At 40.8% G+C, this 57,671-nt stretch carries 48 protein-coding genes, 5 tRNA genes and 2 pseudogenes (1 of these 55 running past the window's edge); 18 read left to right on the forward strand and 37 right to left on the reverse strand.

All coding sequences use genetic code 11. From position 1 onward, the window contains the following. The 6 genes and pseudogenes from F1E73_RS06660 to F1E73_RS06685 all read right to left on the reverse strand — a co-directional run. Positions 1-857: pseudogene (locus F1E73_RS06660) on the reverse strand (hypothetical protein); the annotation flags it as partial. Between the two features lie 406 nt (positions 858-1,263). After that, positions 1,264-3,741, reverse strand: a complete 2,478-nt coding sequence (locus tag F1E73_RS06665; protein ID WP_150451483.1) for an Ig-like domain-containing protein — start codon at positions 3,739-3,741, stop codon at positions 1,264-1,266. A gap of 235 nt (positions 3,742-3,976) precedes the next feature. After that, positions 3,977-5,644: an immunoglobulin domain-containing protein gene (locus F1E73_RS06670; RefSeq protein ID WP_150451484.1), complete on the reverse strand. Its 1,668-nt coding sequence runs from the start codon at positions 5,642-5,644 to the stop codon at positions 3,977-3,979. Positions 5,645-5,997: 353 nt separating this feature from the next. Further along, on the reverse strand, positions 5,998-7,935 hold the full coding sequence (locus F1E73_RS06675; protein WP_150451485.1) for an OmpA family protein: 1,938 nt from the start codon (positions 7,933-7,935) through the stop codon (positions 5,998-6,000). A 10-nt stretch (positions 7,936-7,945) separates the two neighbouring features. Then, complete coding sequence (locus tag F1E73_RS06680) at positions 7,946-8,899, reverse strand: PorP/SprF family type IX secretion system membrane protein (RefSeq protein WP_150451486.1); 954 nt, start codon at positions 8,897-8,899, stop codon at positions 7,946-7,948. Positions 8,900-8,914: 15 nt separating this feature from the next. Beyond that, a complete protein-coding gene (locus tag F1E73_RS06685) occupies positions 8,915-10,825 on the reverse strand; it encodes a gliding motility-associated C-terminal domain-containing protein (RefSeq protein WP_086477067.1) in 1,911 nt (636 codons plus the stop codon). A 378-nt stretch (positions 10,826-11,203) separates the two neighbouring features. Here F1E73_RS06685 and F1E73_RS06690 point away from each other — a divergent pair, with 378 nt between their 5' ends. Next, the gene (locus F1E73_RS06690) at positions 11,204-12,793 is read left to right on the forward strand and encodes a peptide chain release factor 3 (RefSeq protein ID WP_086477068.1); all 1,590 of its coding nucleotides are present in this window, start codon (positions 11,204-11,206) and stop codon (positions 12,791-12,793) included. Between the two features lie 90 nt (positions 12,794-12,883). Here the strand turns inward: F1E73_RS06690 and F1E73_RS06695 are convergent, their stop codons facing one another. The 27 genes and pseudogenes from F1E73_RS06695 to F1E73_RS06825 all read right to left on the reverse strand — a co-directional run bounded on the left by F1E73_RS06695 (position 12,884) and on the right by F1E73_RS06825 (position 38,956). Next, the gene (locus F1E73_RS06695) at positions 12,884-13,195 is read right to left on the reverse strand and encodes a DUF3467 domain-containing protein (protein ID WP_086477069.1); all 312 of its coding nucleotides are present in this window, start codon (positions 13,193-13,195) and stop codon (positions 12,884-12,886) included. A gap of 97 nt (positions 13,196-13,292) precedes the next feature. Continuing rightward, positions 13,293-17,591, reverse strand: coding sequence for a DNA-directed RNA polymerase subunit beta' (rpoC, locus tag F1E73_RS06700; RefSeq protein WP_086477070.1), 4,299 nt, complete (start codon positions 17,589-17,591; stop codon positions 13,293-13,295). A gap of 62 nt (positions 17,592-17,653) precedes the next feature. Beyond that, positions 17,654-21,463 carry a DNA-directed RNA polymerase subunit beta gene (gene rpoB, locus F1E73_RS06705; protein WP_086477071.1) on the reverse strand — a complete coding sequence of 1,270 codons (3,810 nt, stop codon included), beginning with the start codon at positions 21,461-21,463 and terminating at the stop codon, positions 17,654-17,656. A gap of 132 nt (positions 21,464-21,595) precedes the next feature. After that, positions 21,596-21,973 carry a 50S ribosomal protein L7/L12 gene (rplL, locus tag F1E73_RS06710; protein WP_086477072.1) on the reverse strand — a complete coding sequence of 126 codons (378 nt, stop codon included), beginning with the start codon at positions 21,971-21,973 and terminating at the stop codon, positions 21,596-21,598. A 53-nt stretch (positions 21,974-22,026) separates the two neighbouring features. Continuing rightward, positions 22,027-22,542 (reverse strand): 50S ribosomal protein L10, encoded by a 516-nt coding sequence (rplJ, locus tag F1E73_RS06715; protein WP_086477073.1) that lies wholly within the window; start codon positions 22,540-22,542, stop codon positions 22,027-22,029. Positions 22,543-22,564: 22 nt separating this feature from the next. Further along, positions 22,565-23,254 (reverse strand): 50S ribosomal protein L1, encoded by a 690-nt coding sequence (rplA, locus tag F1E73_RS06720; RefSeq protein WP_086477074.1) that lies wholly within the window; start codon positions 23,252-23,254, stop codon positions 22,565-22,567. Between the two features lie 20 nt (positions 23,255-23,274). Further along, positions 23,275-23,712 carry a 50S ribosomal protein L11 gene (rplK, locus tag F1E73_RS06725; RefSeq protein ID WP_086477075.1) on the reverse strand — a complete coding sequence of 146 codons (438 nt, stop codon included), beginning with the start codon at positions 23,710-23,712 and terminating at the stop codon, positions 23,275-23,277. Between the two features lie 105 nt (positions 23,713-23,817). Then, complete coding sequence (nusG, locus tag F1E73_RS06730; protein WP_086477076.1) at positions 23,818-24,369, reverse strand: transcription termination/antitermination protein NusG; 552 nt, start codon at positions 24,367-24,369, stop codon at positions 23,818-23,820. Between the two features lie 10 nt (positions 24,370-24,379). Continuing rightward, entirely contained in the window at positions 24,380-24,568 is a 189-nt protein-coding gene (gene secE, locus F1E73_RS06735; RefSeq protein WP_086477077.1) for a preprotein translocase subunit SecE, read from the reverse strand. A 152-nt stretch (positions 24,569-24,720) separates the two neighbouring features. Continuing rightward, positions 24,721-24,793 (reverse strand) — tRNA-Trp (locus F1E73_RS06740). A 143-nt stretch (positions 24,794-24,936) separates the two neighbouring features. Beyond that, on the reverse strand, positions 24,937-26,124 hold the full coding sequence (gene tuf / locus F1E73_RS06745; RefSeq protein ID WP_086477078.1) for an elongation factor Tu: 1,188 nt from the start codon (positions 26,122-26,124) through the stop codon (positions 24,937-24,939). Positions 26,125-26,178: 54 nt separating this feature from the next. After that, positions 26,179-26,250: transfer RNA gene (locus tag F1E73_RS06750), tRNA-Thr, on the reverse strand. A gap of 181 nt (positions 26,251-26,431) precedes the next feature. Continuing rightward, positions 26,432-26,504 (reverse strand) — tRNA-Gly (locus tag F1E73_RS06755). A 128-nt stretch (positions 26,505-26,632) separates the two neighbouring features. Further along, positions 26,633-26,714, reverse strand: a tRNA-Tyr gene (locus F1E73_RS06760). 294 nt (positions 26,715-27,008) lie between these two features. Next, a tRNA-Thr gene (locus tag F1E73_RS06765) sits at positions 27,009-27,082 on the reverse strand. A 97-nt stretch (positions 27,083-27,179) separates the two neighbouring features. After that, entirely contained in the window at positions 27,180-27,482 is a 303-nt protein-coding gene (gene hpf, locus F1E73_RS06770; protein ID WP_086477079.1) for a ribosome hibernation-promoting factor, HPF/YfiA family, read from the reverse strand. 38 nt (positions 27,483-27,520) lie between these two features. Next, on the reverse strand, positions 27,521-28,408 hold the full coding sequence (locus tag F1E73_RS06775) for a tyrosine-type recombinase/integrase (protein ID WP_150451487.1): 888 nt from the start codon (positions 28,406-28,408) through the stop codon (positions 27,521-27,523). 253 nt (positions 28,409-28,661) lie between these two features. After that, complete coding sequence (gene rpsU, locus F1E73_RS06780; RefSeq protein ID WP_086477081.1) at positions 28,662-28,856, reverse strand: 30S ribosomal protein S21; 195 nt, start codon at positions 28,854-28,856, stop codon at positions 28,662-28,664. A 217-nt stretch (positions 28,857-29,073) separates the two neighbouring features. Continuing rightward, a complete protein-coding gene (locus F1E73_RS06785) occupies positions 29,074-29,415 on the reverse strand; it encodes a DMT family transporter (protein ID WP_191088993.1) in 342 nt (113 codons plus the stop codon). A gap of 151 nt (positions 29,416-29,566) precedes the next feature. Continuing rightward, positions 29,567-30,706, reverse strand: coding sequence for an acyl-CoA dehydrogenase family protein (locus tag F1E73_RS06790; protein ID WP_086477124.1), 1,140 nt, complete (start codon positions 30,704-30,706; stop codon positions 29,567-29,569). A gap of 43 nt (positions 30,707-30,749) precedes the next feature. Next, the gene (locus tag F1E73_RS06795) at positions 30,750-31,673 is read right to left on the reverse strand and encodes a ComEA family DNA-binding protein (protein WP_086477083.1); all 924 of its coding nucleotides are present in this window, start codon (positions 31,671-31,673) and stop codon (positions 30,750-30,752) included. Positions 31,674-31,828: 155 nt separating this feature from the next. Beyond that, positions 31,829-33,643 (reverse strand): sodium-dependent transporter, encoded by a 1,815-nt coding sequence (locus F1E73_RS06800; RefSeq protein ID WP_150451489.1) that lies wholly within the window; start codon positions 33,641-33,643, stop codon positions 31,829-31,831. A 167-nt stretch (positions 33,644-33,810) separates the two neighbouring features. After that, entirely contained in the window at positions 33,811-35,874 is a 2,064-nt protein-coding gene (locus tag F1E73_RS06805) for an amino acid carrier protein (protein ID WP_086477085.1), read from the reverse strand. 100 nt (positions 35,875-35,974) lie between these two features. After that, positions 35,975-36,982, reverse strand: coding sequence for a potassium channel family protein (locus tag F1E73_RS06810; protein WP_150451490.1), 1,008 nt, complete (start codon positions 36,980-36,982; stop codon positions 35,975-35,977). Positions 36,983-36,984: 2 nt separating this feature from the next. Further along, the gene (locus F1E73_RS06815) at positions 36,985-37,212 is read right to left on the reverse strand and encodes a PspC domain-containing protein (RefSeq protein WP_086477087.1); all 228 of its coding nucleotides are present in this window, start codon (positions 37,210-37,212) and stop codon (positions 36,985-36,987) included. 9 nt (positions 37,213-37,221) lie between these two features. Then, positions 37,222-38,504, reverse strand: a pseudogene (locus F1E73_RS18110) (DUF2851 family protein). Positions 38,505-38,641: 137 nt separating this feature from the next. After that, a complete protein-coding gene (locus F1E73_RS06825) occupies positions 38,642-38,956 on the reverse strand; it encodes a rhodanese-like domain-containing protein (protein WP_086477089.1) in 315 nt (104 codons plus the stop codon). 191 nt (positions 38,957-39,147) lie between these two features. Between F1E73_RS06825 and F1E73_RS06830 the strand changes: the two genes are divergently transcribed. From F1E73_RS06830 to F1E73_RS17590, 11 genes are all read left to right on the forward strand, one after another. After that, positions 39,148-39,594, forward strand: coding sequence for a MarR family winged helix-turn-helix transcriptional regulator (locus tag F1E73_RS06830; protein ID WP_086477090.1), 447 nt, complete (start codon positions 39,148-39,150; stop codon positions 39,592-39,594). A 32-nt stretch (positions 39,595-39,626) separates the two neighbouring features. Then, positions 39,627-40,259 carry an NAD(P)H-dependent oxidoreductase gene (locus F1E73_RS06835; protein WP_086477091.1) on the forward strand — a complete coding sequence of 211 codons (633 nt, stop codon included), beginning with the start codon at positions 39,627-39,629 and terminating at the stop codon, positions 40,257-40,259. A gap of 26 nt (positions 40,260-40,285) precedes the next feature. Beyond that, entirely contained in the window at positions 40,286-40,864 is a 579-nt protein-coding gene (locus F1E73_RS06840) for a YceI family protein (RefSeq protein ID WP_086477092.1), read from the forward strand. 274 nt (positions 40,865-41,138) lie between these two features. Then, on the forward strand, positions 41,139-42,536 hold the full coding sequence (locus F1E73_RS06845) for an anthranilate synthase component I family protein (RefSeq protein WP_086477093.1): 1,398 nt from the start codon (positions 41,139-41,141) through the stop codon (positions 42,534-42,536). 78 nt (positions 42,537-42,614) lie between these two features. Next, positions 42,615-43,229, forward strand: a complete 615-nt coding sequence (locus tag F1E73_RS06850) for an anthranilate synthase component II (protein ID WP_086477094.1) — start codon at positions 42,615-42,617, stop codon at positions 43,227-43,229. Between the two features lie 105 nt (positions 43,230-43,334). After that, positions 43,335-44,330, forward strand: coding sequence for an anthranilate phosphoribosyltransferase (gene trpD / locus F1E73_RS06855; RefSeq protein ID WP_086477095.1), 996 nt, complete (start codon positions 43,335-43,337; stop codon positions 44,328-44,330). Between the two features lie 31 nt (positions 44,331-44,361). Continuing rightward, positions 44,362-45,147, forward strand: coding sequence for an indole-3-glycerol phosphate synthase TrpC (gene trpC / locus F1E73_RS06860; protein ID WP_086477096.1), 786 nt, complete (start codon positions 44,362-44,364; stop codon positions 45,145-45,147). Beyond that, positions 45,144-45,791 carry a phosphoribosylanthranilate isomerase gene (locus tag F1E73_RS06865; RefSeq protein WP_150451491.1) on the forward strand — a complete coding sequence of 216 codons (648 nt, stop codon included), beginning with the start codon at positions 45,144-45,146 and terminating at the stop codon, positions 45,789-45,791. The genes trpC and F1E73_RS06865 overlap by 4 nt, the downstream gene beginning before the upstream one ends. A gap of 50 nt (positions 45,792-45,841) precedes the next feature. Further along, on the forward strand, positions 45,842-47,023 hold the full coding sequence (gene trpB, locus F1E73_RS06870) for a tryptophan synthase subunit beta (RefSeq protein WP_150451492.1): 1,182 nt from the start codon (positions 45,842-45,844) through the stop codon (positions 47,021-47,023). Positions 47,024-47,073: 50 nt separating this feature from the next. Beyond that, complete coding sequence (gene trpA, locus F1E73_RS06875) at positions 47,074-47,838, forward strand: tryptophan synthase subunit alpha (RefSeq protein ID WP_150451493.1); 765 nt, start codon at positions 47,074-47,076, stop codon at positions 47,836-47,838. 344 nt (positions 47,839-48,182) lie between these two features. Next, positions 48,183-48,326 (forward strand): hypothetical protein, encoded by a 144-nt coding sequence (locus F1E73_RS17590; protein WP_176328484.1) that lies wholly within the window; start codon positions 48,183-48,185, stop codon positions 48,324-48,326. A 54-nt stretch (positions 48,327-48,380) separates the two neighbouring features. Here F1E73_RS17590 and F1E73_RS06885 read toward each other — a convergent pair whose 3' ends face one another. Beyond that, entirely contained in the window at positions 48,381-49,100 is a 720-nt protein-coding gene (locus F1E73_RS06885; protein WP_223883379.1) for a uracil-DNA glycosylase family protein, read from the reverse strand. A 357-nt stretch (positions 49,101-49,457) separates the two neighbouring features. On the opposite strand from F1E73_RS06885, the gene F1E73_RS06890 reads away from it, so the two are divergent. Beyond that, positions 49,458-49,586, forward strand: a complete 129-nt coding sequence (locus F1E73_RS06890; RefSeq protein WP_086477102.1) for a 30S ribosomal protein THX — start codon at positions 49,458-49,460, stop codon at positions 49,584-49,586. A 246-nt stretch (positions 49,587-49,832) separates the two neighbouring features. Here the strand turns inward: F1E73_RS06890 and yaaA are convergent, their stop codons facing one another. The 3 genes from yaaA to F1E73_RS06905 all read right to left on the reverse strand — a co-directional run bounded on the left by yaaA (position 49,833) and on the right by F1E73_RS06905 (position 52,302). Continuing rightward, complete coding sequence (gene yaaA / locus F1E73_RS06895; RefSeq protein WP_150451495.1) at positions 49,833-50,594, reverse strand: peroxide stress protein YaaA; 762 nt, start codon at positions 50,592-50,594, stop codon at positions 49,833-49,835. Positions 50,595-50,680: 86 nt separating this feature from the next. Further along, positions 50,681-51,712, reverse strand: a complete 1,032-nt coding sequence (locus F1E73_RS06900) for an RluA family pseudouridine synthase (protein WP_086477104.1) — start codon at positions 51,710-51,712, stop codon at positions 50,681-50,683. Between the two features lie 2 nt (positions 51,713-51,714). Then, the gene (locus tag F1E73_RS06905) at positions 51,715-52,302 is read right to left on the reverse strand and encodes a PASTA domain-containing protein (protein ID WP_086477105.1); all 588 of its coding nucleotides are present in this window, start codon (positions 52,300-52,302) and stop codon (positions 51,715-51,717) included. 186 nt (positions 52,303-52,488) lie between these two features. Here F1E73_RS06905 and F1E73_RS06910 point away from each other — a divergent pair, with 186 nt between their 5' ends. The 5 genes from F1E73_RS06910 to F1E73_RS06930 form a co-directional block, all read left to right on the forward strand. Then, complete coding sequence (locus tag F1E73_RS06910; protein ID WP_086477106.1) at positions 52,489-53,472, forward strand: D-alanine--D-alanine ligase; 984 nt, start codon at positions 52,489-52,491, stop codon at positions 53,470-53,472. Positions 53,473-53,566: 94 nt separating this feature from the next. After that, positions 53,567-54,025, forward strand: a complete 459-nt coding sequence (coaD, locus tag F1E73_RS06915) for a pantetheine-phosphate adenylyltransferase (RefSeq protein ID WP_150451496.1) — start codon at positions 53,567-53,569, stop codon at positions 54,023-54,025. A gap of 170 nt (positions 54,026-54,195) precedes the next feature. After that, complete coding sequence (locus F1E73_RS06920) at positions 54,196-56,046, forward strand: PAS domain-containing sensor histidine kinase (RefSeq protein ID WP_150451497.1); 1,851 nt, start codon at positions 54,196-54,198, stop codon at positions 56,044-56,046. Next, positions 56,033-56,443: a response regulator gene (locus F1E73_RS06925; protein WP_086477109.1), complete on the forward strand. Its 411-nt coding sequence runs from the start codon at positions 56,033-56,035 to the stop codon at positions 56,441-56,443. Before F1E73_RS06920 ends, F1E73_RS06925 begins: the two co-directional genes overlap by 14 nt. Positions 56,444-56,568: 125 nt before the next feature. Further along, positions 56,569-57,671: the 5' portion of a M14 family metallopeptidase gene (locus F1E73_RS06930; RefSeq protein WP_150451498.1), read on the forward strand. The gene runs 643 nt beyond the window's last position; the window shows 1,103 of its 1,746 coding nt (coding positions 1-1,103); it begins with the start codon at positions 56,569-56,571; its stop codon lies beyond the right edge, outside the window.

The raw sequence follows: 57,671 nt of genomic DNA on the forward strand, positions 1-57,671 counted from the left end.
GAGATATCGATCACCGTATCCACGCCAGCCTCATCCCTATAGGTAAAGGTACCATCCAAATTGGCCACCATAGTAGTCACGGTCTCTAGGTTTTTTACGATGGCGGTAAGATCTAACTGTGTGGTAATTCCATCCTCATCCGTATAGTCCAAGTTTACATTGTCTGCATTCAACGCCAAGGTGGTCAAAGTCTCCAAATCCGAGATATCGATCACCGTATCCACACCAGCCTCATCCCTATAGGTAAAAGTTCCGTTGGCATTGGCCACCATAGTGGTCACGGTCTCCAGGTTTTTTACGATGGCGGTAAGATCTAACTGTGTAGTAATTCCATCCTCATCTGTATAGTCAATATGGATATTATCTGCGTTAAGCGCTATACTGGTCAAAGTCTCCAAGTCTGAGATATCGATTACCGTATCCACGCCAGCCTCATCCCTATAGGTAAAGGTACCGTTGGCATTGGAAACAATCGTCGTCATAGTCTCCACAAACCGCAAACTGCTGAGATCTACACTAACATTCCCTCCATTTTCCAGTGTTAGAGAAAGTTGATCCGTTGTTGGATCGAAAGTGAAGTTTTGAAGTTGCTGACTATCGGTAGTTGTCAACTCCCAAGAGTTCCCATCCCAATAATAGATGGTTCCCGTAGTGGTATTCACATAGATATCGCCTGTACCGGCAGATGGTGATGTACTACCTGGTGTTGAAACAAGTGTTCCGCTTAACACCCTACAATCACATTGGTCTTCCAAACTAACGGTGGTTTGCGCAAAAGCAAAACTGGATATAAGGAAAATAAAAAGTAGAATCTTTTTGTTCATGGTGGTTGGATTACTAAATACTGTTGTTCTCATGTAGCACATAACTATTATCTCGTGATTTACCAGGAATAAAGAAATGACGCTACCATACAAATATTAATTAACTGAGTCCGTAGCTGAAATATTTGTTGTGTATTGGCTAAAACCTATAGTAAAGAGCAAAAAAAAAGGGGTTTAGCCCGTTTACAGCTTCTAAATGCTGAAATTCTAAAGACCTATAGACTCCTTAAACACCCTGTTTCATCGATGAAATACATCGCGCAGACAATAAAATTTGTGAAAAAATACGGGGAGGTCTAATTTCTTTTGTTCCTATCTGATAGATCAACTTAAGCAACCAATAAGAACTACCTGAGTAATGTGCCTGGTATGGAATAATAATAATAATAATAGCTCTCTCTTGATTTGGATTGGATTGTACCCTTAGGTTTAGTCATCACTAATTCTTTTTTACTCGATGGGTAATTCTTCGATTTGTTATCACGGTTCTCACCCTTATCGTAAGCACAGATGGATTAGAAACCTCATTATTGCACACATACGTGCTATTGGAAAGAATTACCCTATATTGATTTCCGTTATCTGTAACTTCTGGATTGGTAATTGTAAGTTGGTTGGTAGTGGTTCCACTGTGAATGCCGGTATCTGTAACATCTACCCAGGATACGCCATTGTATTGTTGCCATTGATAACTATCGGTATCTGTGCCGGTAACATTTATTGTGGTAGTACATCCTGGACAAACCATAACATCGGAAGGTTGAACAGTTATTACAGGAGCATAACCAACTTCCAAGAAATCATAAATACTATTGCTGTCCGCATCTTTGGGAGTTGTATAGCCATCTGTAACGTTCGAACCGATAACTAGTCCATTAGCATCTACCATTGTCGCTAAATCTCCTAATACACCGTCACCGTTATCATCGGTAAATCCGGCTTCAATAACATCGTTACAGCCATCGCCATCAATGTCCAAATCTAAGTGATTAGGAATTCCATCTCCATCTGGATCCAGGTTATCACAGACACCATGGATATTTAAAGTACAAAAGTCAGGATCTCTATAATTAGGGATCCCATCATTATCATGATCCGCACTGGGATCTATACCATTAGATTCTGTGGCATCTAAAATGCCGTCATTGTCATCATCCAAATCATCAATATCACGGATACCATCTCCATCAAAATCTGCAAACACATCAAGACTAACCGCTGCTGTATCACATAAACCAAAAGAATCGCACACCTGATAGGTAAAAGTATCTACTCCTATAAATCCAGGGTTTGGCACGTAGGTAAAGCTACCATCAGAGGTTAAATTAAGGGTCCCATTAGAAACATCACTTACAGGAATAGTCGATACGGTTAGGGTATCATTGCTATCGTCATCGGTATCATTTTCAATTAATCCACTTGTTGCCACGTTTAAACTGATATTTTCCGTAACATTATAACTATCAGCAAAGGCGCATGGTTTTGCACGAATACTAATAATATCTGTTGGGTTGGTTGCCGGTGTACACCCTAATAAAGGTGCTATCCCCAATTGATAGTCACCCATAGAATCTATAACAACCTCATCCATTCCTACTCCAGATATTTGTGAAAGCCCATTGGCTGGAAAAACCACCCCTGGCGTTAGGGAGTACCAAATATATTCCGAGGAAGTTGAAATAAACTCAGCCTGCAGCGTTAAGGTTTCGCCCGTAATACAGGAATCGAAATCTCCGGGATCTACTAAAGTGGTATTTACCTGAGTCCCTTCGGCAGAACCCAAAAACGCATAAGGTCCGGCAAAATCTTTAAGAGCGGAAGTGAATGATTCCGAAGTTCTAGATTTTGCCAACACTGCACTAAAAGGTGAATCACAGGCCGCACCATTTCCAAATAGCGCTCGTGGGTCAAATCCTAATTGGGTGAAATTTACCCCAACTTCCGCAAAAACTCCCCTACCATAATTATCAACGTAACCCTTAGTATCTGCGGTTCCCCAAGGCGGGCCATTTTCAGAAAGAAGGCTGTTGACACTACTTAACATAGCGCCAGGAGGAACGACAATTTGTGCGTATCCGTAGGTACTTCCTACGGTTTCTCCAGCTATGTTATTTCCCCAAGTAAAGGTAGAAGTACCTCCCGGTGAAGTTCCAGGTTTATGGACTGACTTATCTACCCAAAGCCTTACTTCTAAACCAGAAACCCCAGATCCCCCAAAAGAAAACCCAATAATCATATCGCCAATAGTGACTACATTTCCACTTTCGTCAAAAACCCACGCTGTATGTCCTTCTTGTGCCCCGGAATTGGTGAAGCCAGTACTAGTTGTCTTTAGTTCGGAAACAAACAACTCAAAATCTATAAAATGACTACCGGAAGATGATAAAGTCGATATCATCATGTTAACCCATAGGTCATCAGTGACATTGATTCCGTTTCTTCTCATATGTACTCCTGCATCTACGATATCTGATTTATCGGGTACCTGACCTGAACCTATTGGCCATGATGTATTGGGGTTATCCCCATTCTTACCTCCAGTAAATGTTGTAAGGTCTGGAGAAGATATATTTACGTAATCCCTCCCATATCGAGTACTATACCAGATGTACCCTCCATTTGTAGCGTAATTGGGGATGCTTTGTTGTAAATCGAAAGCTATATTTTGATTAGCCATCAGTTGTGCTTTATAGCCCATAGTGATAGCTGTAGCTTCATCTACAACTCCTGCGCCAGAACTTCCGTTATAAAACCAGTCGTCGGTAGAAAGTCCAGATAAAATATCTCCTGAATACACATCGGCTTCTATCCCAAAATTTGCACCTACTCCTATTTGGGCAAAAATTCGATTAACAGATAAAAACAAAGCCCATATAATCAGAAAAACAAATGAGATGTTACGTTTAAAGCAATGCATATAAAAGCATTATATAGGTTAATTACTATGATATAATGATTATTAAATACAAAGTTAGTCCACCTACGATCACAGCAAATTAAATGTTGTAAAAAGCTTGTTTTATGAAGTATAAACAACATATTTGTCATCTCTGCGACAACTAAGCCTTATTAAAAATCAGGGCAAGTCCTTACCTCTTAAATCGGATATATATAAGTTTGATAGCTACTCAGAAAAATTATAAGAGCAGCTGTTATTCTAGTACCCTATATGTAATTCTTCTATTGCTTACCACCGTTTCCACTTTTACCGTCAACAAAGCGGAGGCAGAAGTTGTAGGTGGACAGGCAGATCCGGACTTAGAGGCCAAAACGCGGTACTGATACCCGTTTTTAATAAGCTTAATAGACTTAACGGTTAAGGCAGTTGACTTCGTTCCGGCGTATTCCGTACCATCACTAATATTGTTAAAGACGGTTCCCCCATCGGTACTGACTTGCCATTGATAGGTATCTGCATTGGTGGGTGTTACCGTAAAAATAGCGTTGCCCCCAGTAAAAACAGTTTGATCCGGACCAATAATCGCAGTTGCTGGAGGATCCTCCGTAACCGTTATGGCTGTTCTTGCACTACTAGTGCAATTTCTAGAATCTCGTGCCTCCGCGTAATACGTACCAGGTCCGTTGGGAGAAAAGGTTGTAGTACCTGACTCAAGTAACGTCCCCCCACTGGCCGCATCATACCAATCCACCGTCTCTCCAGTACCTACCGTTGCTGATATACTAGGAATTGTATCTCCAACGCAATACGATTTGTTGCCATTACTTGTTGGCGAATCTACAAAGCAAAAGCAATTAGGAGCTGTTACAGGAAGGTATTCATTACAACCATTGGCGTCGGTTACCGTGACAACGATATCGGTCCCTGATGGCACCTCAGTGATTGTCCATACATTACCCGATGAATTGGTGACACTCCCCTCAGTACTCGTTACCGTTCCCGAACTAACAGTTACCTCTAACTGATAGGTGGTAGGAGAAAGAATCCTAAAGACGCAGTTTGGTGAATCACTGACACTAATGGTTGGTCTTGGCTGAATAGTAAGTGTAACCGGTGTTCTAAAAAGGCTCTTTATTTTGTCATCGTTATTATCCACACTTTCTCCATAATAGGTAACATTTCCTACGGTATTTAGGGTAGGTAACACTGGATCCCCACCACTAGAAGCCGTGTACCAAACCACATGGGCCCCAGATGGAGGGGTCGCAGTATCATTGGCATCCAAGGACTGTATGGGGTTTTCTGCACATTCGGTAATATCCCCGTTACTTGTGGGGGGAGGTAAGGCAGCTTCTATATCATCAAAAGAATATTCAAATTTACCGTTGCCCTTACACGATGAAAACTCTCTACTTCCCAAGTATATCCTTTGGGAACTGTTACAATTTTTATCTGTATTTATCTTACCGCCATTATTGTAAATTACCGCTTCAGAAGGAAGATATACATCTGCATTACCCTGCCATGCAAGTACACCATCATTTTGTATGGCTATTAGCATTATATTGACCGTCCAATCTTGGTTATTTGGAAATGACAAGGTATCGTTGCCGCCAGTTTGATCCCCAATGATAAGCTTGTCAATTGTATAAGCAGTAATATTTGTATTTAAACTAACCGTATTACTACTTCCAATAGTAACCGTGCCAACATTACTATTTTGGCCAGGATATGAGGTAGCGTTCATCCATATGGTTCCATTATATATCTGCCAAGTAGCAGCACTATTCCAGTTTCCGCTAGCTTTGGACCTATAATCCCCTGTAACCTGTGCCAAAATCGGCATGCTAATCACCAAAAAAAGCGCTAAGGGAGCGAAGCGTATAATTTTTTGGTTCATATAGTCTAAAATGGATGACATATAATTACAAATTATTGATGTGATCATAATTCTATGATTAAGAAAACACCAGTTTTCCCGTTAAGTATAAACGTGATAATGTTGACCGAACATAATAAATTTTAAAGCCGTCCAGAATATTATGTTGTGAATAGCTACATAAACAATGTGAAAGCTATAATCCCCTATATAAATCTATTAACCCCTACACTTCCCATTAAATTCAATCAACATGGAACGGAATCCCTTCACTTTTTCACAGGATGAATCCTAGTGGGATGGAGATGACAACCATAGTAACATCTTGCATGTGGTATATACAAATAAAAGCAACTACTCCTGTAACTGCTTTTATATATTAGGGTTTGGAAGAATTACTCCAAAATAAGAAACTCCGATCTACGGTTCATCTGGTGTTCTTCCTGGGAACATTTTACCCCATTCCCACACTTATTAACAAGCTTGGTCTCCCCAAAACCTTGCTGTAGCAACCTATCACCAGCAATTCCTTTTGCCTTCATATAGGCGGTGGTAGCTTCGGCCCGTTTGTGCGACAGCCAAAGATTGTAGCTGTCCCTTCCCTGACTGTCCGTATGGGAAGTAACCTTTAATTTTAAGCTGGGATATTTTTCCATGGCAGCAATAATCTTTTGTATTTCTACCTCAGCATCGGGCCGAATGCTATATTTATCGAAATCGAAATAGATAGTACCTAATTGTAACAGCTTGGCCAAATCGTCCCCAGAACTTCCCGTGACATAATCGGGTTCCAAATAGAAATCTATTTCACTAGGCTTAACTTCCGATACGGGGAGATACTCTTCGGCAGGTACATAACCATCCATTAGGGCCCTTATAAAGTTTCCTGTATTCCCATCAATCATCACCGTATAATACCCTTCAATGTTGGTAAGTACCGAAGTTACTTCCTCATTGGTCTCATCGATTACCTTTACCCTGGCACCCACTAATACTTCATTGGTTATTTTATCCCTAACGATCCCCGATATGGAAGTAAAGTAATCTAATTGCAAGGGTTTAGTCTCTGTAAAACTGTAAATATCATCACCCCCTACTCCCCCCTTCCTATTGGAAGCAAAATATCCCTGCTTGGTCTCCTCATCAATAATAAAGGTAAAATCGTCCACATTACTATTGATGGGTTCCCCCACATTTATCACTTTACCGAGCGACTGGCTATCGGCAATTTTTACTGCGAATACATCTAACCCGCCCAAGCCTGGATGCCCATCCGATGAGAAATACAATATGTTTTCACTACTTACAAAGGGAAAGCTTTCCCTAGCCTCCGTATTTATAGACTCCCCTAAGTTTATAGGGGGTCCGTAGCTGCCATCCCCATGGATGGCTACCTTAAAAATGTCTGATTGTCCATAAGTCCCGGGCATGTCTGACGCAAAGTACAAGGTTTTTTCATCCGGACTTAGGGTTGGATGGGCCACCGAATAGGAATCGCTGTTAAAGGGGAGTTCTTTAATAGCGGTCCACTCCCCTCCCTTTTTGATAGCTTTAAACAGTTTTAGGCGAATTATGCCCTTCTTATTCTTCACCGTCTTTTCATCCAAGTAATTGTTTCTTGTAAAATATAGGGTTTTTCCATCCTTGGATATGGCAGTAGTTGATTCGTGTAATCGGGTAGTTATTTCCTTTCCCAAGGGTAGTACCTTATCTTGGGAGGCACTATCTACATTCACCTTGTATAAATCTAAAAAATCCATGGCCGTCCATGTATGCCTATTCCTAGAAAAATTCCCGGTATCCCTATCTGAGGCAAAAAGCAACCCTTGTTTATAAAAGGTAGGCGCAAAATCTGAGTACTTGGAATTATGCTTAAACTTCCCTATTTGGTAACGGCCAGAATTCTTAGCAATCTCTTCAAAATAGTCGGCTTCGGTCTTATAAAGTCCTACCCGGACATCCGAGGCATTCATCTCGGAGAATTTTGCCATGATAGTTCTAGATTTATCTAATTCTCCCAACGACCGTAAGGTCTGCGCATACCTAAAATAAAAATCGGGAGCCATAGATTCTGGATAATCCTTTAACAATTGCTGGTATATTTCCGAAGCTTCGGAATAATCACCATTAAAATAGTAGGAGTTCCCCAGTTTCTTCAACAAATCAGCAGAAACGTAGCCTTTGTCTAACACCCGTTTATAGATATCAATAGCCAAACTAAACGAGTAATCCTTATAGTTTTTATTGGCCTTGTTTACCAGTTTATCTTGAGCCTGGGAAACCGGAACAAAGACCAAAACGATAAACGTAAGCAAGCATAATTTTTTAATCATATTTTCCTTTTTAGAAGAAACGTGGCGAAATCATTCTATTGAATTTCCTCACCAATTCGTACCTTAAAAAGACTTCAAAAGTACCATCGTTAAACTGGGTACCTCCCAATTCGGTAGTCTCACGATCGTAGGCCAGTCCTATCATTATTTGGTTGCTTAGTTGCACCCCCACCATGGCACTGAATGCGGCATCCCATCTATAGGCTGCCCCAAAGCTAAACACATCATTATACAGGAAACTCGCCGATGCATCCAATTGTAGGGGGGCCCCACCCACTACCTTGGTCAACAATGCAGGCTTAAATTTAAAACTATGGTTTAGGTCAAATACATAGCCGGTTATAAAGTAGAAATTCATTCTTTCGGTAGCTAAGAATTGTACCGAATTGGCATCTCTCTGGGAATTGTCAAAATGCTGTGTCTCTATTAAATTGGGAGCAGATATTCCCGCATAGAACTTATCCGTATGATAATATACCCCTACTCCAAAATTGGGAGAAAACTTATTATCGATATTTTCCCCTTCCACATTCTCTGAATCAAAATTGTTGAGTCCAGTAAAATCCAAATTCAATAAATTGCCCCCTGCCTTTAGTCCAAAAGACAGTTTGGCATCCATAGACACCTCTATAGTATAGGAAACAAGTGCATCAAACTGGGTTTCCTGTACTACCCCATCCCCAATATTATCGTTGATAATGGAAATACCATAACCTAATCTACTGTTCCTTATGGGGGAGTGTAGGTTAATAGTCTGTGTTTTGGGTGCCCCGTTAAGCCCTACCCATTGGGATCTATAGAGCGCGGCTATACTCAACTGCCCCCTAGATCCTGCATAGGCAGGATTTACACTCATAGTATTGTACATATATTGGGTATACTGGGCGTCTTGTTGCGCATGCAGCCCAACCATGAATAAAAACATGGTTAAAACAGTGACAAAGAGACTCTTTTTATAGTTCATCTTACAATAGGTATTTTATTGGCTCAAATAAAGGTAGCCACTGTCCGTTACATCCTCTTGGTCTGTCTGGTACTGAAAAATGTAATAATAGATCCCTGCGGGCAAATAATCTTGACCAGAAACGGTTGACCTCCCCCTAGATCTACCTTCAAAGACGTTGTTCTGATTATTGTAGTCCCTTCCCTCGTAGACAGATACTCCCCACCTGTTATATATTTGCAAGGAGTTATTCTTGGCATTTACTACTCCCCTTATAAAAAGGAAGTCGTTTTTACCATCCCCATTGGGAGTTACCAGCTGATTCACTTCTATTGGTTCAATAGAATCGTCCTTGGACACCAGTACGGTTACCGTTGCAGAATCGCAATTGGTGGTGTTGGAGACTTCACAAATTATATAATCAATGGAATAGCTTCCTTCCTTAGTCCCAGGCGTGAGCTCTATGCTCCCATCCTCATTAATAGAAAGAGCCTCCGTAGGCGTAGCGGTCAATATCACCTCCTTGGGAAGAACAGGGTCACCATTTAACGTATCATTGTCCAGTACATTGGCATCCGCGGGGATCCCGCCTAATGTTCCCCCGTTTATGATATCCTCTTGGGCATCCAATATATTCGCTTCTACTAGAATGCGCACCGTGGCCGTAGCACAAACAGTAGGATCTACCTTTCTATTACAAACCTCATAAACGATAGTCACCGTAGTATTGGATTCGGACACAAGGGGAGTGTAAGATAACATACCCGTAGCAGCATCCAACTGTATGCTACCCATTGCCGTGCCGTCTATGTGGGATAACTGGGTACTTCCCCTATTAATGGAGTCGTTATTGGGCAAAAAATCATCATTTGCCAAAATATTGATGGAGGTTTCGGTAAGTGCTGGCGTTAAGCCATCATCATCCCTTGCAGTAGCCACCAGGGGATTTGGATCTGAGCCATTGGGATTACCATCCCCATCGCAGTCCAATTCTTCCCATGCCTGGGAACGGATTTCTGTAACACTTTCCAGATTATAATCACAGGGATTTAAGGGGTCTGTACCCTCTATCACTTCTATCTCATTGGTAACCCCATCCCCGTCACAATCCAGAATCATCCATTCATCGGAAGGGGAAAGCGTTTGGTGCTCTAGAATAAAATCGCAGGAATCCGAAGGGTCTGTCCCGTCCTCTTCTTCTTGATCATTTGGCACCCCATCCCCATCATCATCCATACTTACACAAATCATTGGTATTAATGATAATCCAATACCACTTCTTTGCTTCGCTTCTGTAGTGTAAAAGGATATCTGGGTTACAGTTGATTCCGAATGCCAAAAGAATCTATTTTTCTTATCGATATCTGCTACGGTAGTATTCTCTATATAATAATTAGCTCCCTCATTGGCAGCTAATAATCCTAGTGGTACTATAGTGGTCTGATTATATACGTCCCCAGGCAATCCAATGATTCCATCACGTCCCAAAGCAGGAATATGTGGGGAATGCCCGGCAACAACCTTTACTGGGACCGTCCCTGAAAATTTAAACTCGGTTGGCTTAGAGTCATATACATGAAACGAATTTTTATTATGGGTGCTTGCTCCAGAAACACTAACCAGTACACTACCCGCTGGCAGGCCCCATTTTGCGCTTATATCCTGTTCTGTAGCCGATAAACTCCCTGCATTATGGTTTTCTGGAAAACCAAAATCTGAAGGTTGTATGGCTTTCAACTCCAATGGGGTGCATACCATACCATTTCCTTGCGGATTAGGATCTTGGAACTGTTGGCTGTTCGCACTCCGCAGAAGTATAGTCCCTTGGGCAATATCTTCAGGGCTCGACTTAAAGGACGTAGTTAGTCCAAATAAGAAAAACGCCACTAATGGCGTGAAGACTAAGAGTACTCTCTTCTTAAGTGTATTAAAAATAAAAATCACCATCTATGATAAGTTAATTAACCAATCACCATGGCTGCGTAGAATTTAATGTTGTAAGTATGGGGGCAACTACAATATTTAGGGCTAAGTTAAATTAAAATGCCCACCATCCAATAATATGGGTTTCCTAATAGGACAACAATCTAGGAACGACAATAATACTCGACAAACCACATTTTTCTATACCCACCACCCTAATAAATCTACCGTTTACCTTTGCTTAATCAGCGCAAAAATTGAAGAAGAAAGTCCAAGTCAGTTGAATGAACGATAGCCCTAAAAGCATATTTTGATATGGGAAGTAGCCGCTTTACCTTATTTGGTCGATTTTGCTCGATGAAGAAAGTTTAATGACCTATTTTTGCATAAACAAATTGCATAATGAGTTTTAAGAATCAAATTCAACGAAGAAGAACTTTTGGAATTATTGCACACCCCGATGCGGGGAAAACTACCTTAACAGAGAAACTACTTTTATTTGGTGGGGCAATTCAGGAAGCGGGAGCCGTTAAGAACAATAAAGTAAAGAAAAGTGCTACGAGTGATTTTATGGAGATTGAAAAGCAACGGGGGATTTCCGTAGCCACCTCCGTCTTGGCATTTATTTACAAGGATAAAAAGATTAATATCTTGGATACCCCAGGGCATAAGGATTTTGCCGAAGATACCTTTAGGACCCTCACCGCTGTAGATAGTGTTATTGTGGTGGTAGATGTGGCCAAAGGGGTGGAAGAGCAGACCGAAAAATTGGTAGAGGTCTGTAGGATGAGAAACATTCCAATGATCGTTTTCATCAATAAACTGGACCGAGAAGGGAAGGATGCCTTTGACCTTTTGGACGAGGTGGAACAAAAACTCCACCTAAACGTAACTCCCTTGAGTTTTCCTATTGGAATGGGGTACGATTTTAAGGGTATCTATAATATTTATGAAAAGAACATTAACCTGTTTAGTGGGGATAGTAAAAAGAATATTGAAGAAACCATCGCCTTTGACGATTTAGACAACCCAGCGTTGGAAAAAATTATTGGCGAGAAATCTGCCAACGACCTACGGGAAAATTTAGAACTGGCCCAAGGGGTGTATCCAGATTTTGATAAAGACCTATATCTAAAAGGAGAACAACAGCCTGTATTCTTTGGATCTGCTTTAAACAATTTTGGCGTACGCGAGCTATTGGATTGCTTTGTTGATATTGCCCCAAAGCCCCAACCTAAAATGGCGGAGGAGCGGATGGTAAAACCGGAGGAGGCCGAGTTGTCTGGTTTTGTCTTTAAAATTCACGCTAATATGGATCCGAAACACCGCGATCGTTTGGCCTTTATTAAGGTGGTTTCTGGTACGTTTGAACGGAACAAGCCCTATTTACACGTACGACATGGCAAAAAGCTAAAATTCTCCAGTCCCAATGCTTTTTTCGCTGAGAAAAAAGAAATTGTAGACATCTCTTATCCAGGTGATATAGTAGGTCTGCACGATACTGGAAACTTTAAGATTGGAGACACCCTAACCGAAGGGGAAATTTTAAATTATAAAGGAATCCCCAGTTTTTCACCAGAGCACTTTAGATATATTAACAATGCAGATCCCCTTAAGTCTAAACAATTGTACAAGGGAATTGATCAGCTAATGGATGAAGGTGTAGCCCAGCTATTCACCTTAGAGATTAACGGAAGGAGAGTAATTGGTACCGTAGGGGCCTTACAATTTGAGGTGATTCAATACCGTTTAGAGCACGAGTACGGGGCCAAATGTTCCTATGAGAACTTCCCGGTCTATAAAGCCTGTTGGGTAGAACCCAAGGATAGCAAAAGTGAGGAGTTTAAAGAATTTAAAAGGGTAAAAAGCAAGTTCCTGGCGAAGGACAAACGCAATCAATTGGTATTCCTGGCAGACTCCCAGTTTTCGCTACAGATGACCCAGCAGAAATACCCTAATGTAAAACTACACTTTACCTCGGAGTTTAATTGATGGCGCCCCTTGGTACGGAGAGCGCTTTACCAAGTAGGTAATCCTAATAAATAAAAAAGGCCCTTTGCAATGTGCAAAGGGCCTTTTTTATTATGCCTCTCCTGTAGGTCCAAAATTAATTGGAATGGGAGGTTGTTCGTAATCCTGAATAGTACCGTGGGCCTGCTCAAAACGATTTACGTTGTCGTTCAGCGCCTTTAAAAACTTTTTGGCGTGTTGGGGAGTAAGTATAATTCTACTTTTAACCTTGGCTTTTGGCGCACCAGGCATCATACTGATAAAATCTACCACAAATTCGGATACGGAATGGTTAATGATAGCCAGATTGGAATAGACTCCTTCAGCTGTCTTTTCATCCAATTCTATATTAATCTGATTTTGTTTTTGGTCTTTCTCGCTCATTATTTAACGATTTATAGGTTCTAATTCTTAGGGATAAATTAATTTAAATTAGGGGCAAAAAAAAACCTCGATGTTAATCCATCGAGGTTTTATTAGTTTAGAATTTCAGCTCCTCTTTTCGGGCCATGATTTCATCGTATTCCTCTTTAGAGCCTACAATGATATTGTCATAATCCCTCATTCCCGTTCCAGCTGGAATTCTGTGTCCAACTATCACGTTTTCCTTCAAGCCTTCCAATGCATCTACTTTTCCGCTTACTGCAGCTTCGTTCAATACTTTGGTAGTTTCCTGGAAAGAAGCCGCTGAGATAAACGACTTGGTCTGCAAGGATGCCCTAGTAATCCCCTGAAGGATCGGTGTGGCAGTAGCTGCTACCGCCTCCCTAGCAGAGACCAAATTCTTATCATTACGCTTCAACATGGAGTTTTCGTCCCTTAATTCCCTTGGGGAAATAATTTGACCTGGTTTTAAGTTTTCAGAATCACCAGCATCCTCAACTACCAACTTTCCGTAAATCTCATCGTTCTCTACGATAAAGTCTTCCTTGTGAACCAACTGATTTTCCAAGAAAATAGTATCTCCCGGATCTTGGATACGTACCTTACGCATCATCTGACGAACTACCACCTCAAAGTGCTTGTCATTAATCTTCACCCCTTGTAAACGGTAAACCTCTTGTACTTCGTTTACTAGGTACTGCTGTACTGCAGACGGCCCTTTAATCGCCAAGATATCTTCTGGAGTAATAGCCCCATCGGACAATGGCATTCCGGCACGTACGTAATCATTCTCCTGAACTAGGATCTGATTAGACAGTTTTACCAAGTATTTCTTAACCTCTCCTAATCTAGATTCTATAATGATTTCTCTATTCCCTCGTTTAATCTTTCCAAAGGAAACAACTCCATCAATTTCAGAAACTACCGCAGGGTTAGATGGGTTACGTGCTTCGAACAATTCGGTAACTCTTGGAAGACCTCCAGTAATATCCCCGGACTTGGCCGATTTACGTGGAATCTTAACCAAAATCTTACCTTCCTTGATCTTATCACCATCATCTACCATGATATGTGAACCAACTGGTAAGTTGTAAGAACGCAATACTTCGTTCTTATCGTTCTTGATCAATAAAGTAGGAATCAACTTTTTGTTTCTGGATTCAGAAATTACTTTCTCCTGGAATCCGGTCTGCTCATCAATTTCTACCTGGTAGGTAACTCCTTGCTCAATATTCTCATAAGCAATCTGGCCAGTAAATTCTGAAACGATTACCCCGTTATAAGGATCCCACGAACAGATCTTTTGACCTTTCTCAACTTTATCCCCATTCTTAATGAACAACTGAGATCCATAAGGAATATTGTTGGTACTAAGTGTAATCCCAGTTTTAGGATCTATTACCTTAACCTCGGAAGTCCTAGAAATTACAATTTCAGAATCTTCACCTTCCTCATTTTTATTGCTAACGGTTCTCAGCTCTTCTATTTCAGCAATACCAGCATATTTAGCTTCCAGTTTATTGTCCTCTGAAATGTTTCCTGCAATACCTCCAACGTGGAAGGTTCTCAGGGTTAACTGTGTACCTGGTTCCCCAATGGACTGTGCGGCAACAACACCAACGGCTTCTCCTCTTTGCACCATTTTATTGGTAGAAAGGTTTCTTCCATAACATTTACCACAAATTCCTTTTAGAGCCTCACAAGTTAACGGCGAACGTACTTCAACCATTTCGATCGGAGAAGCATTGATGCGTTTCACATCATCTTCCTTGATTTCCTGTCCTGCTTCTACTAGCAGTTCTTCGGTTAATGGATCGTATACATCGTGTAGAGAAACCCTACCTAGGATTCTGTCACCCAATGATTCTACAATCTCTTCGTTCTTTTTAAGTGCTTCTACCTGAATACCTCTTAGGGTCTCACAATCTTCTATATTGACAATCACATCCTGGGAAACGTCTACCAGACGACGAGTTAAGTAACCAGCATCTGCCGTTTTCAAGGCCGTATCCGCAAGTCCCTTACGCGCACCGTGAGTAGAAATAAAGTATTCCAAAATGGATAATCCTTCCTTAAAGTTGGATAGAATGGGGTTTTCAATAATTTCCCCACCTCCAGCGGTAGATTTCTTAGGCTTCGCCATCAATCCACGCATACCGGTTAACTGGCGAATCTGCTCCTTAGAACCCCTTGCCCCAGAATCCAACATCATATACACAGAGTTAAACCCTTGCATGTCTTCACGAATTCGCTTCATAGCCAATTCGGTCAACACCGTATTGGTAGATGTCCACACGTCAATTACCTGGTTATAACGTTCGTTATTGGTAATTAGACCCATGTTATAGTTTGCCATAATACCATCGACCTGTGCGTTGGCATCTGCAATCATCTCATCTTTTTCTTTAGGAATAATAATATCCCCTAAGCTAAAGGATAGTCCACCTCTAAAGGCGAAATCATATCCCATGGTCTTGATCTTATCCAAGAACTCTGCCGTTTCGGGAACACTAGTAACTCTTAAGATATTACCAATAATATCCCTTAACGATTTCTTATTCAATACTTCGTTGATATATCCTGCTTCTTCTGGTACTACCATATTAAACAAGACCCTACCTACGGTTGTTGGTATAATTTGATTTACCAACTCTCCTTCTTCATTAAAGTTCTTTGCACGCACTTTAATGCCTGCGTTAAGATCTAAACGTCCTTCGTTGTAAGCAATCACTACCTCTTCATAGGAGTAGAAAGTAAGTCCTTCTCCTTTAACCTCTTCCTCTGGAGTAGATTTCTTTTCCTTGGTCATATAGTACAGACCCAAAACCATATCCTGTGAAGGTACAGTAATAGGAGAACCATTTGCCGGGTTAAGAATGTTATGTGATGCCAACATCAATAGTTGGGCTTCCAAAATTGCTTCTGGACCCAACGGAAGGTGTACTGCCATCTGGTCACCATCAAAATCCGCGTTAAAAGCCGTACATACCAATGGGTGAAGACGGATTGCCTTACCTTCTATCAGTTTAGGCTGAAACGCTTGTATACCTAGACGGTGCAAGGTAGGAGCACGGTTCAATAGTACTGGATGTCCTTTTAAGACATTTTCCAGGATATCCCAAACTACCGGTTCTTTGCGGTCTATTATTTTCTTGGCAGACTTAACAGTTTTTACAATTCCCCTTTCAATCAATTTACGGATTACAAAAGGTTTGTAAAGTTCTGCGGCCATATCCTTAGGCAAACCACATTCGAACAACTTCATCTCTGGTCCTACAACAATAACCGAACGAGCAGAGTAATCCACACGTTTACCCAAAAGGTTTTGACGGAAACGTCCTTGCTTACCTTTTAAGGAATCGGAAAGTGATTTTAGAGGCCTGTTAGATTCAGTTTTTACTGCTGATGCCTTACGGGTGTTATCAAATAGGGAATCTACAGCTTCCTGAAGCATACGCTTCTCATTTCTAAGAATAACTTCTGGAGCTTTGATTTCTACCAATCTTTTAAGACGGTTATTTCTAATGATAACCCTTCTATACAGATCATTTAAATCCGAGGTAGCAAAACGACCACCATCCAAGGGTACCAATGGACGTAATTCTGGTGGAATAACCGGAATAACCTTCATGATCATCCACTCCGGATTATTCTCTCTATTCTCTTGAGACTCCCTTAGGGCCTCTACTACCTGAAGTCTTTTTAATGCCTCGGTCTTACGCTGCTTGGAAGTTTCTGTATTGGCCTTATGTCTAAGTTCGTAGGATAGTTCTTTTAAGTCTATCCTAGACAATAGGTCAATTAGACACTCCGCTCCCATTTTAGCAATAAACTTGTTGGGATCGGAATCTTCCAGGTATTGATTTTCCTGAGGAATGGATTCCATTACATTTAAGTACTCCTCCTCACTCAGGAAGTCCATCTTCTTAATTTCTTCCCCTTCTGGACCTTTAGCGATTCCAGGCTGTATTACTACGTAACGTTCGTAGTAAATAATCATATCCAATTTCTTGGAAGGCAATCCTAATAGGTATCCAATTTTATTTGGAAGGGAACGGAAGTACCATATATGGGCAACGGGTACTACTAAATTAATGTGTCCTACCCTATCCCTACGGACTTTTTTCTCTGTTACCTCTACGCCACAACGATCACAAACGATGCCGCGGTAGCGAATTCTCTTGTACTTGCCACAAGCACACTCGTAATCCTTTACAGGACCAAAGATACGCTCACAGAAAAGACCGTCACGCTCTGGTTTGTGCGTTCTATAGTTAATAGTTTCAGGTTTTAAAACCTCACCTCGGGACTCTGCCAAAATAGCTTCTGGAGAGGCCAACCCGATTGAAATTTTATTGAACCTTTTAACGGTATTATTATCTTTTAGTCTAGCCATAACTATATTCTGATACTAATTTAATTCTAATTGTTAGGAATAGTGTTCAAAACCTATTCTCATTATTCTTCCAATCTTATGTCTAAACTTAAACCTTTAAGTTCGTGCATTAATACGTTGAAAGATTCTGGCAATCCAGGTTCAGGCATGGTTTCTCCCTTAACGATAGACTCATATGTCTTGGCTCTTCCAATAACATCATCAGATTTAACCGTTAATATTTCACGTAGGGTTGCAGAAGCTCCATACGCTTCCAAGGCCCACACTTCCATCTCTCCAAATCGCTGACCTCCAAATTGAGCTTTACCTCCTAATGGCTGCTGCGTAATTAGCGAGTAGGGTCCTATAGAACGCGAGTGCATCTTATCATCTACCATGTGACCTAATTTCAACATATAAATCACCCCTACTGTTGCAGGCTGGTGGAAACGCTGACCCGTGCCTCCGTCATATAGATAGGTATGTCCGTATCTAGGAATTCCAGCTTCATCCGTAAAGGTATTGATCTCGTCCAAGTCGGCTCCATCAAAAATTGCGGTAGCGTATTTCTTACCTAATTTTAATCCGGCCCATCCTAGAACAGTCTCATAAATCTGACCAATGTTCATACGGGAAGGTACCCCTAGTGGGTTTAGTACAATATCTACTGGAGTTCCGTCTTCCAAGAACGGCATATCCTCATGACGTACAATTCTAGAAACAATACCTTTGTTTCCGTGACGTCCTGCCATCTTATCTCCTACCTTCAGTTTACGTTTTTTAGCAACATACACCTTGGCTAATTTCATAATTCCAGAAGGCAGTTCATCTCCAACAGAAATGGTAAACTTATCCCTTCTTAGGTTACCTTGAAGGTCGTTTAGTTTAATCTTATAGTTATGCAAAAGATCGTTCACCAAAGCGTTGCACTCCTTATCCGTAGTCCAACTTCCTCCTACCAAGTGGGCGAAATCGTCTACTGCGTTCAACATTCTCAAGGTGTATTTCTTTCCTTTTGGAAGTACTTCCTCCCCAAGGTCGTTTAAAACACCCTGTGAAGTTTTACCATTGACCAAGGTGAACAGCTTTTCTACCAATACATCTTTCAGCTGTTGGAATTTTACTTCGTATTCCAACTCCAATTTTGCCAATTCCTCTTTGTCTTCAGAACGCTTACGCTTATCCTTTACAGATCTAGAGAATAATTTCTTATCGATAACCACTCCATGTAGGGAAGGGGAAGCTTTTAAGGAAGCATCCTTAACATCTCCTGCCTTGTCTCCAAAGATGGCACGCAATAATTTTTCTTCCGGTGTTGGATCTGATTCCCCTTTTGGGGTAATCTTACCAATAAGGATATCCCCAGGCTTCACTTCGGCTCCAATACGGATCATTCCGTATTCGTCCAAATCCTTGGTAGCTTCCTCAGAAACGTTTGGAATATCATTGGTTAATTCCTCAGCTCCCAATTTGGTATCCCTTACTTCCAACGCGTATTCATCTACGTGAATAGAAGTAAATATATCCTCTCTTACCACTTTTTCGGAAATCACAATAGCATCCTCAAAGTTGTAACCTTTCCATGGCATAAAGGCCACTACAAGGTTTCTACCCAATGCTAATTCGCCGTTTTCAGTAGCATATCCTTCACAAAGTACCTGTCCTTTTTTAACTCTATACCCTTTTCTTACAATGGGTTTAAGGTTAATACTGGTACCTTGGTTAGTCTTTCTAAATTTCACCAACTCATAGGTCTTGGAATCTTCATCAAAACTTACCAGTTTTTCATCCTCGGTCCTATCGTACTTAATGGTGATCTTCTTAGAATCCACATATTCCACAACCCCATCGCCTTCTGCATTTATCAATACTCGAGAGTCTGATGCAACCTGACGTTCCAATCCGGTACCTACAATAGGCGCCTCTGGTCTTAACAGGGGTACTGCCTGTCTCATCATGTTAGATCCCATCAAAGCCCTGTTCGCATCATCGTGCTCCAAGAATGGAATTAAGGAGGCAGATATAGAAGCAATTTGGTTAGGAGCAACATCCGTATAGTTCAATTCTACTGGATCTACTACTGGGAAATCGCCCTCTTCCCTTGCAATCAGTTTTTCTGGTGTAATGGTACCTTCATCATCCATAGGAATGTTTGCTTGTGCAATTTTCATTCCTTCTTCCTCTTCTGCACTTAGGTAGATAGCATCGTCTAGATTAACTTTTCCATCTTCCACTCTACGGTAGGGAGTTTCCAAGAAGCCCATTGGGTTTACCTTGGCAAAAACCGATAGCGAAGAAATTAACCCAATATTGGGTCCTTCAGGAGTTTCAATCGGACAAAGTCTTCCGTAGTGCGTATAGTGAACGTCACGTACCTCAAACCCTGCTCTCTCTCTGGATAATCCACCTGGCCCTAATGCAGACAGCCTTCTCTTGTGCGTAATTTCCGCCAAGGGGTTGGTCTGGTCCATAAATTGGGACAACTGGTTGGTTCCAAAGAAGGAGTTGATCACCGAAGACAATGTTTTCGCGTTGATCAAATCAATTGGGGTAAACACCTCGTTGTCACGTACGTTCATACGTTCACGAATAGTTCTGGCCATACGGGCAAGACCTACACCAAACTGTTGTGACAATTGTTCACCTACCGTTCTAACCCTACGGTTAGAAAGGTGGTCGATATCATCGATCTCCGCTTTGGAATTGATCAATTCTATCAAATATTTTATAATGGTAATGATATCTTCCCTGGTAAGGACCTGCTTGTCCATGGCGATGTCCAAACCAAGTTTTTTGTTCATTCTATAACGTCCTACCTCTCCCAAGTTATAACGCTGATCGGAGAAGAACAACTTATCTATAATACCACGAGCAGTCTCCTCATCTGGCGGCTCTGCGTTACGCAATTGACGATAGATGTGTTCAACAGCTTCTTTTTCGGAGTTAGTTGGATCCTTTTGAAGGGTATTGTGAATAATGGAATAATCACTCTGTCCACTATTCTCCTTGTGCAAGAGGATAGATTTTACATCGGCGTCCAAGATTTCCGGAATATGTTCTTTTTCTAGAACGGTATCACGATCCAAGATAATCTCGTTTCGCTCAATTGAGACCACTTCGCCCGTATCTTCATCCACAAAATCCTCGTGCCAAGTGTTCAATACTCTAGCTGCCAATTTACGGCCAAGCACTTTTTTAAGTCCGGCATTGGAAACTTTTATTTCTTCCGAAAGATCAAATATTTCCAAGATGTCCTTATCCCTTTCATAGCCTATTGCTCTAAACAGGGTAGTAACAGGTAATTTTTTCTTTCTATCAATATAAGCGTACATAACGCCATTGATATCAGTTGCAAATTCTATCCAAGATCCTTTAAAAGGAATTACCCTGGCAGAATACAACTTAGTTCCATTTGCATGGAAGGATTGTCCGAAGAAAACCCCAGGAGAACGGTGTAACTGAGAAACAACTACACGCTCGGCACCGTTTACCACAAAGGTACCACTAGGAGTCATATAAGGAATTGTACCCAAGTACACATCCTGTACGATGGTCTCGAAATCCTCATGCTCTGGATCTGTACAATATAATTTTAATCTAGCTTTTAGAGGAACACTGTACGTAAGTCCACGCTCTATACATTCTTGAATGGAATATCTAGGTGGATCAATAAAATAGTCTAAAAATTCTAGGACGAACTGGTTCCTGGTGTCTGTAATGGGAAAGTTTTCCATGAAGGTGTTATACAACCCTTCATTGCCCCTTTCGTCAGATTTGGTCTCAAGTTGAAAAAAATCTTGAAATGATTTAATCTGAATGTCCAAGAAATCCGGATAATCCGGCGTGTTCTTAGCGGATGCGAAACTTATTCTTTCAGTCTGATTTGTGAACATCAATGGACAAAATTTTGATCGTGAATACTTAATTGGGTCGTGTATCCCTTTATACACGGTATGTATAAAAAGGCTTAGGTCTAGCCACAAAAAGCGGAAAGACCTAAACCAGAATAATTATGGTTGTCGCTATTATTTAAGCTCAACTTCTGCTCCTGCTTCTTCCAATTGAGATTTAATTGCCTCAGCCTCTTCTTTAGCAACAGCTTCCTTAACAGCTTTAGGTGCGCTATCAACGATGTCCTTAGCATCTTTCAATCCTAAACCAGTCAATTCCTTAACCAATTTAACAACTGCTAATTTAGAACCACCAGCGGCTTTCAAAATTACGTCGAATTCAGTTTGCTCCTCAGCAGCTTCACCACCTTCGGCTCCACCACCGGCAGCAACAGCAACTGCAGCAGCTGCAGGCTCAATACCGTACTCCTCTTTTAATATTGCAGCTAACTCATTTACTTCTTTTACTGTAAGGTTAACCAATTGTTCTGCGAAATCTTTTAATTCTGCCATTTTTCTATCGTTTAATAAAATTTTAAAATATAATTGTTTTTAGTGCGTACGTATTATTTTTCTGATAACGTCTTCAGAATTCCAGCAAGCTTACCTCCACCGGACTTAAGTCCAGAGATAACATTCTTAGCTGGGGATTGTAACAATCCAATGATTTCGCCAACCATTTCCTCTTTAGACTTGATACTCTCTAGAGTATTCAATTGATCGTCACCAATATAGATTGCCTCGGCTATATAAGCCCCTTTCAAAACAGGCTTATCGGCTTTCTTTCTAAAGTTCTTGATTAACTTTGCAGGTGCGTTACCAGTTTCAGAAAACATTACGGAGGTACTTCCCTTCAAAACTTCCGGAAGTTCACCAAAGTCCTTTTCAGAGGCCTCCATTGCTTTTGCAAGCATAGTGTTCTTAACTACTGCAAGTCTAATATTTGCTTTGTAACAAGCCCTTCTTAAAGCTGAAGTTTTCTCAGCATTCAATCCAGAAATGTCAGTCAAATAAATTGTGGAGCTTTCCGCCAATTGAGCAGTTAAATCCTGTATAACATTTACTTTCTCTTCTCTTGTCATAATAAAATCTTTTGACTAACAGTTAATCTACTTTTGGATCCAATGCAACACTAGGACTCATAGTACTGGACATATAAATTGATTTCATATACACCCCTTTAGCCGCCGTTGGCCTTAACTTTAACAAGGTATCCAACAACTCATTGGCATTATCCGCAATCTTATCTGCTGAGAAAGATACCTTCCCAATAGCTGCGTGCACAATTCCTGTTTTGTCAACTTTAAAATCTATCTTACCAGCTTTCACCTCCGTAACCGCCTTGGCTACGTCCATGGTTACTGTACCAGTTTTTGGATTAGGCATAAGACCTCTTGGCCCTAAAACTCTACCTAGTGGACCTAATTTCCCCATTACACTTGGCATGGTGATAATTACATCTACATCGGTCCAACCACCTTTAATTTTATCCAAATACTCATCTAAACCTACATAGTCAGCACCAGCCTCTTTTGCCTCTGCTTCCTTATCAGGCGTTACCAATGCCAAAACCTTAACATCCTTACCTGTTCCATGAGGAAGTGTTACTACCCCACGTACCATTTGATTGGCTTTTCTTGGATCTACACCCAAACGCACCGCCAATTCAACAGATGAATCAAAATTTGTATTGGTTATCTCTTTTACTAAAGCAGCAGCTTCAGCAACAGAATAGAGCTTATTCTTATCTATCTTGCCCTGAGCTTCCTTTTGCTTCTTTGTTAATTTTGCCATTCTAAATTGCTTTTAAGATTTTAAAAAGGTCTCGTGCCTGCTACTTTTAAACCCATAGATCTAGCTGTACCAGCTACCATGCTCATTGCGGATTCTACCGTAAAGGCATTTAAATCTACCATTTTGTCCTCAGCGATTGCTTTAACCTGATCCCAAGTAACACTGGCCACCTTGTTTCTGTTAGGCTCGCCAGATCCTTTTTTAACCTTAGCCGCTTCCATTAATTGAACTGCCGCTGGCGGTGTCTTTACAACAAAGTCGAACGACTTGTCTTTATAAACCGTGATCGCAACGGGCAGGACCTTCCCTGCTTTATCCTGTGTACGCGCATTAAATTGCTTACAGAATTCCATTATGTTAACCCCGGCAGCACCTAAAGCGGGTCCAACCGGTGGCGACGGATTCGCAGCACCTCCCCTAACTTGTAGTTTAACTACTTTACTTACTTCTTTTGCCATTGTTTCTAATTAAATTTAAAGTGGTGTTAAATTGGAAGCAACACCCCTTTCAACTATGTAACAGTTCTTATTAATTCTTTGTTTGTTGAAGGTAATTAACGCTTGCTAGATTTTCTCTACCTGCATATAACTAAGCTCCAAAGGTGTTTTTCTTCCAAAGATCTTCACCATCACCTCTAGCTTGCGTTTTTCTTCGTTGATCTTCTCTACGGTACCATTAAATCCATTGAATGGACCATCGATAACTTTTACGGTCTCCCCAAATACGAACGGAATGGCAACGCTGTCTGTTTTTACAGCCAACTCATCTACCTTACCTAGCATCCTGTTCACCTCTGATTTTCTCAATGGAACAGGGTCTCCGCCTTTGGTTTCACCCAAAAATCCGATCACGTTGGTTATAGAGCGGATAATATGAACCATCTCACCTCCAAGGTTGGCTTTCACCATAATATACCCTGGGAAATAAACGCGTTCTTTATTTATTTTTTTCCCATTTCTGATCTGTACTACTTTTTCCGTAGGAACTAAAACCTCTTCCAAATAGTCCTCAAACCCCAAACGGGCAACTTCCGTCTCTATATAGCCTTTAATCTTGTTCTCTTGACCACTGACAGCTCTTACCACATACCATTTCTTTTCCAACACTTCAGACATAGAGCTACTCTTAATTGATTATGTTATTGAAATAAAATTGAATTACTCTACCAAATACAGTATCCACACCCCAAGTCGCCAACGCAAAAACAATGGAAAATACCGCTACTATAACCATTAAATTGGTAGATTCTGCCCTAGGAGGCAAAGAAACATTATTCTTAAGTTCCTCAATGGATTCTGATATATATGTAAACATGCAGCGTGTCTTTATTTTCTTAACTGACTTCCGGGCACTTAGCAGAGATCCCCCTACCTTCCCTTAAAGCCTTACTCTATTTCAACTCAGGCTTCGTATTGTCCTGTTACTCTAAAAGCAACAAGAACTTTAAAACCCTTAGCTTTACTTTGCACGGGCGGAGAGGCTCGAACTCCCGACACCTGGTTTTGGAGACCAGTGCTCTACCAACTGAGCTACACCCGTTTATAAGATGACTTACTTTCTACAAACCTCTCAAATTTGAAAGACTCAACACAGGAAGTAAGTCACCTACTTATATTTACATTGAAAGGTATCCCGCTTTAGCAAGACACCCTCAATGTTAAATTACCTTAATCTATAATGACTTAGTCAATTATCTTAGTAACCTGTCCTGCACCTACTGTTCTACCACCTTCACGTATTGCAAAACGCAATCCTTCGTTCAAAGCAATTGGAGACAATAGATCTACTGTGATAGTAAGGTTATCACCTGGCATTACCATTTCTACTCCATCAGGAAGATTAATAGTACCCGTAACATCTGTAGTTCTCACGTAGAACTGTGGACGGTAGTTATTATGGAATGGAGTGTGACGTCCACCTTCTTCTTTCTTAAGGATATAAACCTCAGCCTCAAACTTAGCGTGTGGAGTTACAGAACCTGGCTTACAGATTACCATTCCTCTTTTTATTTGAGTCTTTTCAATACCTCTCAAAAGGATACCAACGTTATCACCAGCTTCTCCTCTATCCAATATCTTACGGAACATCTCAACCCCTGTAATAGTAGAAGTCAATTTCTCAGCTCCCATTCCGATGATCTCTACTGGATCTCCAGTGTTAGCAACACCAGTTTCGATACGTCCTGTAGCAACAGTTCCACGACCAGTAATTGTAAATACATCTTCAACAGGCATCAAGAAGTTCTTATCAACATCTCTTGTAGGCAACTCAATCCAGTTATCAACTGCTTCCATCAAGCTCAACACAGTGTCTACCCACTTCTGCTCACCGTTCAAAGCACCTAATGCAGATCCAGCAACAACAGGTCCATTATCACCGTCGTACTCGTAGAAAGAAAGCAAATCTCTTACTTCCATTTCAACCAACTCCAATAACTCCTCATCATCAACCATGTCTACTTTATTCAAGAAAACAACGATTCTTGGAATACCAACCTGGCGTCCTAGAAGGATGTGCTCACGAGTCTGTGGCATTGGACCATCTGTAGCAGCAACCACCAATATAGCACCGTCCATCTGAGCAGCACCAGTAACCATGTTCTTTACGTAATCGGCGTGACCTGGACAGTCAACGTGAGCGTAGTGACGGTTAGCAGTTGCGTACTCTACGTGTGAAGTATTAATGGTAATACCCCTTTCTTTTTCTTCAGGAGCGTTATCGATAGAATCGAAACTTCTCATTTCAGAAAATCCTGCGTTAGCCAATACAGTAGTAATAGCTGCAGTCAATGTAGTCTTACCGTGATCCACGTGTCCAATAGTACCTATATTTAAATGCGGTTTGGAACGATCAAATGTTGCCTTTGCCATGTTTGTTAATTTTAATTCTTAGTTTATATTAGTGTACAAATAATGCCTTAATTGAGCCAATGATGAGATTTGAACTCATGACCTCTTCCTTACCAAGGAAGCGCTCTACCCCTGAGCTACACCGGCCTTTTAAAAATACCAGAAGTCCGGGCAACCCCTTACTTCCTACACTCGCCATCAACCCAAAGTTAAATGAACTCGAACGAAGCCTTTTAGACTTTGCCCCTTAACTGGATTTTTAATCCAGTCGAATCTATTCCAATCACATAAAGCCCCAAATTAAGGAGCCTCTGCTTTTAAAATCTTGAGCGGGAGACCGGGTTCGAACCGGCGACATTCAGCTTGGAAGGCTGACGCTCTACCAACTGAGCTACTCCCGCATTATAATTTTCAGGCAAACCTAAAAACTTATCTCATTATTTCAAAAGAAAGTTCCGAATTTTTATCAAAAAAAACTCTTGTCGTGACGCGTCGTTCAAAAACAAGAACTTAGCAGCGATCACTTTAGTGGGGAGAGCAGGATTCGAACCTGCGAAGACATAGTCAGCAGATTTACAGTCTGCCCTCGTTGGCCGCTTGAGTATCTCCCCAACTTAATTAAATTACAATTTCCAAAGAACAAATGAACACTATACAATAGTAGTTTCACTTCGGCTGATTAAGGCAATTCCTTTCGGACCCTCTTTAAACTTCAGAACTCACTTCCGCCGTTCATCAACCCCTCTTTTAAAAGAGCGACAAAAATAGTATTTATTTTTGTTTTCCAACCCTAAATCGAAAAATTTTTTTCGACTTTATTTTAGACTGGTTTTACACTCTAGAAACCTGAAAACATTATTTCAAAAAACTTGGCAAAAACAACTTCTATTCCTGCCTTTTTATTGAGCCGATGGAGGGACTCGAACCCACGACCTGCTGATTACAAATCAGCTGCTCTAGCCAGCTGAGCTACATCGGCCTTTACTTCTTTTCCTTTCAAAAAAAAGCCCGCTATTTCTAACGGACTGCAAATGTATACCTTTATTTTTTTAATCAAAACATTTTTTGAAAAATTTTTACGCATTTAGCCTAATTTTTTCTTTTCGCTTCACCAGCTTGCGCTCTAAGCTACTACATGCCGTATCAATTGCCTCTTCAAATGTCTTACATTGTTTCTTCACTATAAAATTATCTCGTGGCACCAACACCTTGATTTCCACTATTTTATTTTCTTTAGAGCTTGTGTTCTCTACCTTTAGATACACATCCGTACTAACGATCTTATCATAAAACTGCTCTAGCTTACCTAACCTGGCCTCCATAAAGTCCAATAGTTTCCCTTCAGCCGTAAAATTTACCGATTGCGTGTTTACTTTCATATATTACTTTTTTTGAACGTTAAACAATACTTAATCTATTACTCCTTGTTTCTAGGATGCGCGAGATATACTTTTTTTAATTCCGCAATACTATTATGAGTATAAACCTGGGTAGACGCCAAGCTTGAGTGACCCAATAACTCCTTTACTGCATTTAAATCCGCTCCCTGATTCAACAAGTGGGTTGCAAAGGTATGCCGCAAAATATGCGGACTCTTTTTTACCTTAACAGACACCTCACTAAGGTACCTATTTACAATTCTATACACAAGCGTTTCATACACTTTATTACCCTTGGAAGTAAGAAAAACATAGGCGTGGTCCCGTACAGTTTGCAACTCTTCCCTAGCCTCTCTATACACCAAAAAAGACTGCTTTACCGAATCCAATAATGGGATTATACGCTCCTTGTTCCTCTTTCCCAGTACCTTAATAGTGTTTTCGGATACATTTACATCCTGCATACGGAGCCCTATTAGCTCTGCCCGTCTTATCCCGGTGGCGTACAGAAGCTCAATGATCAACTTATTTCGTTTACCCTCAAATGTATTTTCATAAACCATCTGACTTAGCACTTTTTCCATTTCTTGTTCGGAAAATGGCACTTCTACCTTTTTAGGGGTCTTTAACGCCCTATGCTTTGCCAATGGGTTTACCGACAATCGCTCTGTTTTCAAAAGAAAGTTATAGTAGGCTTTTAGAGAGGCCACTTTACGGTTAACGGATCTATTGGATATCCCCGATTCTACCAAATCTATAATCCAGCTCCGTATTAAGGCATAGTTAGCTTCATCGATATCCACCATTTGAAATCGATGGACAACGAAGTCCGAAAACTCAAGAACATCATTCTTATATGCAAGTACCGTATGAGGAGAGTAATTCTTCTCTAAGGATAAATATGAAATAAAGGCTGAAAGAGACATGACTCAAAGTTACAAAAGTTTGTTCCCACGGAAATTAAAACCAAGTATTTAATATCCATAGTCAAGAACCTTTATCCACTAAAAGCAATTGGCTACCAATAGAATCATTGCACCCAGCAACTTAATCATTAACATTATGAACCCAATCGACCTGGTAATCTCCACACCAAGAAGCTGGAAGCAGCAATTGCATTAAATAAAAAAACGCCCTACCATATTGGCAGGGCGTTTAAATCTTATACAGAATAGGGATTTATATTTCCTCTTCGTCCCTAAGATGTTGAATATACGCGGCTTTCTGTCTCTGCGCTCTGTTTAAAACAGATGGCTTAGTGTACTGCTGACGCTTTCTCAATTGTCGCATTCTACCGGTCTTATCGAACTTTCGCTTGTAACGCTTCAAAGCTCTATCTATATTCTCTCCTTCTTTTATTGGTATTATTAACATGGGCGATAACCTCCTCTCTTTTGTGATTAAGGCTGCAAATATATATCATTAATCTTCAAATACCATCAAATATTTTGAAAAACTTTTTAAAACCTCCATTGACCCTATTTCATCCTGCTAGCAGTTCCCTACATTCACATATTGACTTAACAATAAAGACTAACAGCATGGGTAACTACCTATGGATCTAGAAGCCATTCACAAATCTTGAAAACCCTTAGGTAGCTTCTCCAACCACCTGAAGCCCGATTACAGAAATAACCAAAGTGGAAAGAAAAAACAGTCGCCAAAAAGTAACTGGCTCCTTAAACATTAGTATACCTGCTATGACCGTCCCAATGGCACCGATCGCACCCCATACCGCATAAGCCGTACCAACGGGGATCGCTTTCTCTCCGCCCATGGCTTTAAAAAGAAGGAACATACTAATACTAACGCTCACTACAAAAGCTCCCAGCCACATCCACATCTCTTTACCCGATGTTTGCTGTGCTTTTCCCAAACTAATGGCAAATCCGGTTTCAAACAAACCCCCTAATAACAATAACACCCAATTAATATTCATTATAATAAAGTATAGTGATTAAACTTGGGATAGCCTTATTGCTAAGCCCTTTAACCCTAACATAGGCCAAGAAAGCGAAGAAACAAAATTAACACAGAAGCTATAACCCCCTCCTTTCCCGGATGGGTTGCTATATATTATCGACTTATTTTAAAATATTTCTTGCAATGACGATTTTTTGGATTTCGGTAGTTCCCTCACCAATCGTACACAATTTAGAATCGCGGTAAAATTTCTCCACTGGATAATCCTTGGTATAACCATATCCTCCGTGAATTTGAACCGCCTCATTAGCAGCTCTAACACATACTTCGGAGGCATACATCTTTGCCATAGCGCCCAACTTGGTGACATTGCGACCTTCATTTTTAAGAAAGGCCGATTTATGTAGTAGCAACTCTGAAGCTTCAATTTCCGTTGCCATATCTGCCAGTTTAAACGAGATGCCCTGAAATTGACTAATAGGTTTACCAAACTGCTCTCTCTCTTTGGAATATTTCAAAGCAGCCTCATAAGCTCCTTTGGCAATGCCTAGTGACAATGCGCCTATGGAAATCCTACCTCCATCCAGTATCTTCATGGATTGAATAAAGCCTTCCCCTACTTCCCCTAATCTATTGGCATCTGGAATCTTACAATTGTCAAAAATCAATTCAGCAGTTTCACTTGCGCGCATGCCTAATTTGTCTTCCTTTTTACCGCTAGTAAAACCAGGGGTACCCATTTCAATTGCAAAAGCGGTCATTCCGCGGCTATCCCCTTTCTCACCAGTCCTGGCTATAACCACAGCGATATCCCCACTTTTCCCGTGGGTAATAAAGTTCTTAGCCCCGTTAAGCACCCAATGATCTCCCTCCTTTACAGCGGTAGTGTTCATTCCTCCAGCATCAGAACCGGTATTGTGCTCTGTTAAACCCCAAGCCCCTATCCATTCAGCTGTAGCCAACTTGGGAATCCATTTTTGTTTTTGCTCCTCCGTCCCAAAGCTCAAAATATGGTTGGTACACAAAGAATTATGTGCAGCTACCGATAACCCAATTGAGGGATCTACTTTGGAAATTTCTTCTATAATACTAATATACTCGTGATACCCCAATCCGGAGCCACCAAGTTCCACTGGAACCAGCACTCCCATAAAGCCCATCTCTCCCGCTTTTTTAAACACTTCTACTGGAAAGGTTTGCGCCTCATCCCACTCCATTACAAAAGGCCTTATATATTGTTCAGCGAACTCCTTTGCGGAAGCAGCTACCATTTTCTGAGTTTCAGAAAAATCGAAACTCATTGTATTAGGGGTATCTATAACCATTATATTAGCTGTTACTATTTTATAATTGCAAATATAACTGAATTATATCTAATTTTTCGGAAGGAAAATCTTCAATACTCAATAGTTGATCGAAAGAGGTGAAGGCCCCGTTCCTATCTCTATAGGCAACAATCCGATAGGCAAGATCGTAATTAAAATAAACCAACCCCACTAATTCGGAGGCAGGGGCCTCATTGATATTTATTTTCACTATTTCCGGGACAGTTCCAATTTTAAACTGTTGCAAAATTCTTTGGACCACCTCCCCTTCCAAACCGTAAACATGTGCCAATTGTTCTTCCTTCACAAAGCCTCCCAGCCGATCTCTAAATTTCACAATTCTACTGGATAATACTGTTCCCACGCCAGACACCAACTTTAGATCGGCAGCGGTTGCATTATTAAGGTCTTTAAGAACCAAGCCTGCTGAAGAAACTTCCTCCTTTAACTCGGAAGCATACGCCAATTCTTCATTGTTTGAAGTGGCACCCATTTTTTTGAAATTGGATCGCCTTGGCGATTGCGTCCATTCTGGAAACTTAAAATAAGGAGCTATGGCCTGTAATAGGGAATCGGAAATTAAAGTGACCTCCTGGAATTCCCGGGCAGAATTAACAAAAGTATTGTTTGCTCTAAACGAATGCAATCTATCAATTTCTTCTGGAGACATCCCTAACACATACCCTTTATAGTCCGTAATAAAATTGGGATTAAAGTCATACACCTCCATGGAGTCCCGTTTGGCGGATGCTATTTTAAGTTGATCTATTTTCTTCTGAAGCTCGTTATCTACTTCTATCTGGGGTTCAAGGCTAGCACAGAAATACCCACTGCCAACATAAAAGAAGCCTTGAAGCGAAAGAATGATGAACAATAAAAAGAAAATCCCATTTCGTTCTTGTTTATTAAAACTGAAATGGGATTTTATCGATTTTTTGCGCACAGCTTACTCCTTTTGCCTTTCTACAATGTCATCGTTCTCGGAATACGAGTCGGGCTCCTGCTTGGGAGGCGTGGTTAATACCCTATAAAAAAAATAGAGTGCAACGAGGACAAAAACTCCTTGCGATATTATCATAACAGTTAATGCGGATGAATTCATATGGTAGCCCTCCCTTCTTTTCTTCTCTTTTTATATGCTAAATATACTAATATTGAAATAAATAAAAACAAACCTACTAAAATAGACCTACCGATGTTTCTATAAAACACATCATTCACAAAGTCTCCCTTCGCAATTTTATCTCCAGGTTTAATCCTATCCCCTACGAGTACGGTGGTATACTGATCCTCATCGAAGACATATTCCTTATAGTCTGTAAATGACTCATACAAGGCCATATTTTTATTTTGGTCGAATCTTTTCCGAGTATTTTCGAAAGAAAATTTAATATAGTGGTCTCCCACCTCTTCTACCGTCCCTACGGCTTCCCCAGCTCTATCAAAAATCTCGGCATAGTAGACATCGGCAAAGGAAGACCTGTTAAAGGTATCTTGGTGCGTCAATTTATCAATCATACTAGGTATACTGGCCACAAAGACCCACCCCAATAACAAGGGGGTTACATACTTAATAATGTATTTATATATAATGGGAATCTTAATATCGGCCCCCAAATTAATTTCCTCCCATCCTTTATTGATGCCAAAGACCCATGAGTACAGAATAACCTCGAAAAATGCAAAAAACACCAAACTCACGGTACCGGCCCAATAGTCAAAATCATCAAACACCCCTTCCTGGAAAAAGAAGACGGTAGGCAAGCCCAACAGCAGCGCCAAGCCACCAAAAGACCAGGCTCCCTTTGTACTGCTCCAACCAAACTCATCCTTCATAAAACCCAACCAAGGAGTACCCATTGCCAGGGAACTTGTAATTCCCGAAAAAAACAACAATCCAAACCACATCACCCCAGCAATTGCTGCTAGGACAGGCCCCCATTGCTGAAACAAATACGGCATGGTTTGAAAGGCCATTCCGAAACCGGCATTATTCATTACCCAATCTAGCCCCAAATAACCAGCTGCGATCGGAATAACGATAGCACTACCAATAACCACCTCCACAAAACCGTTCATAAATCCTGCCGTGATAGAGTTAAGTGCAATATCGTCCTTACTCTTAACATAGGAGGCATAGCAATGAATGGTCCCTAGTCCTACGGATAGGGTAAAGAATATTTGCCCAGCTGCTGCCAACCACACTTTTGGATTAAGCAAGGAATCGTACTGCGGCGTCCATAAAAAGTTAAGTCCGTCCCAAGCATTGGCATTTGGAAAAAGATCCGAAGCCCCACTAGTCCCCAAGGTATACCCTCTAATGGCCAAAAGTATTCCAAATAGTATTAACAGAGGCATCCCTATTTTAGCCACCTTCTCTACTCCTCGTATCCCTTTAGAAAGAATGAAAGTATTGATACCGAGACAGAGTACGAAGAAAACAACCGCTTCATAGGGAATCCCGGTAGAGCTCTGGGTAACATCTACATACGAGTTAAAGAATGCTGCTACCTCGGCCTGTGTCATACCCGAAAAGGTCCCTTTTAAGGAATGAAACACATAAGACATGGTCCAAGATTCTATATAGGAGTAATAGGCAACGATAGCCAAATTGGTAAAAATCCCAAATACCCCAATATATTTCAACACCCTTCCCTTTACCATGGAATCCAAGATATAGGGTGTACTGTGATTCCCGAACCTACCTCCATAACGGCCAGAAGACCACTCTATGAACAACATGGGAATCCCCATCAATAAGAAACAGACCAAGTAAGGGATAATAAATGCACCTCCTCCATTCTCGACAGCTTGAACAGGAAATCTTAAAAAATTTCCCAATCCCACAGCATTTCCGGCCATTGCTAAAATTAACCCTAAACGCGATCCCCAAGATTCTGTTGATTTTGCCATCCTTTACTTAAAACGATTAATTGGTCCTTAAATTAAGTGGCGCAAGATCGTAAAAAAAAATAGTTAAACCCCCATTAAACATAAAATTCCGCTTATCCCATTGCACTTAAGGCAACGTTAAGCGGAATTTTTTGTAAGAATCTTAGCTTTTTTCCGTATGAAACAATCTAAGCTTTTTGTTTTTTGTAAAGCTGATTGGTTTTAAGCTTAGTCCAATACCCCTTGAGATCTGTTTTAACCTCACCAGACATAATATACAAACCAATAATATTTGGGAAAGACATAGCTAAAATCATCATATCGGAAAAATCCAGTACGGCTCCCAAACTAACAGAGGCACCGATTACCACAAAGACCAGGAACAGCATTTTATAGGCAAACTCTACCTTCTTGCTTTTTCCAAAGAGGTAGGTCCATGCCCTCATCCCATAATACGACCAGGAGATCATTGTTGAAAAGGCAAATAGGAAAACTGCAAGTGCCAGTACATAGGGGAACCAAGAGATTACGCTCCCAAAGGCATCGGAGGTCAGCTGAGCACCTCCCAGGCCGCCCACTTCGTGCATCCCGGTAAAGATAAGTACCAAAGCGGTAAGCGTACAAACCACTACGGTATCTATAAATGGCTCTAACAGCGCCACAAAACCTTCAGACGGAGGGTGATTAGTCTTTGCGGTACTGTGTGCAATAGCTGCAGACCCTACTCCTGCTTCATTGGAGAAGGCTGCTCTCTGGAAGCCCACTATTAGCACCCCTATTACCCCACCTTTTAAGGCACTCGGACTAAACGCACCGTCCACTATTGCGGAGAATGCCGGTCCTATATTTTCTATATTGATAACAATAACGGCCAACGCAGCAATTATATAAATAGACGCCATAATAGGGACTACTCTACCGGTAACCTTTGCGATGCTGCTAATACCTCCAATTATCACAACCCCTATCAGAACGGCAGTTATAATTCCAAAGTAGAAGCCCATACCCTGTAAGGCTGGGAATTGTCCGGAAAGTTGCTCAAAAGACTGGTTGGCCTGGAACATATTACCCCCACCAAAAGAGGCGCCAACTGCTAAAATAGCAAATAGGGCGGCCAACACCTTCCCAAATCCTTTCATATTGCGTTTTTCTAGACCATAACGCAAATAGTTCATAGGACCACCAAATACACGTCCGTCTGGAAGTATTCCTCTATATTTTACTCCCAAGGTACACTCTACAAATTTTGAGGACATACCCAATAAACCACAAACGATCATCCAAAAAGTAGCTCCTGCGCCTCCCAAGGAAATGGCGACTCCTACTCCGGCAATATTCCCTAGTCCTACCGTACCGGACACCGCTGTTGCCAAAGCCTGAAAATGGGTCACCTGTCCTGGTGCATCGGGGTCATCATACTTCCCCCTAGCCAAATCAATGGAATGCCTAAAGCCCCTGAAATTGATAAAGCCCATTCTAATGGTAAAGAAGAAAGCACCGATCACCAACCAAATCACAATAAACGGAATGGCCTTCTCTTGCTTATCACCATTGGGATGCAAAATTGGAACGGGCTCGTCGTACTTAACACTAGCCAAAAAATGAGCTCCTTGCTCTATCAAGTGCTCTACATTTTCCGGATTATATACTACCCCTCCCTCCTTGGCAAGATACTTTAATTGACCTGCCACAGGTGAGGTTATGGTATCAATTTCACTGCCATTGCGAGAGAGGATGGCAATTTTATCTCCTTTACCAACCTTATTCCCTTCAGGGACAAGCCACTCTTCTAAAATAAACTTCCCTTCCATGTCTGAAGACCAATTTGGAATGCTTATTAGTTTTTCATCTGCATAAACTACGGGGTCATATATTCCGATGGCTGCAAAGGGATCCCAGAAAAGCACGGAGCCCATAGCACTCACTGCTGGCGTCATAAAACCATTAAACACCTCTGTAATGGCCTCGGTTGGCACGGTATACTCTTTGGTAACAGACTGTCCGCCAGCATCTGAAATAGTAACGGTATAAGCCAATCCCTCTACTAATCCACTAGACTGATTGGAAGTTAAAGGAGTTGCTTGATTGCTCCACTTATATTGATAAGGAGGCGTCCCCCCATCCACTTCTACTTTAATGACTCCGTCGTTAATACGGGTTGAGGGATTTAAAAGCGTTTCCCTTACTATCAGTTCTTGAGAAAAGAGGGTAAGGGAAAATAGGGAAATAAGGAAAGTTAGGTTTTTTTTCATAATTGGTTAAAAAGGTTCAGTTTTCGATGGTTTTCGTTAAACTATTGGGGCAATATCATAAAAATAATCAATGCAAAAAAATTTATCGTTTGAAAAAAGGTCAATCAATTTGGAACATTTCGTTCAGTTTTTTGATCTGTTCGGGTCTCCCCAAAACAATAATCTTACTCCCAGGAAGCAGCTTAACATCCGCTTCGGGATTTATAATATAGGCTCCGGAAGGATCTACATAGCCAATAATGGTACAACCAGTTTTTTTCCGAAGATCTAAATCCCGGATAGAATTGGTTTTGGATTTACCTATAATGGCATCTATGGATAATTCCTCTAGGTTGGTAGTATCTCCACCTTCCATAGATAGTTTGTCCATAAAGGTAATAAGATCGGGCATCACCACTAGAGACGCCATATGATCTCCCCCTATTTTATCTGGCATCACCACTTTATTAGCACCGGCAAGCCTTAGCTTCTTTTGAGAAGTAATCTGTGCCGCCCTACTGATAATGATTAGATTTTTGTTCAATTGTCTAGCCGAGAGAACCACAAAAAGGTTGACAGCATCATCTGGCATAGCGGCTATTAGGTACCGAGCCCTCTTTACGCCCGCCTGTTGCAAAAATATATCATCATTAGCATCCCCTTCCACAAATAGAACATCATCTTCAAACCGCTCTATAACCTCTCGGTCCTTTTCCACAACCACAAAAGGTCTGTTATACGCTCTTAATCTTTCTGCAGCCTGACTCCCATTTCTACCATATCCGCAGATGATAACATGGCCTGATAAACTTGCTATTTTATTTTTCACTTTTTTCTTCTTTAAAATTTGAAGTGAGTTCCTACTAAGAAGATATTCCGTTATCACCGAAATGGCAAATGCAAAGATAAATACACTGGAAACAATCAATGCTACTGTGAACAACTTGGAAGAAACGTCCAAGGGCCTAACCTCAGAAAAACCTACCGTAGTCACGGTAATAATTGTCATATAAAAGGCATCTACCCAGGTATAGCCAGATAGAAATCTATACCCCAACACTCCAAACAACAATACTAGCACCAACAAACTAAGTGCTAAGTACATTTTGGAGCGGAAAAATCTAATCATGTTTATAGATCAAAAACGGAAGTTCTTTTAGTGTACACCAAATCCTTTATCCTAAGCCAAAATGCCATAAACAGGTAAAGAGCAAAGCCAAAACCCAGGGTGACAAAAGTGAGGTATATAAATGAGGTTCTCACTACCCGTGTCCTAATTCCCAGGCGTTCTGCAATACGGCGGCACACTTCAAACCCCCTTTTCTGAAAATAATAAAGTATGGAATAAAAAATTTTCATGTTCTAAAATTAGGCTTTTCCTTTCAATAATCCATGACCCACCACACATTGTAGGCATTTATTTTTAACGCAGTACTCATTGTACAGTTGCAATACAGCCTGACTCTCCAAAGCGGTAGGCAAAGAAACCTTAAGATTCTTGAATCCACTTATCACACGGTTACGCTCTGCCTTCACCCCAGAAATGAGATGCACCAACTCCTCACTCTTATCCTCCCCTAGGTGTTTATAGTACCCCATTTTTATTGGCAACACGGTATTTACGATTAATAGATCCATAAAATCTGGGCTCAATTTCTTAGGGTGTGCACCGGACTCCTTTCCAAAGGTGTAATGCCTATCCCAATAGGAACTGGCCTTAACGGCAAACAAACCATATAAGTCCTCTACAGATTTGGCGGCCAATACTTTGCTAAATATATTTCTATTCAAAAAATACAGATTGGCCAATTGGGACAATCTTATGGTAGGGAAATTAGAAGGCCTCAACCTAAAGAATTGAGGTTGCTGAAGCGGCCCCTCCAAAAGTGGGTATTTACTCTTTAAAAACTGAAACTCCTTTTTTAAGCGGTTAAAGTAGTCGCAACCATGGACCTCTTGAGACAATAGACCTGCCATTCCAAAGAATGTGCTTTCCAATTGCAGGAGATTGCCCTGAATTTTTCGAATGATGGAGAAATCCAACTTCCTTGCCATCTCGTAAAAGGCATCCCCGTTAATTTTCAACCCAAAATTCTTCATCAACATGATAAAAACACCTTATCCCAATCGTTCCTAGATTCGTTTAGAAGATGGTCTACTAGGGTCCATTTCCGTTCCAAACGTTCAAAATAGAGTCGCTCCAACCAATTATCCCAAACAACGGAAGGCTGTCTAGTAACCTCCTCCCCACAATTGAGAAAACCTTTTTCTTGTTGATAGAATAACCCCTGATACGCTACCAACAACTCCTTATCTATAAAGTTCTTAAGAACCAAGGTGGGGATTGCCGTATTATCACTTCTATAAACATGTACGTCGTCTTCCCAGACCACATGCAGTATTACGTTATTATAATTGGGGTCTTGCTCGTGGTGGTGGGCGTACCAATCTGAAGATTTAATATGGATTTCTACGGTTCCCGCCCATAGCTGCTCCCCTATTTGGATTTTGGCATTAAAAAAATCTGGACCTGCCAAAAAATTATGCACCCCCACTTCAAAAACCCCGATGGGCTCATTATTGGAGGTGCAAAGTTTTCTGTTGCCAAATTTTTGGTACTTCCAGATATAATGCAAAAGATCTTCCCGCATAATCCAAAGTAAGAAAAATAATCCAATTTAGCCACACTCATCATTTTATGAGGGTTTAACTAGGACCATTACTCCTTATATACAGACTGGATTCTTATGGAAAGGCAAATGGTTAGCTAGGAGCTAGGTTTATTGACTTACTCCTCAATAATTTCACCTTCCCATTCCATGATGCCACCTTGAAGATTATAGGTGTTCTCAAAACCTAGTTTATTCATAATGGCACAGGCCTGTCCACTTCTATTTCCGGATCTGCAGTACACATAGTAATTTTTGGATTTATCTAACTTCTCCAAAGCCGTGATAAACTCTTGACCCAAATGAATATCTATATGAGTCATATTAGGGAGATACCCCTCCTCTACCTCTTCCGGTGTTCTAACATCCAATACGAATGCATTTTGATCGCTTTCCAATTGCGCACTCCATTCTTCTTGTGATAAATCTGCCATAACATTTTAGTTTAAGTTTTCAAAAATAAGGATTTTACTAATTTCCAAATAGAATTTTAAACGAAGCTTTCCCAAAAATAAAATCAAATCCAAACTGACCCACGCTGCTCTTTTAACAAAATTTTATTATTCAACAATATTGAATATCCAGAAAGAGACCGTACATTTGTATATACAATTGTTGTATAGACATGAAAGTAGAAAAATTAATTAAGACAGATAAACCTATCCCGCTAGAGAGTCGGACCATTATCCACATTAACCTTGTATCCAACAAAATTAATGAGGTAATGAATCAGGCAATAAAACCGTACGGGATATCCTTACAGCAATTTAATGTTCTTAGAATTTTAAGGGGACAGAAGGGAAAACCCGCCAATTTATCTACGGTGAATGAAAGAATGGTAACGAAGATGAGTAACACTACCCGACTAATTGATAAGTTGATAATTAAGGGGTATGTAAATAGGGTTGTTTGTCCTAGTAACCGCCGAAAAATTGAAATAACCATCACTCCTAAAGGAGAAACGGATTTAATAAAAATAGATAAAGCCATTGCTTTGGCTCAAGAAGAGATCCTACAGGATTTAAGCAAACAGGATCTTAAGGAGTTAAACCAGTTATTGGATAAGTTTTAAAAACAATTTCTAATTTTCCATACCTATATATAATGAGTACCTACATAGACATCTTAAATTGGCGATATGCCACCAAAAAATTTGACACCGATAAGAAAGTATCCCCAGAAAAACTGGAAAGCTTATTGGAAGCTGCTTCCTTAAGCGCCTCCTCCTACGGCTTACAGCCCTACAAAATATTTGTTGTAGAGGATAGGACTATCCGGGAAAAATTAAAACCCGCCGCATGGGGTCAGGCTCAAATTACAGAGGCCTCCCATTTAATAGTGCTGGCCAATCAAGTCACTTACGGAGAGGAATTAATAGATGATTACTTAAAAAACCTCAGCACCACGCGTAACGTTCCTTTACAGGACTTAGAGGGGAGGGCCGATTTTATGAAATCTAAACTAGTACCCCTTTCCGATTCGGAAAAAGAAAATTGGACCGCTAGACAGGCCTATCTAGCCTTAGGGAATTTACTGTCTGCGGCAGCCGATCTAAAGATAGATAGCTGTCCGATGGAAGGTTTTGATAGCGAGGAAATTAACAACATCCTAGGTCTAAACGAAAAAGGGTTGAATGCTGCAGTTTTGCTAGCCATTGGCTATAGGTCTGCAGAAGATGGCACCCAGCATCTGAAGAAGGTGCGTAAGCCAAAAGCAGAGTTAATTACACTTATATAAATAAACTTTAAATTAAAATTGAAATTATGAGAAAAAATGCATTGACATTGGTATTGGCAGTAGTAACAGGATTTACTGCTATCGCATCTAACCCAGTAGAAAACGAAGAAAAAGCCGTTAAGGTATCTGAAAGTACCGTAACCTGGAAAGGATATAAGGTAACTGGTTCCCATTATGGTGTTATAGATTTGAAGAAAGGATCCCTAAAATTTAATAACGATCAGTTAACTGGAGGAGAGTTTGTAGTAGATATGACCAGCTTGGTTTCCCATGATCTGGAAGGAGAATACAAAGGTAAATTGGAAGGCCACTTAAAATCTGACGATTTCTTTGGTGTTGCTACTCACCCTACCTCTAAATTAGTTTTCACAAAAGTTACACCAAACGGAAAAAACTCGTACAAGGTAACCGGAGATCTTACCATAAAAGGAAAGACCAACCCTATTACTTTTGACCTTTCCATATACGGAAGCAAAGCTACTGCTAATTTAAAGGTAGACCGCTCCTTATATGACGTAAAGTACGGATCTGGAAGTTTCTTCGATAACTTAGGTGACAAGACTATTTATGATGAATTTGATCTAGTGGTAGACTTAGTATTCTAAGCCACCCATAAGATTTGTTTAAAACCTCACATTTGTGGGGTTTTTTATTTTTTACACAACACTGTGTTTGTACTTTTAAAATTCCTTCCTATATTTGACACTCAATGAAGAACAATATAACTAATACTTGGTGGTGGATTAACTTACGAAAAACATCGTGAGCAAAGCACCATTGTAGTATATCTATACCAAAAGGCTTGTCATCACGACAGGCCTTTTTTCGTTTAAATAAAGTAAAACCCTGGTTTATACAGTCAGAAATAAAATAAACAAAATGACATACCCTTTAGTATCGCATCATAAAAAAATTCTCGCAGACACCATTACCCCGGTAAGTGTTTACCTTAAAATTAGGGATCGCTTCCCAAATAGTATCTTATTGGAGAGTAGTGACTACCATGCCAATGACAATAGCTTTTCTTATATCTGCTGCAATCCCATTGCTTCCATTACCTTAGAGAACGAAGTATTGGTACAAGAATTCCCCGATGGCAGCATTGAAGAAATCCAGGTGAACAAGGATACGGACATTCCGTTATTACTTCATCAATTTAGCCAACGCTTCCAAACATCGGACAACAATTTTAAGTTCATAAACAATGGGCTTTTTGGCTACATGGCCTACGATGCGGTTAGGTACTTTGAGGATATTAGTATTTCCAAAAAAGAAAATAGTATTGCCATCCCAGATATTCATTACGCGGTCTATAGCAATATAGTGGCCATTGATCACTTTAAGAACGAGGCCTACATTTTTGCCCACTGTTACGAATCCGAAAATAATATCGCAGAGATAGAGCAGCTGCTAAATGTTAAAAACTTTGCCTCCTACAATTTTAGAAAGACCGGGGATCCCATTTCGAACCTACAGGACAACGAATACAAGGAGCAGGTAGCATTGGCACAGAAACATTGCCGTAGAGGCGATGTTTTTCAACTGGTGTTGTCCAAGCGATTCTCGCAAAACTTTAAGGGGGACGAATTTAATGTGTACCGCGCCCTGCGTTCCATTAATCCATCGCCCTATTTGTTCTATTTTGATTATGGCGATTTTAAAATATTTGGTAGTTCGCCCGAGGCTCAATTAATCGTAAAGGATGGCAAGGCAGAGATACACCCTATTGCAGGCACCTTTAAACGAACCGGGAATGACGAACAGGATGCCGAGCTCGCCAAAAAACTAAAAGTAGACGACAAGGAGAATAGCGAGCATGTTATGCTTGTAGACCTAGCCCGAAACGACCTAAGTAGAAATGGGAACATGGTACAGGTAGAAAACTATAGGGAAGTACAGTTCTTCTCTCATGTAATTCATTTAGTATCTAAAGTTACTGGCCAAAAAAAGGACCACATCCCTACTATGAAAGTTGTGGCAGATACCTTTCCTGCCGGCACTCTCAGTGGTGCTCCCAAACATATGGCCATGCAACTAATAGAAAAATACGAAAAAACCAATCGCGGGTATTACGGGGGAGCCATTGGATTTATGGACTTTAACGGAAACTTTAATCACGCCATCATGATCCGTACTTTCTTAAGCAAGAACCATCAGTTGCATTATCAGGCAGGGGCTGGATTGGTAGCGGCCTCCAACCCTGACCTAGAGTTGGAAGAAACCTATAACAAATTGGGCGCCCTAACCAAAGCTTTGGAAATAGCAGAAACCATTTAACCTTTGTCTTTTAAAGCTATTTAAACCCAACGGAGAAAGACCCAAAACAAATTAGAAACAGCGCAATATTAGATACACATGGATAAACAGCAACCAAAAAAGAACACCAGCTCCTCCCAAGAGAATTCTAAAGGGGCCATCCTGGTCATAGACAATTACGATAGCTTCACTTATAATCTAGTACATTATCTGGAAGACTTGGACTGTGAAGTGGTAGTAAAAAGGAATGACCAAATTAGCCTGGAGGAAGTGGATGCCTTTCAGAAGATTGTGTTGTCCCCTGGTCCGGGCATTCCGGACGAAGCCGGATTGTTAAAGCCAATTATAGCCAAATACGCCCCTTCTAAGAGTATCTTTGGCGTGTGTTTGGGACAACAGGCTATTGCCGAGGTCTTTGGTGGTAGTATTGTTAATTTGGATCAGGTATATCACGGGGTGTCCACAAAAATCACCCTCGTTGGAGAGGATGCTTTATTTGCCGGATTACCAAAAGAGCTAGAAGTAGGACGCTACCATTCATGGGTAGTAGATCCAAAACTTCCAGAGGTCTTGGTGGCTACCTCCTTTGATGAAAATGGACAGGTAATGTCTTTACGCCACACCCATTATGACGTTAGTGCAGTACAGTTTCATCCAGAATCGGTTTTGACCCCCAAGGGAAAAGAGATCCTAAAAAACTGGGTCAGAAACTAGTGAGTAGTGAGTAGTGAGTAGTGAGTAAAACATAAAATAATAGTAGGACAGACGGCTACCCCACCCTAAATTAGATAGTCCTAGCCCGTAAATAGAAAGTAAAAAATGAAAGATATATTAAACAGCTTAATCAACCACGATGTACTTCCCAAAGAAGTTGCCAAACAGGTCCTGGTGAACATAGCCAAAGGCGAATACAACACCAGTCAGATTGCAGCCTTTTTAACTGTGTACATGATGCGAAGTGTCACTATTGAGGAATTGGAAGGCTTTAGGGACGCCCTATTGGAACTCTGTGTATCGGTAGACCTATCGCAATACAACCCGGTTGACCTATGCGGTACAGGCGGAGATGGGAAAGACACGTTTAACATTTCCACCTTGGCTAGTTTTGTAACTGCAGGTGCAGGGATACATGTCACCAAACATGGTAACTACGGAGTTTCCTCTAAATGTGGCAGCAGTAATGTAATGGAACACCTAGGGATCAAATTCAGCAATGACCCTGCGTTTTTAGAGAAATGTATAGCGGAGAGCGGTATCTGCGTACTACACGCCCCCCTATTTCATCCCGCTATGAAAAACGTAGCCCCTATCCGAAAAGAGTTGGCGGTAAAAACCTTTTTTAATATGCTGGGGCCAATGGTGAATCCGGCTTTTCCAAAAAATCAAATGGTAGGGGTATTCAATTTGGAACTAGCCCGTATGTATGGGTATCTTTACCAAAAGACGGATAATAATTTTACCGTGTTACATGCCTTGGACGGATATGATGAGATTTCCCTAACCGGCAACACCAAAACCATCACCAACAACTCCGAAGGTATGTTAAAGCCTTCAGATTTTGGAGTGGATATCATTTCCCCTTCCGATATTGTGGGAGGAGACAGCGTGGAGTCATCGGCAAAGGTATTCATGAAAGTACTACAGGGCGAAGGAAGCAGTCCACAAAACAATGTGGTTTGTGCCAATGCCGGTATTGCCATAGCTACCGTAAAGGGCATAGCGCCAAAAGAAGGCTTTGAAATGGCCAAAGAATCACTCCTCAGTGGGAAAGCACTGCAGACCCTTAAAAAATTACAAACCCTTAGCAACCAATAAATATAGTACCTGCTTCAATTAAAAATAGACTATGAATATACTGGACAAAATAGTGATCGACAAACGCAAAGAGGTAGCTCTTAAAAAGTCTATTGTTCCCATTTCGCAATTAGAATCTTCCGTTTTGTTTGAAAGACCTACCATTTCCTTGGCTACCAATCTTAGGAAAAGTCAGAGTGGTATTATCGCCGAACACAAGCGCAGATCTCCGTCCAAAGCAGTCATCAATCAGAACCTTAGCGTTGACGAGGTGGCCACTGGCTATGAAAAGGCTGGTGCCTGTGGCATGTCGGTTTTAACCGATGGTAAATACTTTGGGGGATCTATGGACGACCTATTGTTGGCCAGGGCCTCTGCAAACCTGCCTTTGTTGCGCAAGGAGTTTATATTGGAGGAATATCAACTATTGGAAGCCAAGGCTTACGGAGCCGATGTTATCCTATTAATCGCCTCAATTTTAACCAAAGAGGAAATTAAATCCCTGTCCCAATTTGCCCAAAGTCTGTCTTTGGAAGTGCTCCTAGAGGTTCACAATGAAGAGGAACTCCATAAATCCATTATGCCTAGTTTGGACCTATTTGGTGTTAACAATAGAAATCTAAAAACCTTTGAGGTAAGTTTAGAGACCAGCAAAGCCCTCTCTACCCTTATTCCAGACGATTTTGTAAAAGTCTCTGAAAGCGGTATCAGTTCTGTAGAAGCCATAAAAGAGTTACAGCCCTATGGGTACCAAGGGTTTTTAATAGGGGAGAATTTCATGAAAACGGATAATCCCGGAGAAAGCGCTACCCAATTTATAAAACAGCTAACGTCATGAAACTGAAAGTGTGCGGTATGAAATACCCGGATAATATGCTGGAAGTGGCCAAGCTTCAGCCCCACTACCTGGGATTTATTTTTTGGGAGCCCTCTAGCCGTTTTCTAAAGGTGGCGCCCACCAAACTACCCGACACCATTAAAAAGGTTGGTGTTTTTGTGGATGCCACCTTGGAGGAAATCACCACCAAAGTAAATCAATATCAACTGCAGGCAGTGCAATTGCACGGTAAGGAAAGCCCCGCATTTTGCAAAAATATAAGGAAAATAGAACTAGACCGCCCCGACCAGAAATTGGAGATTATAAAAGTTTTCTCCATTAAGGACAACTTTGATTTTGGGCAGTTGGAACCCTATGAAGAGGTGGCCGATTATTTTCTGTTCGACACCAAAGGGAAACTTCCCGGAGGTAATGGCTATGCTTTTAGCTGGGAAGTCTTAAGGGACTACCCCTCTCAAAAGCCGTACTTTTTAAGCGGGGGAATAGGCCTAGAAGAAACAGAAAAAATTAAAGAGTTTCTACGAAGGCCAGAATCCAAATATTGCTACGCCATAGATGTAAACAGTAGGTTTGAAACAGAACCGGGATTAAAAGAAGTAGAAAAAATAAAAGAGTTTAAAAAGAGAGTAATGAGTAGTCAGTAGAATCTCAATACTATGTACTCAATACTTTGTACTAAACACTATAACAAATCATGAATTATAACGTAGACGAAAAAGGATATTACGGTGAATTTGGTGGGGCCTTTATACCGGAAATGCTGTATCCCAATGTGGAGAATTTAAGGCAACAATATTTAAAGGTAATTGAAGAGCCCTCCTTTAAGGCGGAGTTTGATCAATTACTGAAAAATTATGTGGGAAGGCCCTCACCCCTGTACTTTGCCAAGCGCCTTTCTGAAAAATACAATACAAAAATCTACCTAAAACGGGAAGACCTCAACCATACTGGAGCACATAAAGTAAACAATACCATTGGTCAGATCTTAATGGCCAAGCGTTTGGGCAAAACTAGAATTATTGCTGAGACAGGTGCCGGACAACATGGGGTGGCTACCGCTACCGTTTGCGCCCTTATGGGCATGGAGTGCATTGTGTATATGGGCGAGATCGATATTGCTCGCCAGGCCCCCAATGTAGCCCGAATGAAAATGCTGGGCGCCCAGGTAAGGCCCGCCCTATCAGGAAGTAAAACACTTAAGGATGCTACCAATGAGGCTATTCGGGATTGGATCAATAATCCCGTAGACACCCACTATATTATTGGTTCCGCCATTGGCCCCCACCCCTACCCGGATATGGTCACCAGATTCCAGTCTATTATCTCCGAAGAGATTAAATGGCAGCTAAAAGAACAGGAAGGCAGGGAAAACCCAGATTACGTTGTGGCCTGCGTTGGCGGGGGTAGTAATGCGGCCGGCACCTTTTATCATTTTTTGAATGAAGAAGAAGTGGGCATTATTGCCGTAGAAGCTGCAGGAAAAGGAGTGGAAAGCGGCGAAAGCGCTGCCACCTCAGTACTGGGAAAAGAAGGGATTATCCATGGATGCAAAACCCTATTGATGCAAACACCCGATGGACAAATTACAGAGCCCTACTCTATTTCAGCTGGTTTAGACTACCCAGGGGTTGGCCCCATGCACGCCCACTTGTACAAAACCGGAAGAGCAGAGTTTATTCCGGTAACGGATGATGCCGCTATGCAGTCTGGTATGGAACTCTGCAAATTAGAAGGTATTATCCCCGCCATTGAGTCGTCCCACGCACTTGCCATTCTAAAAACAAGATCGTTTAAGCCAACTGATGTGGTGGTTCTTAACCTATCTGGCCGTGGGGATAAGGATTTAAACACCTATATAAAATACTTTGAGCTATAAGCATGCACTCTTACTCCCGTCATTGGCGGGAATCCTAAAAGACTATTGGAATGAACAGAATACAACAGAAATTAAAATCGGATAAAAAATTATTCTCCATCTATTTTACGGCAGGATACCCCAATTTAAACGATACAGTACAGATTATCCAGGACTTGGAAAGCAGTGGGGTAGATATGATAGAAATTGGATTGCCCTTTAGCGATCCCTTGGCCGATGGCCCCACTATACAGGCCAGTTCTACCCAAGCCTTAAAAAATGGAATGACTACTGCCGTTCTATTTGATCAATTAAAGGACATAAGAAGCTCGGTGAACATTCCCCTAATCATTATGGGCTATTTTAATCCTATTCTGCAATATGGAGTGGAAGCATTTTGCAAAAAATGCCAAGAAGTGGGAATAGACGGACTCATTTTACCCGATTTACCATTGGATGTATATCAGGAAGAATATGAGGCGCTATTTAGAAAATATGGATTGCTCCCCATTTTCCTGATTACCCCCCAGACCAGTGAGGCGCGAATAGCACAAATAGATGAGGCTTCGGATGGCTTTATTTATATGGTGAGTTCGGCCAGTGTTACCGGATCCTCCGATGGATTTGGAAATGAACAAGAGTCCTATTTTAAAAGAATTGCCGAGATGCAATTGAAAACACCTCAGGTAATAGGATTTGGAATCAGCGATTCCAAGACTTTCCAGCAGGCTACCAAGTGGGCAAAAGGGGCCATTATTGGATCGGCTTTTATAAAATATATTACCAAAAATGGTACCGGTAACGTTCGGGAATTTGTAGAACAAATCATTAGATAGGCTTGAAAGAACTACTTAACAATTACAAGCTAATAGCCTTATTATGTTTAACCCTGGGCCTGGCACCCTATTTTCCACAACCACATCTCTTTGGTAAATTGCAATGGGTTATGGGAGGCGCCAAGGGAATGCAGCCCATGGATTGGTTTGACCTTGTTTTTCATGGGTTTCCCTTTCTCCTAGCATTGAGACTGCTGCTTATAAAGCTCAGGGAAAAGCGCAGGTGAAAATCTGATTAACCCCTTGTCCACTTAACATTTCCTAACAAAGGTTTAAAAATCCTTTAACGGAGATTTTACTGAAATTTTGGTAGTTTAAGTGTGAACCTTAAAAAACTAAATGACATGGGAATTATAAATGACAAGAGAAAGTTTAAAAGAAAAGAAGAACAACATAACCCGACCAATCCTACTGGGAATACCAATATAGATACCAATAAATTCGACATTGAGGAGAAGACGATAAAGAAGCAACAGAACAAACATTAATTTATCCACACCCAAGACATCTAAATCCAAAGAGGGTGTGAAGTATGGTTGGAGCTAAAAAAACTCCCGATATTGAATAACCCTGAAATCTAACGTATTGATTTCAGGGTTATTTAATTTCATCCTCTTATAGGCTTCCATACTCCCTACTGCCCTATTAGCCGCTCCAGAAGGTGCTGTTAAGGATACGGTTCTGATTAACCTGCCACTCTTGCCATCCATAGCTGGATTGCTATAGGGTTGGGGCAGCGCAAATTGATGGATGCGGGGTATGCGACTGGAAACCTGGTGTAGCTGTACCCCAAACTCCTTAATATACTTTCTGAATAAGTACTCGGGGCCATTTTTACTGTTTCCTCCGGTGAACAATAGCGTGTTGATCTTAGGATATTGCTGAAGATATTTAAACATATCTCGAAATTCGATACTTTGCAATCCGAGATCTGAGGCATCTACTCTAACTCTTTCGGCACTTTTTACTATATCACAGATTCCAATTTGTCTGTCCAGTAAAAATTGCTTTCGTTCTTGTATGGCCAGCTCCGTTTCCTCATAGGAGAGCTTAAGTCCAAAAATCCGATCTAATATAGGCCACAATTGTCCGTCCCTGCTTCCATAACAAAAGTTAACGTCGCCTTCCTTTAATTCCCCGGTGGTAAACCTGGGAGGAGGTAGGGTCCCAACAATAAGCTTGGTTGCCTCTGGAAACAAAAAGGGAGGATATGGATGGGTATGTAAAAATGTTTTAGCTCTCAAAACAAGTTTAGTTTTCAATTAAAATTCACTTAAGGAGGTGCTCCTTGTAGAAACAGCCTTCCCGTTAGGGCTTCCATTTCTATGTTAGTGCCCTCATCACCCTAAAAATATAAGAATTTTTAGGGATCCTATATTTAAAAATCAACTTCCTTTATTTGTCACTCTTACTTTTGAGCATAAAAGAGAACAAACCTAGGGATCTTCGGGATCGGCTCTTGAATATTCCACAAACTTAGCACTTAAGCCCAAGGGGGTACAATGGAAAAATAACTTATATTAAGGGAAAATTGGGATAAAAGGGTGCAATTTGGTAAGAAAGGACCCTACCTTTACAAAACAGGAACACAAAAGATTATTAATTAAAAATGAGTCACTATGGGAAAAGGAGATAAGAAATCTAAAAGAGGTAAAATAATCAACGGTACTTATGGTACTCGGCGGAAACGTAAGATTAAAAGAAGACCAAGTATAGAGGAAAAAATAAATGTGGAGAAGAAGAAGTAATCCTAAAAAACGGACGCGCTTCCCATCTTCCTACCAACATCCTCACCAGTAAACGTTTTGGGAAAAGGGTGGATACCACTGCAATCCCACCAAATGTTGGGTCTCCCCACCAGGCCGCTATACTCAAAAACGAAATCTACTGCCCCTATACCCTCCTAAACAGGGGTGTAGATTGTTTTCTATATCATTATATTATTAGGATAGGAATGCCTTAACTACCGGGAGCCATTAGCATGTAGGGCACTACTACCTGATAAAGACAGGCTGGTCTTCCCTTAAGGTGTGCTCTTTGCTGAACAAATAGCCATCCCTGTCAAAACCTAGGACGTCTTCCAGGGATTGGGCGTTAGATTCTAAAAGGTAACGCACCATGGAGCCCCTAGCTTTTTTCGCATAAAAACTGATCACCTTTAAATTGTCATTTTTCCAATCCTTGAAGATGGGAGTAATCAAGGGTACGTTTAAAGCCTTTGGATCTAAAGCGTTAAAATATTCGTTACTGGCCAAATTAATAAGCAACTCCTCCTCCTGTAATTCCGTATTCAGATAATCGGTAAGTTGTTTTTTCCAAAATTCGTACAAGTTTTTCTTTCTTCCCACTTTTAAGGATGTTCCCATTTCCAACCTGTAGGGTTGCATTAGGTCTAAAGGTTTAAGAATACCATATAATCCAGATAGTATACGCAACTGCTCTTGCAATTTCATCATTTTTTCTGGAGCTATAGAATAGGCATCCAGCCCCTGATATACGTCGCCTTTAAAGGCATAGACTGCCGGCCTGGCATTATCCGGACTAAAAGGGATGGAAAAAGCTTGGTTACGCTCCCAGTTTAGTTGCGCCAAATTATCCGAAATGCCCATAAGTTCGGAAAGGGCTTTTGGCTTTTTCTTCTTTAGCACCGTATTTAACTTTTGGGCTTCCTCCAAAAATATTGGTTGGGAGAATTCCTTTACTGGTAATTTGGTTTCCAAATCCAGCGTCTTCGCTGGAGATATTACAATCTTCATTCCTTATTATTTTATAAACGTCCTTTAGGTCGCAGCACTTACTGCCTTCCCTAAGTTCTAAAAATATCTAATGTGTCCGTAAAAAGCTATTCAGCCTGATTTTGAGGAGCGTAGCGTCTCCATTTTTCGATACACTGGGCCATATCCTCGGGTAATTCGGAACTAAACCGCATGTATTCCCCCGAAACGGGATGCACAAACCCCAAAGTCTTGGCATGTAGTGCCTGTCTTGGTAGAATTTTAAAGGCATTTTCTACAAACTGCCTGTACTTGGTAAATGTGGTACCCTTCAATATTTTTTCCCCACCATACCGCTCATCATTAAATAATGTATGACCAATATATTTTAAATGTACCCTTATTTGATGGGTTCTGCCCGTTTCCAATTTACATGATATTAAGGTCACATAACCTAGTCGCTCCAACACCTTAAAGTGGGTCACAGCTTCCTTGCCTTGGTCCCCTTCAGGAAAAACCGACATTTGCAGTCTGTTCTTTGGATTCCTTGCTATATGGCCTTCTATAGTCCCCTCATCTTCTTCTACATTTCCCCATACCAACGCGATGTATTCGCGTTCGCTGGTTTTTTCGAAAAACTGCTTTGCCAAATGAGTCATGGCCGCCTCCGTTTTAGCCACCACCAATAACCCAGAGGTATCTTTATCTATCCTATGAACAAGCCCTGGGCGGTCATCACTATTTACAGGCAAATTCTCCTGATGATGTAAGAGTGCATTGATTAGCGTCCCAGAATAATTACCGTGACCAGGGTGTACTACCATCCCAGCAGGTTTATTCACCACAATTAGCACCTCATCCTCATAAACAATATCTAAAGGAATATTTTCTGGCGTCAATAAAAACTCGTGTGGTGGATGAGGAAACAATACCCGCACATGATCCCCAGACTTAACCCTATAATTTTGCTTTACCGTACTGCCATTTACCCAAATATGTCCATCTTTTGCAGCCTGTTGAATTTTATTTCTAGTAGCTTTCTCAATAAAATTCATTAAAAATTTATCTACCCTTAGGGGGTCTTGCCCTTTGGATGCAATAAAACTATGATGCTCAAACAAGTCGTCATCATTCATTTCCAAATCGTCCCTCTCTTCCATAATTATTCTGAATCTGACTTAATTTGAGCTCTCTCGGAAATATTACCGTTACCACAAACCAATTCAATCTTGGAGGTTTTTGGCAATTTATCCCCAGGAGCCACATATTTCCCCTTATGCTTTATATGATACACCATATCCTTTCCAAGTTCGTCCACATAGGTTACCCGCTCTACCTCTAAGCCAACCGCCTTGAGCATGGAACTAGCATTTCTTTGGGTAACTTGAATTATATTGGGTATGGTAACTTTTTTATATCCAGACGGATTTACCGTGATATATATTTTTCTCCCCTCCTTAACCTCACTACCCGCTGGCGGATTTTGATCTATAATGGAGAACTTGGGATAAGACGGGTTGTAGTTTGCCGAATCCAACACTGAAAAGCGCAGTCCGGATTTCTCTACCAAGCTCCTGGTTTCCATTACGGAAAGCCCGGACAAATCCGGGACTTCCACAAACTCCCCGTGGTTAGTAGTCAGTTTCAACCAATGCATGGCACCAAATACCAGCAATACCAAAGCCACTAATGCCAGTATTAACTGTATTAAGAATGCCCTGCTAATTAGAAATTTGAAAAAGTTCAGCATAATTTATTTTCTTAAACGACAAAGATAGAAAACCGAATGCTTTTTTCTTTGTTTTGAATGCATGATATTTGCCGAATGATAAGACTGGCCTAAAAACCTAAAAATAACTGACCCTTACCGAAATCCAACGGCAATAAGATAATGGAATTGAACCTCTTATAGTTTGGGAACTTTTAATTTTGAAGGATGAAAAAAAACATTGCCATTATTATGGGTGGCTATTCTAGCGAGTACGAAATCTCCCTGATGAGCGGGGAAGTGGTTTTTCAAAATTTGAACAAGGAGAAATTTAACGCCTATAAAATTCATATTCTTGAGAACAAGTGGGTCTTGGTAGATGATAACCAAGAGGAGCACATGGTAAACAAGCACAATTTTACCGTAAAATTGGATCAGGAGACCCTTAGTTTTGATTGTGTATTTAATGCCATTCACGGATCTCCGGGCGAAGACGGCATTATGCAAGCCTATTTTCATCTCTTGGGCATCCCACACACTTCCTGTGATTACTATCAGGCAGCCCTAACTTTTAACAAGCGGGATCTTCTAAGTGTACTAAAACCCTACGGAATAAAATCGGCCACCTCTTATTACCTCAACCAAGGCGACCCCATTAAACACGACAAAATAATAGATACGGTGGGACTTCCCTGTTTCGTAAAAGCCAACAAAGCCGGTTCTAGCTTTGGCATTACCAAGGTATACAGCAAGGAAGAACTGCCAGAAGCAATAGAAAAAGCTTTTATGGAAGACGATGAGATCCTTATAGAATCTTTTTTAGACGGTACCGAAGTCTCGGTAGGGGTTATCCAATACAAAGGGAAAACCACGGTACTACCCATCACAGAGATTGTATCCGAAAATGATTTCTTTGATTATTCGGCAAAATACAAGGGTGAAGCCCAAGAAATTACGCCTGCTAGAATCTCAAAAATACAAGAAGAAAAAGTGGTGCATATTGCCAAACTGGCTTATGACACCCTAAAATTGAAGGGATACTCTAGAAGTGAGTTTATTTTTGTAGGTGACGAGCCTTATATGTTAGAGATGAACACCACGCCTGGATTGACGAACGAAAGTATCTTACCCCAACAGGCCGCTGCCGCTGGCATTTCACTTTCAGAACTCTTTGAAAGTGCCATTTGGCAAGCTTTGAAAGAAATTAAGTAACTTTGCGGCATAAAACCAATATAAAGAGTTTGCCCTACAGGATGATTCAACCTAATTTCCCAACCTATTATAGAGGCATTACTAATCCATAAAAATGAAAAAACGCGCTATTTTTCCAGGATCCTTTGACCCTGTTACCTTGGGACATTATGATATTATTAAACGGGGTATTACCCTTTTTGATGAGCTGATCATTGCCATTGGGGTAAATACAGATAAAAATTATATGTTTTCCCTGGAAGAACGCAAACGATTTATTTCCGAAGCATTTAAGGACGAACCTAAAATTAGCGTCCAAACCTACCAAGGACTTACTGTTGATTTCTGCAAAAAAGTGGATGCAGAATTTATTTTAAGAGGACTTAGAAACCCCGGGGACTTCGAATTTGAAAAGGCCATAGCCCATACCAATCGTAAGCTCTCTGAAATTGAGACTGTTTTCTTACTTACATCATCAGGAAAATCGTATATTAGTTCTTCTATTGTAAGGGATGTAATTCGTAATGGCGGGGATTATACCGGCTTGGTGCCCAGTTCCGTAAGCGTGCAATAAAATTTAAGAATTTTGACCACTCGGAAATATGGCAATAAGCATCCTAATGAGCAACATTCAGGGATCATCTTCCTCCCATTCAAAGTCTTACACCACCATAATAGGGGCATTCACAACAAATACTACCATTATTAGAAGAAAAAAAATAATATTGCAATAAATTAGATTTAATGCTTAAGAACAATCCAGTCATCTCTAATCAATTTCTGATAAAACAGCTACCCCAAGCCACTGCGTTTATAGATAGGGAATGTAAGGTTGTTTTTGCCTCGGACAAATGGGTAGAAGAGTTTAATTTCCCACCCTGTAATTATAAGCATAAAAAAATTCAGGATCTCTTAGGCTGGGAAAGCACGCAATGGACCAATAGTGTTCTAGGATGCATCAAAGGAAAGAGAGCTGAAAGTTTTAAGGAGCGCTATACCGATAAGAACGCAGGAACAAAGTGGTACCAATGGGAAATCTTCCCCTGGTATGATGAAGCCGAAAACGTGATTGGCGCTATTGTCCAAGCAGAGGACATTACCCAAACGGAACAAAAGGAGCAACAGTTAAACCGACTCCAATTTATCCTAAAAGAGACCGAGGAAAAAGGAAAAATAGGAAACTGGGAATACCACCAGGAACAAGATATTTTCACCTCCTGCCCTATGATTCTAACTTTGCTGGAGATAGAAGACAACACTGGCCTCACCCTAGACAACTATATAGATTTTCATAAAATAGGATACGATCGCAACACCATTTCCATGGCCATTTACTCCGCCATGGAAAAGAAAACTTCCTGGAACGAAAAATTACAGATCACAACCGCCAAAGGAAATCAGAAATGGGTAAATGTTTCAGGGAAACCCCTGTACCAAAATGGTGTTTATATAGGGTTGATAGGTATTGTACAGGACATTACAGATTATGTCCTAAAGGAACATCAAACTAAAAACAACGAACACCTCCTAAAAACCCTTATCAACAATTTACCGATACGCATTTACATAAAGGATACCGAATCCAAAAAAATATTAGCCAACCGATCAGAATTGGATCATTGCGGAATAGCCCACGAAGCGGATATTATTGGCAAGGACGATTTTGATATTTACGACAAAGAAACAGCAGAACAAAGCAGGGAAGAGGATTTAGAGGTCATGATTTCACAAATTCCCATGATCCACAAGGAATTTAGCCAACAAAATCCGGATGGGACCAGTAATTACTACCTCAGTTCCAAGATCCCATTAAAAGGCACAAACGGGGAGACTACTGGATTGGTAGGTATTACCATGGATATTTCCCATATAAAACAAAAGGAGAAGGAATTAAAAAGCCTTATAAACGTTACCTCCCAACAAAACAAAAAGCTGGTCAATTTTGCGTATATCGTTTCCCATAACCTACGATCGCACTCGGCCAATTTCTCTATGTTACTAGATTTTCTTACAGAGGAAGAAGATCAGGAAGAGCGCGAAAACATTATCCGTATGTTAACGGATGCCTCTAACAACCTAATGGAAACTCTCCACAATTTAAATGACATAGTGGCCATTAACACAGAGGCTAATAACAGTAAAAAAGAGGTAGTACTACACAAAACACTTAACAGCGTTCTAGAAAAACTAAACCCTAGCTTAGACGAACACAAGGCTACCGTTGTTACTGAGATTCCGATGGAGACGCGTATTAACGTTATCCCATCCTATCTGGAAAGTATAATAACCGAACTAATTACCAACGCCATTAAATACCGGAAGCCCGATGTGCCTCCCATTATAAACATCAGCTTACACCACGTTCCAAATTATACGGTTCTGCGGATAGAGGATAATGGTTTAGGGATAGACATGAAGAAGCACAGCAAAAAATTGTTTGGGATGTACAAAACCTTCCATAGCAATACAGAGGCCAAAGGAATGGGGTTATACATCGTAAAAAATCAGATCGAGACCATGGAAGGAAAAGTAAATGCCCAAAGCGAGGTTGGGGTTGGTACCACTATAAATTTATATTTCAATGAGGAAAATTAATTCGATATTCATTGTAGACGATGATCCTATCACCGTATACGGAATTAAAAAATTACTGAATGCAGTGGTAGATTGCGATCAAATTTTGGAATTCCCAAATGGTCAACTGGCCATAAACCACGTACAGAAACTATTGCTGGAGAACAAGGAGCTTCCAGATATTATATTTTTGGATATTAACATGCCAGTAATGGACGGATGGGAGTTTTTGGAAGAATTTATTAAACTACCGGCAAGCAAATCGGTAAACATCAATATTGTTAGTTCTTCCATTGATCAGAACGACAAGGATAAATCCGAAGAATTTAAAACAACCACCCATCACCCAATTGCTTTTAAAAGCAAACCCATACGCAAGGAAGACATTGTGGAAATCACCAATGTGATAACCACTTAACCTTGCCCCAAACTTTGATCGAATGAAATTATAGGATACCCCCGTGCATTGGAGCTAAGCACAAACCTGTTATCAAGCATGGGGACACCTCTTAGACCACCCACTAGAAAAATCAAAGTCATATCATGAAGCCTCTATTAGCGCTTACGGCAATACTCTGCCTCCTATCTTGCAAACCCAAAGAAGAAAGCGAGCCTAAGGAGTTCACCACCGTTTTTGAAAGCAGCAAGGGCGAAGCGACGGCAACCTACCAACAGACCATTGATTTTTACACTACACTAGCCAGGGAATTTCCTGAAATAAACATACGAACCCTAGGCACAACGGACAGTGGCCACCCCCTTCATATAGTGACGTATAACGCCGATGCCCAATTTAATTTTCATAAGATTGGCCAGGAAAAAAGCGTACTTCTCATCAACAATGGCATTCATCCAGGGGAAAGCGATGGTATCGATGCTAGCATGCTATTGTACCGCGACCTGGCACTTAAAAAGATTACCCCTCCAAAACACACGGTTTTAGTCACCATCCCCGTTTACAATATTGGTGGTGCGCTAGCCAGAAACTCCACCTCCAGAGCCAACCAGAACGGCCCAATTTCCTACGGTTTTAGAGGGAATGCAAAAAACTATGACCTTAACCGCGATTTTATTAAGGGCGACACAAAAAACGCCCATACTTTCTTCAATATATTCCACCTGGTAAAACCAGACATATTTATAGACACCCACGTAAGCAATGGGGCCGATTACCAATATACCATCACACATTTATTCACCCAACACAACAAGCTAGATGGTGAATTGGGTAAGTACCTACACCAGGAAATGATGCCCACCTTAGAAGCTTACTTGAAAAATAACGGCTGGGATATTACCCCTTATGTAAATGTATTTAATACCGTGCCCGAAAAGGGTTTTCCCCAATTTATGGACTATCCCCGTTATTCCACCGGGTATACCGCCCTTTGGAATACGCTAGGCCTAATGGTAGAAACCCATATGCTTAAACCTTACAAACAAAGGGTAAAAGGCACCTATGAGTTAATGAAACAGCTATTAGACCTAGCAGAGCGGGATCATCAAAAAATAAAACAATTAAGAGAATCCAGCTTTCAGTGGTACCTAGAAAAAACAACCTACCCCCTACAATGGGCAATAGACACCACCCAAAGCAGCGTTTTAAAATTTAAGGGATATGCCGCAGACACTCTTACCAGTGAAGT

Origin of the sequence: Arenibacter lacus, assembly GCF_008711145.1 — a bacterium.
Classification (GTDB): Bacteria; Bacteroidota; Bacteroidia; order Flavobacteriales; family Flavobacteriaceae; genus Arenibacter; species Arenibacter amylolyticus.

Coding starts and splice junctions, on each gene's coding strand:
- F1E73_RS06805 (WP_086477085.1), bottom strand. CDS start 35,874: ATGAAAAAAAACCTAACTTTCCTTATTTCCCTATTTTCCCTTACCCTC.
- yaaA (WP_150451495.1), bottom strand. CDS start 50,594: ATGAAGATTGTAATATCTCCAGCGAAGACGCTGGATTTGGAAACCAAA.
- rpoB (WP_086477071.1), bottom strand. CDS start 21,463: ATGTTCACAAATCAGACTGAAAGAATAAGTTTCGCATCCGCTAAGAAC.
- rplK (WP_086477075.1), bottom strand. CDS start 23,712: ATGGCAAAAGAAGTAAGTAAAGTAGTTAAACTACAAGTTAGGGGAGGT.
- rplA (WP_086477074.1), bottom strand. CDS start 23,254: ATGGCAAAATTAACAAAGAAGCAAAAGGAAGCTCAGGGCAAGATAGAT.
- F1E73_RS06680 (WP_150451486.1), bottom strand. CDS start 8,899: ATGAACTATAAAAAGAGTCTCTTTGTCACTGTTTTAACCATGTTTTTA.
- F1E73_RS06890 (WP_086477102.1), top strand. CDS start 49,458: ATGGGAAAAGGAGATAAGAAATCTAAAAGAGGTAAAATAATCAACGGT.
- F1E73_RS06675 (WP_150451485.1), bottom strand. CDS start 7,935: ATGATTAAAAAATTATGCTTGCTTACGTTTATCGTTTTGGTCTTTGTT.
- F1E73_RS06690 (WP_086477068.1), top strand. CDS start 11,204: ATGAGTTTTAAGAATCAAATTCAACGAAGAAGAACTTTTGGAATTATT.
- F1E73_RS06840 (WP_086477092.1), top strand. CDS start 40,286: ATGAGAAAAAATGCATTGACATTGGTATTGGCAGTAGTAACAGGATTT.
- hpf (WP_086477079.1), bottom strand. CDS start 27,482: ATGAAAGTAAACACGCAATCGGTAAATTTTACGGCTGAAGGGAAACTA.
- F1E73_RS06835 (WP_086477091.1), top strand. CDS start 39,627: ATGAGTACCTACATAGACATCTTAAATTGGCGATATGCCACCAAAAAA.
- F1E73_RS06670 (WP_150451484.1), bottom strand. CDS start 5,644: ATGTCATCCATTTTAGACTATATGAACCAAAAAATTATACGCTTCGCT.
- F1E73_RS06900 (WP_086477104.1), bottom strand. CDS start 51,712: ATGGAAGAGAGGGACGATTTGGAAATGAATGATGACGACTTGTTTGAG.
- trpC (WP_086477096.1), top strand. CDS start 44,362: ATGAATATACTGGACAAAATAGTGATCGACAAACGCAAAGAGGTAGCT.
- F1E73_RS06825 (WP_086477089.1), bottom strand. CDS start 38,956: ATGGCAGATTTATCACAAGAAGAATGGAGTGCGCAATTGGAAAGCGAT.
- F1E73_RS06810 (WP_150451490.1), bottom strand. CDS start 36,982: ATGATTAGATTTTTCCGCTCCAAAATGTACTTAGCACTTAGTTTGTTG.
- F1E73_RS06695 (WP_086477069.1), bottom strand. CDS start 13,195: ATGAGCGAGAAAGACCAAAAACAAAATCAGATTAATATAGAATTGGAT.
- F1E73_RS06815 (WP_086477087.1), bottom strand. CDS start 37,212: ATGAAAATTTTTTATTCCATACTTTATTATTTTCAGAAAAGGGGGTTT.
- F1E73_RS06920 (WP_150451497.1), top strand. CDS start 54,196: ATGCTTAAGAACAATCCAGTCATCTCTAATCAATTTCTGATAAAACAG.
- F1E73_RS17590 (WP_176328484.1), top strand. CDS start 48,183: ATGGGAATTATAAATGACAAGAGAAAGTTTAAAAGAAAAGAAGAACAA.
- tuf (WP_086477078.1), bottom strand. CDS start 26,124: ATGGCAAAGGCAACATTTGATCGTTCCAAACCGCATTTAAATATAGGT.
- F1E73_RS06850 (WP_086477094.1), top strand. CDS start 42,615: ATGGATAAACAGCAACCAAAAAAGAACACCAGCTCCTCCCAAGAGAAT.
- secE (WP_086477077.1), bottom strand. CDS start 24,568: ATGTTTACATATATATCAGAATCCATTGAGGAACTTAAGAATAATGTT.
- F1E73_RS06790 (WP_086477124.1), bottom strand. CDS start 30,706: ATGAGTTTCGATTTTTCTGAAACTCAGAAAATGGTAGCTGCTTCCGCA.
- F1E73_RS06905 (WP_086477105.1), bottom strand. CDS start 52,302: ATGCTGAACTTTTTCAAATTTCTAATTAGCAGGGCATTCTTAATACAG.
- F1E73_RS06830 (WP_086477090.1), top strand. CDS start 39,148: ATGAAAGTAGAAAAATTAATTAAGACAGATAAACCTATCCCGCTAGAG.
- trpD (WP_086477095.1), top strand. CDS start 43,335: ATGAAAGATATATTAAACAGCTTAATCAACCACGATGTACTTCCCAAA.
- F1E73_RS06925 (WP_086477109.1), top strand. CDS start 56,033: ATGAGGAAAATTAATTCGATATTCATTGTAGACGATGATCCTATCACC.
- F1E73_RS06865 (WP_150451491.1), top strand. CDS start 45,144: ATGAAACTGAAAGTGTGCGGTATGAAATACCCGGATAATATGCTGGAA.
- F1E73_RS06800 (WP_150451489.1), bottom strand. CDS start 33,643: ATGGCAAAATCAACAGAATCTTGGGGATCGCGTTTAGGGTTAATTTTA.
- nusG (WP_086477076.1), bottom strand. CDS start 24,369: ATGTCTGAAGTGTTGGAAAAGAAATGGTATGTGGTAAGAGCTGTCAGT.
- trpA (WP_150451493.1), top strand. CDS start 47,074: ATGAACAGAATACAACAGAAATTAAAATCGGATAAAAAATTATTCTCC.
- rplJ (WP_086477073.1), bottom strand. CDS start 22,542: ATGACAAGAGAAGAGAAAGTAAATGTTATACAGGATTTAACTGCTCAA.
- F1E73_RS06665 (WP_150451483.1), bottom strand. CDS start 3,741: ATGCATTGCTTTAAACGTAACATCTCATTTGTTTTTCTGATTATATGG.
- rpsU (WP_086477081.1), bottom strand. CDS start 28,856: ATGTTAATAATACCAATAAAAGAAGGAGAGAATATAGATAGAGCTTTG.
- F1E73_RS06910 (WP_086477106.1), top strand. CDS start 52,489: ATGAAAAAAAACATTGCCATTATTATGGGTGGCTATTCTAGCGAGTAC.
- F1E73_RS06775 (WP_150451487.1), bottom strand. CDS start 28,408: ATGTCTCTTTCAGCCTTTATTTCATATTTATCCTTAGAGAAGAATTAC.
- coaD (WP_150451496.1), top strand. CDS start 53,567: ATGAAAAAACGCGCTATTTTTCCAGGATCCTTTGACCCTGTTACCTTG.
- F1E73_RS06845 (WP_086477093.1), top strand. CDS start 41,139: ATGACATACCCTTTAGTATCGCATCATAAAAAAATTCTCGCAGACACC.
- trpB (WP_150451492.1), top strand. CDS start 45,842: ATGAATTATAACGTAGACGAAAAAGGATATTACGGTGAATTTGGTGGG.
- rpoC (WP_086477070.1), bottom strand. CDS start 17,591: ATGGCTAGACTAAAAGATAATAATACCGTTAAAAGGTTCAATAAAATT.
- rplL (WP_086477072.1), bottom strand. CDS start 21,973: ATGGCAGAATTAAAAGATTTCGCAGAACAATTGGTTAACCTTACAGTA.
- F1E73_RS06685 (WP_086477067.1), bottom strand. CDS start 10,825: ATGGTGATTTTTATTTTTAATACACTTAAGAAGAGAGTACTCTTAGTC.